The 57671-nt window shown below is 57.4% G+C and carries 44 protein-coding genes, 1 tRNA gene and 2 pseudogenes (1 of these 47 cut by a window edge); 26 read left to right on the forward strand and 21 right to left on the reverse strand.

All coding sequences use genetic code 11. The annotated features are described in order from the left end of the window. The first annotated feature begins 42 nt into the window (after positions 1 to 42). Positions 43 to 1248: a 3-(3-hydroxy-phenyl)propionate transporter MhpT gene (mhpT, locus tag J1D76_RS00965; RefSeq protein ID WP_421136581.1), complete on the forward strand. Its 1206-nt coding sequence runs from the start codon at positions 43 to 45 to the stop codon at positions 1246 to 1248. A gap of 73 nt (positions 1249 to 1321) precedes the next feature. Continuing rightward, positions 1322 to 2593 (forward strand): OprD family porin, encoded by a 1272-nt coding sequence (locus J1D76_RS00970; protein WP_421136793.1) that lies wholly within the window; start codon positions 1322 to 1324, stop codon positions 2591 to 2593. A 325-nt stretch (positions 2594 to 2918) separates the two neighbouring features. Here the strand turns inward: J1D76_RS00970 and J1D76_RS00975 are convergent, their stop codons facing one another. The 3 genes from J1D76_RS00975 to J1D76_RS00985 form a co-directional block, all read right to left on the reverse strand. Further along, on the reverse strand, positions 2919 to 4373 hold the full coding sequence (locus J1D76_RS00975; protein ID WP_421136582.1) for a coniferyl aldehyde dehydrogenase: 1455 nt from the start codon (positions 4371 to 4373) through the stop codon (positions 2919 to 2921). Then, a complete protein-coding gene (locus J1D76_RS00980) occupies positions 4370 to 5626 on the reverse strand; it encodes an NADH:flavin oxidoreductase/NADH oxidase family protein (protein WP_421136583.1) in 1257 nt (418 codons plus the stop codon). The genes J1D76_RS00975 and J1D76_RS00980 overlap by 4 nt, the downstream gene beginning before the upstream one ends. Before the next feature lie 73 nt (positions 5627 to 5699). After that, the gene (locus J1D76_RS00985; protein ID WP_421136584.1) at positions 5700 to 6779 is read right to left on the reverse strand and encodes a saccharopine dehydrogenase family protein; all 1080 of its coding nucleotides are present in this window, start codon (positions 6777 to 6779) and stop codon (positions 5700 to 5702) included. 195 nt (positions 6780 to 6974) lie between these two features. On the opposite strand from J1D76_RS00985, the gene J1D76_RS00990 reads away from it, so the two are divergent. Together J1D76_RS00990 and J1D76_RS00995 are read left to right on the forward strand one after the other, a co-directional pair. Continuing rightward, complete coding sequence (locus J1D76_RS00990; RefSeq protein WP_421136585.1) at positions 6975 to 7778, forward strand: type 1 glutamine amidotransferase domain-containing protein; 804 nt, start codon at positions 6975 to 6977, stop codon at positions 7776 to 7778. A 115-nt stretch (positions 7779 to 7893) separates the two neighbouring features. Then, a complete protein-coding gene (locus J1D76_RS00995; protein WP_421136794.1) occupies positions 7894 to 8820 on the forward strand; it encodes an acetoacetate decarboxylase (ADC) in 927 nt (308 codons plus the stop codon). 15 nt (positions 8821 to 8835) lie between these two features. On the opposite strand, the gene J1D76_RS01000 is transcribed toward J1D76_RS00995, so the two are convergent. Beyond that, positions 8836 to 9315, reverse strand: coding sequence for a MerR family transcriptional regulator (locus J1D76_RS01000; RefSeq protein ID WP_421136795.1), 480 nt, complete (start codon positions 9313 to 9315; stop codon positions 8836 to 8838). Between the two features lie 237 nt (positions 9316 to 9552). Here J1D76_RS01000 and J1D76_RS01005 point away from each other — a divergent pair, with 237 nt between their 5' ends. After that, complete coding sequence (locus J1D76_RS01005) at positions 9553 to 10383, forward strand: alpha/beta fold hydrolase (protein WP_421136586.1); 831 nt, start codon at positions 9553 to 9555, stop codon at positions 10381 to 10383. Positions 10384 to 10628: 245 nt separating this feature from the next. On the opposite strand, the pseudogene J1D76_RS01010 reads toward J1D76_RS01005, so the two are convergent. Beyond that, positions 10629 to 11541: pseudogene (locus tag J1D76_RS01010) on the reverse strand (DNA-binding protein). A 425-nt stretch (positions 11542 to 11966) separates the two neighbouring features. Here J1D76_RS01010 and J1D76_RS01015 point away from each other — a divergent pair. Continuing rightward, positions 11967 to 12461 carry a DNA-binding protein gene (locus tag J1D76_RS01015; protein ID WP_421136587.1) on the forward strand — a complete coding sequence of 165 codons (495 nt, stop codon included), beginning with the start codon at positions 11967 to 11969 and terminating at the stop codon, positions 12459 to 12461. Here J1D76_RS01015 and J1D76_RS01020 read toward each other — a convergent pair. Beyond that, positions 12438 to 13334 carry a hypothetical protein gene (locus J1D76_RS01020; protein WP_421136588.1) on the reverse strand — a complete coding sequence of 299 codons (897 nt, stop codon included), beginning with the start codon at positions 13332 to 13334 and terminating at the stop codon, positions 12438 to 12440. The two genes, J1D76_RS01015 and J1D76_RS01020, sit on opposite strands and share 24 nt — an antisense overlap. A gap of 289 nt (positions 13335 to 13623) precedes the next feature. On the opposite strand from J1D76_RS01020, the gene J1D76_RS01025 reads away from it, so the two are divergent. The 8 genes from J1D76_RS01025 (at position 13624) to J1D76_RS01060 (ending at position 24517) form a co-directional block, all read left to right on the forward strand. Further along, positions 13624 to 15471 (forward strand): Mu transposase C-terminal domain-containing protein, encoded by a 1848-nt coding sequence (locus J1D76_RS01025; protein ID WP_421136589.1) that lies wholly within the window; start codon positions 13624 to 13626, stop codon positions 15469 to 15471. 73 nt (positions 15472 to 15544) lie between these two features. After that, entirely contained in the window at positions 15545 to 16357 is an 813-nt protein-coding gene (locus J1D76_RS01030) for a TniB family NTP-binding protein (RefSeq protein WP_421136590.1), read from the forward strand. After that, positions 16358 to 17191 (forward strand): hypothetical protein, encoded by an 834-nt coding sequence (locus J1D76_RS01035; protein ID WP_421136591.1) that lies wholly within the window; start codon positions 16358 to 16360, stop codon positions 17189 to 17191. Between the two features lie 265 nt (positions 17192 to 17456). Beyond that, on the forward strand, positions 17457 to 18140 hold the full coding sequence (locus J1D76_RS01040; RefSeq protein WP_421136592.1) for a hypothetical protein: 684 nt from the start codon (positions 17457 to 17459) through the stop codon (positions 18138 to 18140). Then, a complete protein-coding gene (locus J1D76_RS01045) occupies positions 18133 to 18627 on the forward strand; it encodes a hypothetical protein (protein WP_421136593.1) in 495 nt (164 codons plus the stop codon). The genes J1D76_RS01040 and J1D76_RS01045 overlap by 8 nt, the downstream gene beginning before the upstream one ends. A gap of 346 nt (positions 18628 to 18973) precedes the next feature. Beyond that, positions 18974 to 20332, forward strand: coding sequence for a site-specific integrase (locus tag J1D76_RS01050; RefSeq protein ID WP_421136594.1), 1359 nt, complete (start codon positions 18974 to 18976; stop codon positions 20330 to 20332). Positions 20333 to 20976: 644 nt separating this feature from the next. Next, a complete protein-coding gene (locus J1D76_RS01055) occupies positions 20977 to 23412 on the forward strand; it encodes a glucose/quinate/shikimate family membrane-bound PQQ-dependent dehydrogenase (RefSeq protein WP_421136595.1) in 2436 nt (811 codons plus the stop codon). A 391-nt stretch (positions 23413 to 23803) separates the two neighbouring features. Next, positions 23804 to 24517, forward strand: a complete 714-nt coding sequence (locus J1D76_RS01060; RefSeq protein ID WP_421136596.1) for a GntR family transcriptional regulator — start codon at positions 23804 to 23806, stop codon at positions 24515 to 24517. Between the two features lie 9 nt (positions 24518 to 24526). On the opposite strand, the gene J1D76_RS01065 is transcribed toward J1D76_RS01060, so the two are convergent. After that, positions 24527 to 25477: a PDR/VanB family oxidoreductase gene (locus J1D76_RS01065; RefSeq protein WP_421136597.1), complete on the reverse strand. Its 951-nt coding sequence runs from the start codon at positions 25475 to 25477 to the stop codon at positions 24527 to 24529. A gap of 88 nt (positions 25478 to 25565) precedes the next feature. Next, a complete protein-coding gene (locus J1D76_RS01070; protein WP_421136598.1) occupies positions 25566 to 26624 on the reverse strand; it encodes a Rieske 2Fe-2S domain-containing protein in 1059 nt (352 codons plus the stop codon). A gap of 284 nt (positions 26625 to 26908) precedes the next feature. Here J1D76_RS01070 and J1D76_RS01075 point away from each other — a divergent pair, with 284 nt between their 5' ends. The 4 genes from J1D76_RS01075 to J1D76_RS01090 all read left to right on the forward strand — a co-directional run bounded on the left by J1D76_RS01075 (position 26909) and on the right by J1D76_RS01090 (position 30219). Then, a complete protein-coding gene (locus J1D76_RS01075; RefSeq protein WP_421136599.1) occupies positions 26909 to 27673 on the forward strand; it encodes a hypothetical protein in 765 nt (254 codons plus the stop codon). Between the two features lie 26 nt (positions 27674 to 27699). Next, on the forward strand, positions 27700 to 28134 hold the full coding sequence (locus J1D76_RS01080; protein WP_421136600.1) for a hypothetical protein: 435 nt from the start codon (positions 27700 to 27702) through the stop codon (positions 28132 to 28134). 85 nt (positions 28135 to 28219) lie between these two features. Continuing rightward, positions 28220 to 28885, forward strand: coding sequence for a response regulator (locus J1D76_RS01085; RefSeq protein WP_421136601.1), 666 nt, complete (start codon positions 28220 to 28222; stop codon positions 28883 to 28885). Next, positions 28861 to 30219: an ATP-binding protein gene (locus J1D76_RS01090; RefSeq protein ID WP_421136602.1), complete on the forward strand. Its 1359-nt coding sequence runs from the start codon at positions 28861 to 28863 to the stop codon at positions 30217 to 30219. The genes J1D76_RS01085 and J1D76_RS01090 overlap by 25 nt, the downstream gene beginning before the upstream one ends. Positions 30220 to 30225: 6 nt before the next feature. Here J1D76_RS01090 and betT read toward each other — a convergent pair whose 3' ends face one another. Continuing rightward, complete coding sequence (gene betT / locus J1D76_RS01095) at positions 30226 to 32199, reverse strand: choline BCCT transporter BetT (protein WP_421136603.1); 1974 nt, start codon at positions 32197 to 32199, stop codon at positions 30226 to 30228. Between the two features lie 310 nt (positions 32200 to 32509). On the opposite strand from betT, the gene J1D76_RS01100 reads away from it, so the two are divergent. The 3 genes from J1D76_RS01100 (at position 32510) to J1D76_RS01110 (ending at position 37063) form a co-directional block, all read left to right on the forward strand. Continuing rightward, positions 32510 to 33577 (forward strand): alpha/beta fold hydrolase, encoded by a 1068-nt coding sequence (locus J1D76_RS01100; RefSeq protein WP_421136604.1) that lies wholly within the window; start codon positions 32510 to 32512, stop codon positions 33575 to 33577. A 178-nt stretch (positions 33578 to 33755) separates the two neighbouring features. Continuing rightward, positions 33756 to 35246 carry a DUF1254 domain-containing protein gene (locus J1D76_RS01105; protein ID WP_421136605.1) on the forward strand — a complete coding sequence of 497 codons (1491 nt, stop codon included), beginning with the start codon at positions 33756 to 33758 and terminating at the stop codon, positions 35244 to 35246. A gap of 506 nt (positions 35247 to 35752) precedes the next feature. Further along, positions 35753 to 37063 carry an OprD family porin gene (locus tag J1D76_RS01110; RefSeq protein WP_421136606.1) on the forward strand — a complete coding sequence of 437 codons (1311 nt, stop codon included), beginning with the start codon at positions 35753 to 35755 and terminating at the stop codon, positions 37061 to 37063. An 8-nt stretch (positions 37064 to 37071) separates the two neighbouring features. Here J1D76_RS01110 and J1D76_RS01115 read toward each other — a convergent pair. From J1D76_RS01115 to fdnG, 7 genes are all read right to left on the reverse strand, one after another. Then, positions 37072 to 37167, reverse strand: a tRNA-Sec gene (locus tag J1D76_RS01115). Between the two features lie 13 nt (positions 37168 to 37180). After that, the gene (gene selB, locus J1D76_RS01120) at positions 37181 to 39088 is read right to left on the reverse strand and encodes a selenocysteine-specific translation elongation factor (protein ID WP_421136607.1); all 1908 of its coding nucleotides are present in this window, start codon (positions 39086 to 39088) and stop codon (positions 37181 to 37183) included. After that, a complete protein-coding gene (gene selA, locus J1D76_RS01125) occupies positions 39085 to 40515 on the reverse strand; it encodes an L-seryl-tRNA(Sec) selenium transferase (protein ID WP_421136608.1) in 1431 nt (476 codons plus the stop codon). The genes selB and selA overlap by 4 nt, the downstream gene beginning before the upstream one ends. Before the next feature lie 51 nt (positions 40516 to 40566). Continuing rightward, positions 40567 to 41493, reverse strand: a complete 927-nt coding sequence (fdhE, locus tag J1D76_RS01130; protein WP_421136609.1) for a formate dehydrogenase accessory protein FdhE — start codon at positions 41491 to 41493, stop codon at positions 40567 to 40569. A gap of 3 nt (positions 41494 to 41496) precedes the next feature. Continuing rightward, positions 41497 to 42150 (reverse strand): formate dehydrogenase subunit gamma, encoded by a 654-nt coding sequence (locus J1D76_RS01135; protein WP_421136610.1) that lies wholly within the window; start codon positions 42148 to 42150, stop codon positions 41497 to 41499. Further along, positions 42147 to 43082: a formate dehydrogenase subunit beta gene (fdxH, locus tag J1D76_RS01140; RefSeq protein ID WP_421136611.1), complete on the reverse strand. Its 936-nt coding sequence runs from the start codon at positions 43080 to 43082 to the stop codon at positions 42147 to 42149. The genes J1D76_RS01135 and fdxH overlap by 4 nt, the downstream gene beginning before the upstream one ends. Further along, positions 43083 to 46148, reverse strand: a complete 3066-nt coding sequence (fdnG, locus tag J1D76_RS01145; protein ID WP_421136612.1) for a formate dehydrogenase-N subunit alpha — start codon at positions 46146 to 46148, stop codon at positions 43083 to 43085. It lies immediately after the preceding gene. A gap of 298 nt (positions 46149 to 46446) precedes the next feature. On the opposite strand from fdnG, the gene J1D76_RS01150 reads away from it, so the two are divergent. The 3 genes and pseudogenes from J1D76_RS01150 to J1D76_RS01160 all read left to right on the forward strand — a co-directional run bounded on the left by J1D76_RS01150 (position 46447) and on the right by J1D76_RS01160 (position 49269). After that, positions 46447 to 47592, forward strand: coding sequence for a MalY/PatB family protein (locus J1D76_RS01150; RefSeq protein ID WP_421136613.1), 1146 nt, complete (start codon positions 46447 to 46449; stop codon positions 47590 to 47592). Between the two features lie 4 nt (positions 47593 to 47596). Next, positions 47597 to 47775: pseudogene (locus J1D76_RS01155) on the forward strand (SDR family oxidoreductase); the annotation flags it as partial. Positions 47776 to 47907: 132 nt separating this feature from the next. Then, on the forward strand, positions 47908 to 49269 hold the full coding sequence (locus J1D76_RS01160; protein ID WP_421136614.1) for a cation:proton antiporter: 1362 nt from the start codon (positions 47908 to 47910) through the stop codon (positions 49267 to 49269). Here J1D76_RS01160 and J1D76_RS01165 read toward each other — a convergent pair. The 4 genes from J1D76_RS01165 to J1D76_RS01180 form a co-directional block, all read right to left on the reverse strand. Continuing rightward, positions 49247 to 51166, reverse strand: a complete 1920-nt coding sequence (locus J1D76_RS01165) for a PAS domain S-box protein (RefSeq protein WP_421136615.1) — start codon at positions 51164 to 51166, stop codon at positions 49247 to 49249. The two genes, J1D76_RS01160 and J1D76_RS01165, sit on opposite strands and share 23 nt — an antisense overlap. A 98-nt stretch (positions 51167 to 51264) precedes the next feature. Beyond that, positions 51265 to 52173, reverse strand: a complete 909-nt coding sequence (locus J1D76_RS01170) for a zeta toxin family protein (RefSeq protein ID WP_421136616.1) — start codon at positions 52171 to 52173, stop codon at positions 51265 to 51267. A 127-nt stretch (positions 52174 to 52300) separates the two neighbouring features. Next, on the reverse strand, positions 52301 to 54580 hold the full coding sequence (locus J1D76_RS01175) for a helicase C-terminal domain-containing protein (protein WP_421136617.1): 2280 nt from the start codon (positions 54578 to 54580) through the stop codon (positions 52301 to 52303). Beyond that, positions 54577 to 56244, reverse strand: coding sequence for a VRR-NUC domain-containing protein (locus tag J1D76_RS01180; RefSeq protein ID WP_421136618.1), 1668 nt, complete (start codon positions 56242 to 56244; stop codon positions 54577 to 54579). Before J1D76_RS01180 ends, J1D76_RS01175 begins: the two co-directional genes overlap by 4 nt. Before the next feature lie 198 nt (positions 56245 to 56442). On the opposite strand from J1D76_RS01180, the gene J1D76_RS01185 reads away from it, so the two are divergent. Beyond that, positions 56443 to 56670, forward strand: a complete 228-nt coding sequence (locus J1D76_RS01185; protein WP_421136796.1) for a YgdI/YgdR family lipoprotein — start codon at positions 56443 to 56445, stop codon at positions 56668 to 56670. Positions 56671 to 56829: 159 nt separating this feature from the next. Further along, positions 56830 to 57489, forward strand: a complete 660-nt coding sequence (locus J1D76_RS01190; protein ID WP_421136619.1) for an MliC family protein — start codon at positions 56830 to 56832, stop codon at positions 57487 to 57489. 45 nt (positions 57490 to 57534) lie between these two features. On the opposite strand, the gene J1D76_RS01195 is transcribed toward J1D76_RS01190, so the two are convergent. Then, positions 57535 to 57671 carry the final stretch of a polyamine ABC transporter substrate-binding protein gene (locus J1D76_RS01195; protein ID WP_421136620.1) on the reverse strand. The gene runs 949 nt beyond the window's last position, so 137 of the gene's 1086 nt are visible here — the last part of the coding sequence; its start codon lies beyond the right edge, outside the window; it ends in the stop codon at positions 57535 to 57537.

Genomic DNA, 57671 nt, shown 5'->3' on the forward strand with positions numbered 1-57671 from the left:
CGGCCCTGCTTTGCCCACACAACAATAAAACGGGTACTACCCATGACTGCGCTAAAACCGACAACACCGTTGCACATGACGCGGACCATCGGTCTGTGTTTCCTCGTGGCCCTAATGGAGGGCCTTGACCTACAGGCCTCCGGGATCGCTGCCCAAGGCATGGCGGCCGCGTTCGAACTGGATAAATTGCACATGAGCTGGGTGTTCAGTGCCGGAATTTTCGGCCTGCTGCCCGGTGCGTTCCTGGGCGGCCTGCTAGCTGACCGCATCGGCCGCAAGCGCGTGCTGATGGCATCGGTAGCGATGTTCGGACTGTTCTCGCTAGTCACGGCCATGGCTTGGGACTTCAACAGCTTGCTGGTTGCCCGTTGCCTCACGGGCATAGGTTTGGGCGCCGCATTGCCCAACTTGATCGCGCTGACCAGTGAAGTGGCCGGTCCGCGTCTGCGCGGCACGGCCGTGAGCCTGATGTATTGCGGCGTGCCACTGGGTGCTGCGGTGGCGGCTGGCATTGGCATCGCTCAACTGGCCGGTGGCTGGCAAGTGGTGTTCTACGTCGGTGGTCTGGTACCGCTGTTGATCGTCCCTCTGCTAGGGCTTTATCTGCCGGAATCGGCGCAGTTTCGCAGCGTCCAGGACACCGCCCCCATCGGCGTGGTCCGGGGCCTGTTCCGCGAGGGCGCGGCCCTGCCGACCGCAATGATCTGGGTGAGTTATTTCTTTACGCTCATGGTCGTGTACATATTGATCAACTGGCTGCCCAGCTTGTTGGTCGGCCAGGGTTTCAGCGGCCGACAGGCCAGTTGGGTGATGTTTGCTCTGCAGCTTGGTGCTGCGGTCGGTACCTTGCTGCTGGGTTGGGTAATGGACCGACTGCCAGCCTGGGTCCTGTCTGCCCTGATCTATATTGGCATTCTCGCTTCGCTGACCGCTCTGGGTATGGCCAGCCAACTGGAAAGCATGCTGGCAGCCGGTTTCATTGCGGGCTTTTTCGCCACCGGCGGGCAATGCGTGCTGTATGCCTTGGCACCGCATTTCTATAGCCCGTCTGTGCGCGCCACGGGCGTGGGCAGCGCGGTGGCCATCGGCAGACTCGGCGCAATGAGCGGCCCGCTGGTGGCCGGCAAGATGCTCGCCTTGGGCACCGGCACGACCGGAGTGATGCTGGCTTCGGCGCCGGGAATCGTCATCGCCGCAGTCGCGATGTTTTACCTGTCAGTGCGCCGCAACGGCGCTCAGCCTGACTGACAACTCCCGCGTAATACCCCGTGCCGGAAACGGTGCGGGTTCATCCCCAACAACAATAAAAGTGAACACCGGCATGCTCAAGACTACTCTTCGGGCGCTCAGCGCCTGCACCTGCGTTTTATACTTTGGCCAGGCGTGTGCCAGCGGTTTTGTCGATGACAGCCACGCCGATCTGACGATGCGAAACTTTTACTTCGATCGTAACTACGTGAACGCCACACCCCAGGCCGCCGCCCGCGAGTGGGCCCAGGGGTTCATTCTCAACGTGCGTTCAGGTTATACGGAAGGGCCAGTGGGGTTCGGCCTCGACGCCCAAGGTTTGCTGGGAGTGCGCCTGGATTCTTCACGCGCTCGCACCGGTACCGGCCTGCTGCCGTACAGCGCCACCACCCGTGAGCCGGCCGATGAATATTCGGAGCTGGGTCTGACGACCAAGGTCAGGGCATCGAAAAGCGAGTTGCAATTGGGCACCATAAGCACGTTTCTTCCGATCGCTTTCGCCAGCCCTACCCGACTGCTACCACAGACCTTTCGTGGCGCGTACCTCAAGTCCCAGGAAATCGACAACCTCACCCTGCACGTCGGCTGGCTGGACCGCATCAACCTGCGCGACTCCACCGACTATCAGAAAATGTCGGTAGGCTCACCCAATGGACGCTTCAATGGTGCCGCCGAGTCGGACCGTTTTTCCTTCCTCGGCGGCGACTATGCCTGGTCGCCGCAATTGACATTTAAGTACTACCACGCAGAGCTCGCTGACCTGTACCGCAAGGACTTCTACGGCTTTGTCGATAATCGCCCGATCGGCCCCGGCAGCCTGAAAAGCGACTTTCGTCTGTTCGTTACCGGTGAAGACGGTGCAGCCAGGGCCGGCCCGGTGGACAACCGCAATGCGGCACTGATGCTGACGTATGCCCTGGGTGCCCACAAATTCGGTGCCGGCTACATGCAACTGACAGGCAAGACAGCCATGCCATACCTGTTCGGCACCGAACCGTTAGTGATCACCGAAGGCACTCTGAGCTCTGAGTTCCTCAACCCTAAAGAGCGCAGTTGGCAGGTACGGTATGACTACAATTTTGCAGGCCTTGGCGTGCCGGGACTGAATGGCATGCTGCGCTATGTAAGTGGAGACAATATCGAACTAGCCAAGCTGGGAGGCTCCAACCTGACAGAGAGCGAAAAGGATTTCGAGCTGTCCTATGTGCTGCAGAGCGGCCAACTGAAAGGCTTGGCGCTGCGGTTGCGCAACGCCTGGTACCGCAACGACTTCAGCGCACAAGCCAGCCATCGAGATGACAATGAGCTGCGGGTTAACATCGATTACACGTGGAAATTATGGTGAGTTCTGGCCGGCTCCTGTGTGAGGCGCCAATACTTGCATCACGAAGATGCGAGCGCACCGTCACTGAATCAAGCCGCTTCCATTCGTCAGATTCATGGTTTTCTGGGGGCGCCAAGCGCTTGCTGCGGGTCGATTTCGGCTCTTAGTGACCGGCAGAAATCGGCCAGAAGCGGCCCTTCGTGACAGGCAAAGATCAGCCAAAAGTGTGCTTCATCTGATCACGAATGAAGCACACTGGCGTGTTGTTGCCCACGATGCTCCAGATGCCTCGTCGAGGGGTTTGTCTGCCAACGGACTGAAACAGCTTGGCGCTGCTGTACTTCCTCTACCGCTCGACTCGGAGTTTTGGCTGTGCCCGAAGCGTGATTGCTATGGCGAATTCAGCCAGTTTGCCGAAAGGTGCTCTGAGCAGGCTAGGTAGGCTCCAGCGACCTTGGACGAATATTCCCTTGGCATGGCTCATGGAGCGAAAACCCTCGATGCCGTGGTAGGCCCCCATACCGCTCGGCCCTACACCGCCGAATGGTAGATCATCCACGGCGACGTGCAGCAGAGTGTTGTTGATGCCGACATTCCCGGATGTGGTGCGCTTGAGCACAGCCTCGCTGTCGGCATCCATATTGCCGAAATAGTAAAGCGCGAGTGGGCGCGGCCTGGCGTTGATGTAGTCGATTACTTCGTCGAGAGAGCGGTAGGTACGAACCGGTAGCAGTGGGCCGAAGATTTCTTCCTGCATGACCAATGCATCGTCTTCGGCTCCCACGATCAACACCGGAGCCAATGTCCGCGGTCGCTCTGCCGCACGCTCTGGGGTCACTCCAACCTCGATCACGCCTGCTCCCTTGGCGCGTGCGTCTTTGATGAGCGTATGCAACCGCATGTAATGCCTGTCGCTGATAATCGAGGTGTAATCGGGACTGGTTGGGCCTTGCGGATAAGAACGGGCAACAGCGTCGCGGTATTGGGTGATGAACTCGCCCAGGTCGTCTTCATGAACCAGGGCGTAGTCCGGTGCAACGCAGGTCTGGCCAGCATTGGATAATTTGCCGAAGACAATGCTCTCCAATGCGCTGCGCCCTGCATGGCCTGGCGCTACGACCACGGGACTCTTGCCACCCAGTTCAAGGGTCAGCGGTACCAGATTTTCACTGGCGGCACGCATTACCATTCGACCTACCTGAGTGCTGCCGGTGAACAGCAGGTGATCGAACGGAAGGCCGCTGAAATAGGCGCCTGTCTCAGGGCCGCCGAGTACCACTGCTACCTCATCGGCAGAAAAACAGCTCGCCAGCATGCGTTGAATCAATTCACTAGTGCGTGGCGTCAGCTCGGAGGGTTTGATCATCACCCGGTTGCCAGCCGCGAGCGCAGTTGCCAATGGGATGAAGGTTAGGGAGAACGGGTAGTTCCAAGGCGCCATGACTCCGATCACACCTTTAGGCTGGTACTCCACATAGGCGCGGCCGGCGCGATGAAACGCCGCGACATGACGACGTTCGGGCTTCATGAAACGGCGCAGGTGTCGCAACAAGTAGTCAATGGACTGCACCACGCCAAGCAGTTCCATGATGTCGGTCTCATGCCTGGAGCGATTGCCGAAATCAGTACTGATCGCATCCTCTACTTCACGCCTGTGAGCGAGAACCACCGCGCGTAACTTGACCAGGTTGGCCCTGCGTCGTTTGAGGCCGGGTGGCCCGTCGTTAAGAAATGCCCTTCTTTGTTGGTCGAGCATATTGGTGGTGTCGATAACTGGGGAGTCCTCTAGAGCAACGGTCATCTTGCGTCTCCCAAGCCGTTGTAATGCGCAGACGCTTCAATCCATTTCCGATACTGGCGAGTGCGAAAGGCCATGAAGAGCTGTTGCAGGATCAGCGCGCGCAACGGTGAAACGCTCGGATCGGGCTTTTTAGCCCGGCTGAGTTTGCGCAATTGAAACTTCACTACTGCCATGTTCGCCAAGGATGCGATGGCTTTGTTTTTCCAAGTGATCGGCGGCAATTGAGGGGCATTGTCTTTGCCCTGCAACCAGTCACGAGGCAAGTGCGGATCGATGGCTAACGCCGTTCCGATGCCCACCATGTCCACACCACTCTGCACGACGCTTTCGGCCACCGGGCGGCGACGTATACCGCCGGTGACCATCACCGGCATTTGGGCAACGGTTTGGAGATCACGGGCGAACTCAAGGAAATAAGCTTCGCGAGCGAGGGTGCGACCATCGCGCGCGTCACCCTGCATGGCGGGTACTTCGTAGCTGCCTCCCGACAACTCCACCATGTCCACGCCCAGGTCGTTGAGCAACTCAACTACCTTTTTCGCGTCATCGGCGGTGAATCCTCCGCGCTGGAAATCGGCGGAGTTGAGTTTGACCGCCACTGCAAAATCCGCAGAAACCACAGCCCTGACGGCCTTGACGATTTCGAGCAACAGGCGTGCCCGGTTTTCTAGAGAGCCACCCCACTCGTCCGTCCTTTGGTTGGTCAACGGCGAAAGGAACTGGCTCAACAAATAGCCATGGGCAGCGTGGATTTCCACGCCGGTGAATCCGGCTTGTTCGCCCAGGCGTGCGGTGTTCGCAAAGCGCTGAATGACTTCTTCGATCACGCCAGGGGTCATCGCGTGAGGCGTGGCAAAACGCTTGGACATTTTGCCCAGTTCCAGCGGCACGGCTGACGGTGCCCAGGTTTTTTGCCCAAGATTGGACTGCATCTGCCGACCTGGGTGATTGATCTGCAACCAGAACTGCGCACCGCCGGATCGACCAATATGCGCCCAGCGCTTGAACTTGACCAGTTGCTGATCGTCCTGCAACACCACGCCACCCGGCCCGGTCATGGCGCGGCCGTCGACCATCACGTTGCCGGTGATAATCAGGCCTGCACCACCGTCGGCCCATGCTTGATAGAGACGCATGAGTTCTTCGGAGGGTGCCTGGTCAGCATCCGCCATGTTCTCTTCCATGGCGGCTTTGGCGATTCGGTTCTTGATGGTCGAACCGTTGGGAAGCATCAGCGTGTCGAACACATTCATCGAGCAGTCCTCAACTGGAGATGAGGCCACCTTAAGCTTGAAGTAAACTTTAAGGTCAATACCTTTTTCAAGGTCAGTCGATGTTCAACGCGCCAGACCCTGGCAAGTGCGTCACCAGATGGGCGCCCAACAACCGAGCGGGTGTGTAGGTGCCGCCAGCTGGGCGCATCTGTAGCAGGTAGTCGACCACAGCCAAGGCTGCGTCGACCGTCAGACTGTAGACGTTCGCGGTGTGCACGCGTGCGACTTTGCATTCGCCGCGAGCGTTTCTAGCCTCACCCCATACGTAGGTGCCTTGATCGGCACGCTTTTCCTGATCCGGGCCGACTACTGTCTTGCCGATGCGCGCCTTGAGCAGGCTCTGCACGAAGGACAAACCCAACAGTGGACGAATGAAATTGGCGAATCTGGCGCCGCGAATCATCCCCGCAGAGCCTGGAATAAACACTTCAATATTGGCAATACCAGTGGTATGCCAAGCTGTGGAAACGTCGCCCCAAGGAATGGTCATGGCCAATTTCTCTCCGGCGCCAAAGTCGATACGCCGTACCCGATACGCCAGCGGTACCGAGACGATTTTGCCGTCACGACGAACCTTGCCGCCCTGCGCCATGCCTTCAATCGAAGTTTTGGCAGTACCGGGTGAAAAGCTCGAACGCGAATCAAACCCCAGCGCCAGATGCGTTGCATCCGGCAGTGCGTTTTTCAATGCGGCGGCGACACAGTCAGTCGGCACCACATCAAAGCCGACGCCGGGGCAAATGACCACGCCCGCCGCACGCGCCCGTTCACTCAAGGACTGGGCGTGCTCGAATACGGCAATTTCGCCGGTGATGTCCAGGTAGTGCGCATTGGCGCGCAAGCAGGCTTCCATCATAGGGGTGGCGGTCGCTGAAAACGGCCCTGCGCAATGCAGAACCAAGCCATGGCCTTTGATCTGAGCAAGCAACCGCACCTCATCCTCCAGTCCGAACACTCGGGTTTCAAGGCCCAGCTCCCGACCGAGGGCTTCGACCTTGTCACGGTTGCGTCCCGCCAGCACAGGTTTAAGTCCACGCTTTACAGCATCACGAGCGATCAACTCGCCGGTGTAGCCATTGGCGCCATAGATCATCCATTTGAACTGCATATCCAGGTTGTCTTGCTGACTCATGCATTGCTCCTGACGGTATTGATGACGTGCGTTATTGCCTTGCCCTATCAGTGTCAGACGCTAGCGTTAAAGTCAGGTTGAGGGTCAAGCGGAAGTGAGCAACTTCCGGCGGAAATTATTTGCAGCAGTGGGGATTGACCTTAAAGCGAGGTTTAAGGTGAGCATGCACTGGCCTGCTTAATTGATGGAACCCGGATGATGCTCAAGACCTTTGTTTCTTATGCGTTGGTATTGATAGGAAGCGCTTTCATGACATTTGCAAATGCTGACACCGCCCCTTCCACAATGACTGCCAAGAATCGCCAAATTCTGGTGATTCTGACCAATCACGCCAGCTATCCCTCACGAACCGATACCACGGGGTTGTGGCTGACTGAGCTGACGCATTTCACCGATGTAGTGGAGGCGGCTGGCTACAGCACAGTTTTTGCCAGTCCCAAAGGCGGTGCGGTGCCACTGGACGAGCGCAGCCTCGGTTGGCTGTACATGGACAAGGCCGCCCGTGAGCATTTGCAGTCCCCGGCCTTTCGCGCTCGCCTGCAAAGCACGCTGCCGATAGCCGATATCGATCCGTCCCAGTTCAGCGTCATCTACTTCACCGGGGGACATGGGGTGATGTGGGATTTCCCCAATAATCCCGACCTGCGGCGTGTCGCCGAAACCATCTACAACCAGGGTGGCATCGTCTCGGCCGTCTGCCATGGCGTAGTGGGTCTGTTGGATCTGAAGGATGAACAAGGCCAGTTGATCATCAAGGGCAAGAACATCACCGGCTTCTCTGATCGCGAAGAACTGTTCTCCGGCATGAAAAGCCAGGTGCCCTTCTTCCTTGAGGACAAGTTGGTGAGCCAGGGTGCACGGTACCGCAAGGGCTGGCTGCCATTCACGTCGTTTGCCATCACGGATGGAAGGCTTGTCACTGGCCAAAACCCTCAATCGCCCAAAGCCGTAGCTGAAGCCGTGATGGCAGTGCTCTCTGGCGACAACGTAGCTCGCTGAACCCTCAAGTAGTTCCCACCACCCGGAGAAAGACCGATTGAAACTCGCAAGCGCCGTATTAACAGGATTGCTGTTCAGCTCAATTGCCAACCATGCGTTGGCGGGGACGCCTGAAATGCTCAGCCCGACTGAAACCAACACAATCGATATCGCAGGCCACACAGTGCCGGTCGTCAAGGGCGGCCTGTACGACCGTTATCGCTCGAACCCGCCCTTGTCGGTGATTGCAGCAGAACTGCCGGGTGTTGATTTGAGTTGGTTCAAAGGACTGGAAAAGCACAAGGTCGACATTGGCTTCGAGTCATACTCCCCGAACTTTTACTACCAGAACAGTCGGGTAACTGCTGTCTACACGGCCGACTTGGACGCACTTCGGGCATTGATGCCACCGGAAGTATTGGCAACCGTACACCCCCTGCAAGTCTGGCCCGGACGCGGCTTGATTGCGTTTACTGCGTACACCTATGAGCATTGTGATAACGACGCCTATAACGAAGTGGCCGTGTCGATCATTACCAACAAGCCAGGCAAAGCCAATCTGGGTCCGTTCACACTGATTGGACAGTCGACGTCTGGTGACTTCTGGGGCTATGTGCTCAAGCTGCCGGTCAATACCGAGCTTGCACGGGTGCGCGGTGTCGTCGGTTACAACCTGCCTAAATGGCTGACCGGTATTGACCGCAAAGAAGATGCCCAGTCTGTGGTCTATGACATCACCGACAGCCAGACCGGAAAAGTCGACGTGTCCTTCAAAGCGAAGAAACTCGACAACCTCTCTCGTGATGTCGATATCGTCACCAGCAGCTTCACCAACCTCGATCATCAGGGCCAGTTGGCATACGGTTATGCGGTTTCCCGCCAACTCAGTCACGGCTCCAGCCGCGACGCTGATTCGGCCACCCTCACGCTAGGCGATGGCAGTCTGTCGAATTACCTGCGCGCCCTGAAGCTGGGGAAAATGATGAAGTACGAATACGTGCCAGAGTTCCAGAGTGCGCTCTATGCGCCCAAACCACTCGCCAGCCTGATTGGCGAGCGCTGAAACCTTTTACGCCTGTCAGGCCCCGGATGCCTGGCGGGCGTTTTTTCTCTTGGAAGATGCTGTCGCACGCTTGCCTGGAGCTTGGCCAACCCCATCTTCACGCAGACGATTTATCAGCATTTGCGCATTGTCCGCACACGCCATACCTTCGGGCTTACCCTCGATGCCCTTGATGACGAGCAGAAGTTGCGCTTTGTTCTGGGCTAGCCGTTCCTGTAGAACACCGATTTCCTCAACCTTTTGCTTGAGTCCACTGAGCAATTCATCGTGCTGCCAGCCGCTGGCATTCATCGGCATCAATTGCCGGATTTCTTCCAACGAAAAACCCGCCGCCTGTGCTCCGGTGATGATCTCCAGGACCCACTCGGTATCAGGCGCGTAGTCCCTGTAGCCATTTGCTTTGCGTTCGACGGATCTGATCAGGCCGCTTGCCTCATAGAACCGGATGCGTGACGGCGCCAATCCGCTGATTTTCGCCAGTTCGCCTATTCTCATAACCCACCCTGAAAAATCTATTGACCTTAAAGTTGACTTTAAACCTAAAGTCATCGGGCGGCCAAGCAGCACAAGTGCAACGTGTTGCTCAGCAGTTATGGAAGTCATGGGGCAGGCGCAACTTTCCACAAACGCGCCCTCTGAACCGCCTATCGGATGGGCTGCACTTTGTTCATTCAAGGCCATGTTCCGAACGCGATTCGGTATAGGCCTTCACTTCATTCTGGAGATACGAACATGGGGTATGTCACTACGCGAGACGGTGTTGAAATTTTTTACAAAGACTGGGGGCCACGCGATGCCCAGGTAGTCTTTTTCCACCACGGATGGCCGCTTAGCGCGGACGATTGGGACGCGCAAATGCTCTTTTTCCTGGCCAACGGTTTCCGGGTTGTAGCACACGACCGACGTGGTCACGGACGATCCAGTCAAGTCTGGGATGGGCATGACATGGATCACTACGCCGACGACGTCGCGGCCGTGGTTGATCACCTAGGCGTGCAAGGCGCCGTCCATGTCGGGCACTCCACCGGCGGTGGCGAAGTCGTTCACTATATCGCTCGTCATGGCGAAGACCGAGTGTCAAAGGCAGCCATCATCAGCGCCGTGCCACCGCTAATGGTCCAGACCCCGAGCAATCCTGGCGGTCTGCCGAAGTCAGTGTTCGACGACTTGCAAGCACAACTGAAGGCCAACCGCGCTCAGTTCTACCACGACGTTCCAGCAGGACCTTTTTACGGCTATAACCGCCTGGGTTCAAAACCGTCCGAGGGCATCATCTGGAACTGGTGGCGACAAGGCATGATGGGCTGTGCAAAGGCACACTATGACGGGATCGTGGCGTTTTCTCAGACCGACTTCACCGAAGATTTGAAGAGCATCAAGATCCCCGTGCTGGTGATGCATGGTGATGATGACCAGATTGTCCCTTATGAGAATGCCGGGGTTTTGTCAGCCAAACTTCTGCAAAACAGTACGCTGAAAATCTACCCCGGCTTCCCGCACGGAATGCCTACAACCAACGCCGATACGATTAACGCTGATCTGCTCGCATTCGTAAGGAGCTAATCAATTATAGGGCGGTGGGTAACCCCGCCCTATATTTTTCAAAGCCACCAAATCGACGCGTTTAAATTCAGCGAAATGCCGTCAAAACTGTGCCATTTGGATAACTGCTTTTTAGCCCAAAGCGGTGGTTGGCGAGCGTCTCCTTTGGGTCGTTCTCTGCCGGTTGTGTCCACGAATCATGCCGGTCAAATCCGATGCAAATGACTGGTCAGGTCGAATGCAAATGGGTGGGCAAGTCCGTGCAATTACCCAATTTTGTGAGCGGGAGTGTTTTCAGGTTTTAGCGTTCGTTGACGCCGTTTTTTTTTTCGGGTCCCAGGCTTGCGTTTCGTCTCGGACAACTGACGCAACTGAATCAACTGCTGCCCCAAAGTTTCAGCCCGGGCCAACTGTGCTACTGCACGTTGCTGCGTTTCACTGAGGTCGCTCTGTGCCGACTCCAGTTTTCGTTGCAGCTCATCGCTTCTTCGACTGGCCACTTTTAACTGGCTTGCTACGGCTTTGCCCTCCTCCCGGGCTCGATCAACCTCACGGTGAGCCCGATCCTCAACACCGCGCACATAGGCCTCTTGCGCTACACGCTCCTGCTCGGCTTTGAGGCGCAACGCCTGCGGTTCCTGCTGCAATTCCTGGTTTCGCAGAAGGGTCTCGCGGCGCTCGTGCGCCACGCTCTCCCGTTGCTGTTGCAAATCTTCGACCTGCGTCTGGCGCTGGGTCAGCAATAGCTCCAGATCCGCCAGGCGCAACTCGACTGCCTGGCGCCCCGATACTGCGTCCGTCGCCTGTTGCCGAAACTGTGCCGCGTCCTGACGCGCCTGATCCTCGACAGCGACAACTCGCTCGCGCTCGGCAGCTAAGACCTGACGTTGCTCAGCCAAGGCCTGCTCGGCCACGCCTTGGGCCAGATAAATGGCCTGCTGCCACACCGCGATAAAAGCCTGCGACACCTCGGCCGGCAACGCTGGTAGGCGGGCTTCACCGGTCAGGCGCGCGGCTAAGCGCTCCCACCATTGATCCAGCAATCCGCCGACCCGCGCCGGGCTGCCGCGGCCCAGCTCCAGGCGCACGCGTTCCACCGTTGGCCGTTCGCCGTTCGCCGCGGGCCAATACCGCATCCGCGGCGGCAAACACCTCGTTTTCCGGCACCCCTACTGCCATGGTTTACCTCCGGTTATATTAGGTCTGATAATAGAATGTTATCCGACAGTAATTTTTGGGCAGTTAAATTAAAATACGTCGCACGTGATAGATCTTACAGATCAGATGCGACTGGTTACCAATTTTAAAAAATATCCACCAGGTTGATATCAAGTGAGTCGGCCAGCCATCGTACAAGACCGACAAAATAACGAACAGTTTACATTAAAGTACAAAATAGTGAGCCAGAGCATACTGACAGTACACTAAAGCGTACGATGGTAGTTTGGGCGACCACTGATTTTTATCTATTGGGAATTGCAGTGAACGACGTTAAACTGTGTACTGTAATAGGTTGACGCTAATGTGGTATGAGGCCTAATTTTTACGATGTAACTCCCCCCAAATAGCATCAACCCTACATAGAGCCGCTGTTGCTCACATCCATGAGCACTTATGGTAAGATATTCCTTGGACTGGCGGTGGATGAAGTCATGCGACCCATTATTAGTGAAAAGATGGTTGAACAAGCCTTATTCAGACTAGAACAGAATGGCGCCAAGCCAACTTTGGATGCTATCCGTGCGGAGCTGGGTAATCATGGATCAAAAACAACTATAGTAAAACATTTGCGAGCCTTGAAAGATAAAAAAACAGACAGTATTTTAGAACAATCGCGTATGACCTCTAAGCTCAATACTTCTGAGGTTCATTTCAACACTGCCCCGGACTCGTCCGGTCGGAGCAATGACTTCGTTCGCCTGCTAGAGACCATTAACAAGCTGGGCGCTGTTACTTCGAACCCTCAGGTGATAGATGAAATTACCAGGATATTTGTCGAGCTAAAGGAAGAGAACATGAAGTATCAAAACCTTTTAAGTACATTGCAATTTTTTCAGCAGCAGATTACTGAACTGCTAAATAAATCTGCCAAGACTTAACTGCGCACCCAGCGAAAAAATTGAGAACTTGCGTGCTTTACGACTAAGTTTATATCGACGATCCCTCACTTTCCTATAGGTCGTTATTCGCTCAATCCTTTTCTCTTCGGGGTCGCAAGTCGTAGAGCCACCTATATAATCTAAATATATTTTCCTCTCTAGCCAATCCAAACGAGATACCGAACTGCACCATAGCGCCCATACTCCGGCTCCGTCGCCCCGCTGATTGTTTCTGTAATCATCAAAAATAGCGTTCCAAAATTCATTGTTTGATTCATTGTTGGATGCCCTGAACTCAGCAGAAGAAAACCAAGGAATGCTTTCAAACCTTAACAACATTAAGTTTGATAATGCACTGCTCAAATAAACCCATTCGGTCTCAAGTCTAAGTTGACCATAGCTGTCGGCCAACCAATTAGTCACCGTAGAGACAACGTATTGATGATCAGCGGCGGACAGGATCATTAGTATGAATAACGCAATACGATCCAGCGCCGGCATCTTGCCAAGATCGTCTTCGAGTGAAGATAAAAAAAATGTTTTCTTAGGATAATATTTATTTTTTAGAATAGAAAAAACATCTCCTAAATCGGTCTCATCCGCCATAATATTCCACAACGGATGATCCAATAATTCAATTAGTTCCGGCTCTAATTCTAGCAATGTAGCCAACCTGGCTTTTTTGGGCATTGAACCTCCAAGAAATCTTTCCCAAGTTCTATTCAATTCTGATTCATGGGGCAATCCCAGCGTCCTCTCATACCACCTCGCGAGTTGATACCCGTTAGGCTTCACCCCTGCAAGTACCGCAAGTAGGTGCGCTAAAGCAGATGCTTTTAGTACCTGTAGTAACGTCTTTTTTCTGCGTCCCATCGACTGGCACCATATCGAAAATCTAAAAAACATCATTCCGTACGAAATGGTACTGAATCAAGGATTTTTTTTCGTCGTCGATGCGTAAACATTTTATCGCCGCTGCAGCCAGTAATTACTGGGGTTAACGGTGAAAAAATATTTATATATTGACCCTAGACCGCCCCCAAATTCGTTCGTTAGCATTTAATGACGGCTACAGTATCAGTGGACAACCTAGTGACAACGTACCGTATGAATGTGCATCAAAACCTATTTCGCTGATATTAGTATCGTTGGGAGCATATAATTGAGGATCGCTATTAAAATAGGCCACCTAGTGGTAGCCAATGGATTACTATCAACAGTCAGGAATATAGGAAAAGAAGGGGAAGTTACAGTCAGCGGCTTTGGTTGCGGCACCATATCGGTTGTTAACGTCGCGAACATTCAACCTATCCCCCTGTCTCGCAACAGTCTCGAAAGCCATGAAGAAATAGAGGGGTTTATTACCGAGCATAACGCTTCACAAATCATATTAGCTAGCGAGCGTTCAGCAGTTATTGAGCTTCACTTAAGTGACACACTTTCCGCTAAACAAGCCGCCGATAAGCTTGGGTTAAAAAAAACTGCTTTTTACGAACTGAAGAAAAAATATAGCCCCGAACTAGGCCCTATCACACTGATAAAAAATAATCCCGGACCGCTTAAAGGGAGCATGAGAGTTACTGATCAAATTATATCCATTATCACGGATTGCTACATTAAACATTATCACGGCAGGTCAGCCTCTTATTCGTATGTGTGGAAACAAGTGCAAAGCGAGTGCTTTGCACAGGCATTGAATTCACCGAGCAGAGAAACAGTAAAAAAATTAATCAAGAGTTTTGATAAAAAAACCACCCATAGAATGAAACATGGAGTTGACTCTGCTAATCAAATTTTTCAGCCCCGGCCAGGCATTGCTCATACTGATTATCCGTTACAAGTAGCTCAAATGGATCATACGCGCGTGGACCTCATCCTCCGTGCCGAGCATGACCGCACAAAAATAATAGGAAGGCCGTGGCTGTCGGTAATAATGGATTTGCACACGCGTGTCATATTGGGTTATTACTTAACAATGTTTGCACCATCGATTATATCAGTGCAACAGACAATGGGTATGGCGATGCTACCTAAGAACACTGGTTATTTCCAACTGGCTAGCGAATCAAGCAATTATCCGTATTTTGGATTCCCCGAACGTTTATTGATGGACAACGCTGCGGAGTTTAGATCTCCTGTTGTTGAAGCAGCAATGCGCAAATATAAAATAAATCCTGAATGGCGAATAATAGGCAAAAAACACATGGGCGGCCACGTGGAGCGGCTAATAGGAACATTCATGACTACAGCTGTCCACTTTCTACCTGGCACTACATTCTCTAACACTCAACAGCGTGCAGACTACAATAGCGAAAAACAGTCATCATTAACATTCAGAGAGTTTTGCACTTGGTTTGCTGGGCAAGTCCTTATATACCACGGTACGGTCCATTCCGAGCTAGGCGTATCACCGAAAGATGCATGGGAGAAGGCGTTCGAGAAAACTGAAATTAAGTTGCCAGAAGTAGCAATAAATCCTCGAGCGCTTTATTTGGATTTTTTGCCAGAGGCGATAAAACCAGTTAGAAATAATGGCATATCGTTGAATAAAAGACGATATTACTCCAACAAGCTAAACCACATACAGGCGCGCGCTAGAGTCATTGTAAAGTTTGATCCTTTTGACATGACAATAGTATGGGTGAAGGTAAATGGAGAATACGTTCGAATTCCACAGGTTTCATCAGAGCAAAACTACATAAGCTACGAAGAGTATCGATGCGACCGCCAGCACAATAAAAAACTACCGCCTGGAACAATCACAGACGATAACGCGTTAAGACAGATGCGCACCAACAATGCATTGGTAAAAAATAGCCAGCGGAGCACTCGAAACGCCAAAATAGCGCATAAACATCCGGAAGCAATGGCTCATCACGCCGAGAAAAATAAACACGGTATACCTAAACCTATCTGGGATGCTCATACGATCCCTGTCAACGAAATCGACTTTGACGAAACCGAAGTTAACTTTTCTTTAACTCCTAGGCTGTTTGACGAAAATGACTGACACCCCTATTGATATAAGCCATGTACGTCAGTCAAGGCAACATTTGTTGAGCCTTCCGAAAGAGGAACGACTCATGATTTGTCTGCAAGACGTGTTTATCGAGTATCCCAATTCCCATGCGATTTTAAGCGCAATGCACTACATGTTGCGCACTGAAAACAAGGTCCAGGCGCCGTGCATGCTAGTCTGGGGCAGTGGCGGTTACGGCAAAACAAGCATTATCAACAAAATCAAAGAAATCAACATAAATCAAGAACACAAACTGATTTTCATGAGCTTCAGGCAGAACCCCAATAATTATAACTTTAGAGAACTGTTGCTCGAAGCATTTGGAATGGAGGTGACCCGCAAATTCAGCGGATATAATGCTTCTAAAGAGTTTGCACGTACTGTGGAACGAAATAATATTAAAGGCATTGTCATTGACGAGATTCACGACGCCGTGACGCTGTCCACAATGCAACAAAAAATCAACCTTTCTTTGCTGAAAAATTTATCCGGTGACCAATATAATCTTAGCGTTTTCGCCTTTGGTGTAGATCAGGCAAGCGAAGCTCTTCGCCTGGACCCACAACTTGAACGTCGATATTTGCAGTGGCCTTTAGAAAAGTGGAAATTGTCTGAAGACTTTAGGGGATTTATTGCAGCCTATGAGCGAACACTTCCCTTAAAAAAACCCTCCAATTTGCACGGTAAGGAGTTAGCTACGGGAATACTTAAGCAGGCAGACGGTGTGATGGATAACGTGGTGAAAATTATTCAAGCATGTGCGGCGGAAGCAGTTTTTTCTGGCGTAGAACACATCACGCTGGAAATGGTAAGTGCTTCACCGTTCTTGGCTGCAAAATACGGAATTTCTTTGATGCGGCCTAAAACGGAAACGTAGATGACAACACAGAATCTATCTGGGAAAGTCAGACAAATCAATAATAAATTTAACTTACTCACCCCTCAAGTGGAAAACATTGCCAATACTATTGTATCGACACTATCGTGCAAAATTGAAACCGGCTCACTTCACATTATTTTAGGCAATGTCGGCTCCGGATGCTCGTCGGCAATTGAAATATGCCGCAAGCGGTTGCGACATAAATTCAAGAACATATTAACGTTGCAACCCCCAATTCTGAGCGAAGGATTCAATCCCTGGAGCCTCATACTAGAATATTATGGTTTTTACTACAGTACGCTCGCTCTAAAAGTAAAAATGGGTTCAATTCCTCGCCCAGTTATGACTTTAATCGAACACGCAGAAATCGACTGCATTATTGTTGAAGATTTCTTGGATGGCCTTGATCGTCCGAAAGAAAAGCAACAAGCAGTTGATGCTTGGCTGAGCTTGGCCCGTCATCCCACGCGTTTAACCGTCATACTCACAACGAACAATCATGCATACTGCAAAAATTTGGAGGATAACAATTTGGTTACAATCCATCGCCTACAAGAATGGGACGATGATGAAAAATTCTCCTTATTCATTGACAAGCTTCAAGAGTTGCTGCGTCGAGACTTCTACATCCGGTTGAATTTAGAACAAAAAAAACTAATTTATAAACTATGCAACGGAAATACAGGGGATCTTATTCGATTGATTCGGGAGTACGCAGTGGCGATGCTGCTCGATGCCAAATATCAAAAATGCCGCACGACTGAATATTTACCGTTAGTGAGTGCCATTAAACAAAATGCCATTTTATTCGTTGCTCAATCCAGTCAATGATGAAACTTTTACATCTTGGATCACGAGGTGCGAGCTAAGGCTTTCACCGCGCCGTTTTTCGTCCAAAAAAATACAGGCTAGTTATAGCGAAAATTTACATCGCGCCCCTACTCTGGACCCGGACTTCTCAATAGAAATATTAGCGTCAACTACAATTGGCGACACCATTTTAGTTAATCCGCAGATAGTGTTAAGTATTTTTCTACCTCGATCAACGTGGACATTACCTTACGCTTATTCGAACAGCGTATGCATAGATTGCTTAATGGAATCATTAAAAAAACATCGATGTTTTGTATTTTTAAAAAGCTGGCGATATGTTGCACATCCTATTTGCCCTTTTCATCGATGCCTCTTAAGCGACATTCCATATATGCAAGGCAAAGGTTTACGAACGCTTCCAGACAAGCTTGATTCGACTAATAAATGCAATGTCGATCGCCAGCAGATGAAAAGGCTTGTTTTGCTCGCTCTGAAAATACAGCGACATATGTGTCGACTGGAGGATAATCCGACAAATGACGAAATAAAAATTAAGGGCGCATTCCGCTTTTTAATGGAGCTATTTATGGCGGATGGCGAATGCAGAGGGCTCGCCTGCTTTTTATTTTCAAAACCCACTCCAGAACGCGGCGCGTTAAAACATTCCGGGGCCAGAGTTTTGATGTTATTAGGTGCGTTCAATAGTTCCTCATTTGAACGTATGTGTTCATTGATTTTAACAGGATATGTCATAGGTTTTTTATCGGAACGAGAATGCCATATCTTTGAAGATATCTTGAAAGAACGAAGCTTGCTTCACCAGTGCAGTACGTTTGAAATCGGCCAACGCAGCAACGTTTTTTTCGAAAAAGAATTTCCTCCTATTAAACGCCGACTTGAAGCGCTGCGATCTGTATTTACCTGCCAGAGATTTATCGAGTTTGTAAAGGGGTTTGAAAGTGCCTGATTTATACTGCAAAATTAATTTTCTTTATCACAAAACTGGATTAATCGTCACTGACAGTTATGGCATTGCTTACGCGGAGCTATACATAATTTACGCAACGGCAAATAACCGAATAATTGGCTATCACCTGCTGAACAGAAAGCCTTTATATTTGTCGCTAAATCTTCTGAAGTTCCAGATCGTTGAAAATATAAAGAATATTGCAAAATGGCTCGATAATCCAATTAGTCACAACCCATTCTTCAAAACGTCTCCATTTTTTCTTTGCTTGCCAAATTCATACATTCGAGATGCAAAGCAGCATAACAGATTAGAAAAAAACTTAACGGAGGGTACAGATATTTTCCTGGACATCCTCCTCGATATTCCATCCGAATACATCAGCTCAATGGCAGCGCGCTGGGTACTTACGCCAAGCCAAGCGCTGTTATTAATCCGTGATCAAATAAAACGCAACCGATGTTTTATACAATCGAGAGGTTTATAAGTGAGCGAGATACAGTTGGATATATTTTCACGCGTAGCGCTGTGAACATGGTCATCTGTCCGGTTTTGCTTTACCAACACTCTACCTACACATCCGTTATAGGTTCATGGGTTACTGACATACCAGCTTGCGCGACAAAAAGTTAATACAGTACTAAATAATGACTAGCAAATATCTGTTGGTTTTAGAGAACGGCCTTAACTACAATCAGCCAGAAAATTTTTAAAACAATCTCTATTGTTCTCCAGTTCATTACCGAAATCAAACGGAAAAGCTCATTACCAATAGGTAGGCTGCTTCCAGTTAATAAACGATGTTGTCAAAAAAACACAAATATGGAAATCTCATGGCCGCGAAGCTGATCCCTTTATTTGAATCACATGACCGATTTCTTGAGCTGAATCACAATGCACTAACTCAAGAACAACCTGTAGTCGTCAGCTATCTTGAATCATTCCCGGATCACCTATGCGCCATTGATGGGTATAGAGCCGTCCGGAGCTTCCTTCACTCTTACGAAGGTAACGCCTCGACTTACAATTCCTATCGCACCCATGTCGAGCGCTTGCTGCTTTGGACGCTGCTGGTGTGCAAGAAGCCGCTATTGGAAATGACACGCCAGGACGGCGAACTCTTCATGGAATTTTGCTTGAAACCGCATCCAGACTGGATCGGGCAGGTAGTCAAGGCGCGCTATCAGCGAGTCGGCGGTCGTACCGCCAAATCCACTGATACTTACTCGGTCAATCCACTATGGCGGCCATTTTTCCTCACTGTTAAAAAAGCCAATCTCAAGCTTGCCCTAGAACAAAACAAAGAGCCTGAGGTGAAAAGCTACACGATCAAACAGGACTCCTTTGCACAGATTTTTGCTGTATGCGGCCGCTTCTTCCAATGGGCTGCCGAGGAAGGCTCGTCAAACAACATAAATCCTATCCGAGCGATCAAGCAAAGATCTAAATATAAACAGAGATTTGTTGCCGACGAAAAGGCCAAAGCCCTGACCACACTTCAATGGAATTTCGTTCTTAAGACAGCCAAATTAATGGCTGATCAAGTAACAGACGAAACAAACGACGAATTAGGCGCGGGGACTCAAAAAGTTATAAAAACAAAAAACAATTTTTACGAGCGTACCCTTTTCATTATCGCCACGATTCACTCAATGTATCTCAGGGTTTCCGATATTGTTGGCCGGGATACCTGGGAACCCATGATGAGTGACTTTCATAAGGATGATCACGGCAATTGGTGGTTCCACGTCATCGGCAAGAACAGCAAAGCAGCGAAAATCAGCGTCAAGGATGAGTACATGAACGTTTGGATGGCCCGCTACAGGCGATCCCTTGAGTTGACGCCGACGCCCTCCCCTGATGATTCAGCGCCGCTCCTACAATCTCTCAAAGGTCGACCAGGTTTATCAGAGGGCCATATCAGGAGCCTCGTACAGGAAGTCTTCGACTTCGCTCAGGAGCGCATGCGTAAGGAAGGCTTCTCAGAAGGCGAAATCAATAACCTTCGATCAGCTTCGGTCCACTGGCTTCGACACACATCAGCAACGGCCGACGCCAAAGTGCGAAATAACAAGGATCTGCAGGCCGATCTTCGGCACCAGAGCTTGGCCACCACTGTTGATACGTACTACAAAAGTAGTGACGAAGAACGTCATCGATCAAACAAAAATCTTAGAATTGAGGATCATTGATTGGTGCTGACCGGCCAACGAATCCTTGGTGTAGGCACCACCTACACCTCTTCGTACAGCCTCACCCCCATGCGCCTATCTGATAGTTTTGGAGGAAGGTTCACTAGCGGTAATTAACCGGAAAATTTGCGAAATAATCGTTATTTTTTCCGGTTAATAGCCGAAATTAAACGGAAACACTTGATTATCAATAGGTTGGCTCGTTCCGGTTAATTAACGATGCTGACAACGCTTCCTGTAACGGATGGCTAGAGCCACGTCTCGACATCTTGATGGGCCGTGCAGCGCGTTGCGTGGATTGATCTCAGTCTACAGCCCCCCGGCAGCAAGGCCGCTCAAGTTCCTGAAGCTACGCCAGTGTTGGTCGCCGCCGCTCGGAATGGCAAGGCGAGTAGTAAAAACCGTTGCGCTTGCAGTCAGTCGTCGGTAATTCGGGGCTGAGTTCGTTTTATTCCTAATACTTCGCTGCGATGTATACCTGTCAAAAATCTGCTCCCGCCTGACAAAAAAGAGCCTTTTGTCAACGTTTGAACGATACCTGCAAATTCCGGACGCGCGCCTTGCTTCGATCAAGCGCGTCATGCGTAGCGAATTACGCTCCATTCTGAATTTATTATTTAACTAGATAGTTAACCATCTATATAATGCAGGCATCATTTCAACGGACATTTAATGTGAAGCAGAGTCAGCGCCTCTCGGGCATATCAAAATTCATTCTGGTCGGGCTGGGCGTGATCATCGCCCTCCTCGGCTTGGCACTTGCTGCTGGTGGCATGAAATTGGTCAGTCTGGGAGGGTCCTCGTACTTCCTGGTGGGCGGGCTGGTGATGGCTGTTTCCGGTTTGCTGATCGCTCGCTTCAAAACGGCCGGTGCCTGGCTGTTCGCTGCGTTCCTGGTGGGCACGGCGATCTGGGCTGTGAGTGATGCCGGGCTGGTTTTCTGGCCGGTATTCTCGCGCCTGTTCATGTTCACCGCCGTTGGCCTGGCGGTGACGCTGGTCTACCCGCTACTCAAGCGTGCCAATGGTCACGTCCCAGGTCGCGGAGCCTATGGCATCGCTGCTGTGTTGGCGATTGCGCTGGCGGTGGCCGCTGGCAACATGTTCGTTGCGCACCCGACTGTCGCCGCCACGGGCACTGGCCCCGGCCTGACGCCCGTCGAGCCAGCAAACGCGCAAAAGGACTGGGCTCACTACGGTAATACCGAGGGCGGTAGCCGCTTCGCTGCGCTGGATCAGATCAACCGCAGCAACGTCGACAAGTTGCAGGTAGCGTGGACGTACCACACCGGTGACGTCGCCGAGAGCGATGGCAATGGCGCCGAAGACCAGCTCACCCCGCTGCAAATCGGCAACAAGGTGTTCATCTGTACCCCGCACAACAATCTGATCGCGCTGGATGCCGACACCGGCAAGGAGCTCTGGAAAAACGCGATCAACGCGAAGTCGAAAGTCTGGCAGCGTTGCCGTGGCATGGCTTATTTCGATGCCACAAAGGCCATGGCTCAGCCCAGTCACTCGACCATCATTGAAGCCAAACCGGCTCCGGCAGCCAATTGCCAGCGCCGCTTGCTGACCAATACCATTGATGCCCGCCTGATCGCGGTCGATGCCGACACCGGCGAGTTTTGCCAGGGGTTCGGCAACAACGGCCAGGTTGATCTGAAGACAGGCCTGGGTGATGTCCCGGACAGCTATTATCAGTTGTCTTCCGCACCGCTGATGGCGGGCACCACCGTGGTGGTGGGCGGTCGCGTGGCCGACAACGTGCAAACCGACATGCCGGGCGGCGTGATCCGAGGGTTCGACGTGATCACCGGCGCGATGCGCTGGGCATTCGACCCGGGCAACCCGCAGGATCGCAAAGCGCCAGCCGACGGCAGTACGTATGCGCGCAGCACGCCGAACAGCTGGGCGCCGATGTCCTACGACCCGGCGACCAACACGGTGTTCCTGCCGATGGGCAGTTCTTCCACCGACATCTATGGTGTCGAACGCAGCAAACTCGATCACACCTATGGCGCCTCGATCCTCGCGCTGGACGCGACCAGTGGTGAAGAACGCTGGGTCTTCCAGACCGTTCACAACGACCTGTGGGACTTCGACCTGCCGATGCAGCCAAGCCTGACCGACTTCACCAAGGACGGCAAAACCGTACCGGCACTGGTCATCGGCACCAAGGCTGGGCAGATCTACGTCCTCGATCGTACCACCGGCAAGCCGCTGACCAAGGTTGAGGAAGTACCGGTCAAAGCCGCAAACATCCCCAACGAACCGTACTCGCCAACCCAGCCAAAATCGGTGGGCATGCCGCAGATCGGTGCGCAGCACCTGACCGAATCCGACATGTGGGGCGCAACGCCGTACGACCAGCTGTTGTGCCGTATCGATTTCAAATCAATGCGTTATGACGGGCTGTACACCGCGCCGGGTACCGATAAATCGCTGAGTTTCCCAGGTTCGCTGGGAGGCATGAACTGGGGCAGCATCTCCACCGATCCGGTACACGGTTTCATCTTCGTCAACGACATGCGCCTGGGCCTGTGGATTCAGATGATCCCGTCGCAAAACAAAGCTCAAGCCGCTTCCGGTGGCGAAGCGCTGAACACTGGCATGGGTGCCGTGCCGCTCAAGGGCACGCCGTATGCAGTGAACAAAAACCGCTTCCTGTCGGTCGCCGGCATTCCTTGTCAGGCGCCGCCGTTCGGCACGCTGACCGCCATCGACATGAAGACCCAGAAAGTCGCCTGGCAAGTTCCGGTCGGCACCGTTGAGGATACCGGTCCACTGGGTATCCGCATGCACCTGCCGATCAAGATCGGTCTGCCGACCCTCGGCGGCACCCTGTCGACTCAAGGTGGCTTGATCTTCATGGCCGGGACTCAGGACTTCTACCTGCGCGCCTTCAACAGCGGAAACGGTGAAGAGATGTGGAAAGCTCGCCTGCCAGTCGGCAGCCAAGGCGGCCCGATGACCTACGTCTCACCGAAGACCGGCAAGCAGTACATCGTCATCACCGCCGGTGGTGCGCGCCAGTCGACCGATCGCGGCGACTACGTCATGACTTACGCCCTGCCATAAGCCACTATGCGCGCCTCACTGGCGGCCAATCTCTCTGAGCTCGGCACCTGCGGGTGCCGCGCCGCTTTGCGAAATCATTCAAGTTTCCACCAGGAAGATTCACATATTTTTGGCTGTTCCTTTTCTTGTACAGGCTGGGGCTTGCTGTTGGGCCTGACCTGCAGCGCCACCCTTCCCGCTTTCGCCGATACCGATTCAAACGTGTTGACCCGTAATACCCTGACGGTCTCAGCGTGCGAGTCAATAACGCCACCAACCGACGCAGTTTCAACGTGACTTCGATCAGACCCGCGTAATCGTCAGCTACCCACTGTCATTCTAGGCCTTGCCGCCCCGGCATCTCCCCTTTCCTTGCGGTACTATGGCGCCCTCCCCTCTGGAAGTCGCCTGCATGAGCAAACCGGGTCAAATGGTGCTAGTGGCACTGCGCAAAATGATCGCCTCGGGCGAGTTGGCGGCCGGCGAACGGCTGATGGAGATCCCGACGGCGGAGCGATTCGGCGTCTCGCGAATGCCGGTGCGCATGGCCTTTGTGACCCTGGAGCAAGAAGGATTGCTGGTGCGCCATGGCGGACGTGGCTATCAGGTGCGCTCGGTGAGTGCCGACGATATCGCCGGCGCCGTGGAGGTGCGCGGAGTGCTGGAGGGGCTGGCGGCACGGCAGAGCGCTGAACGTGGCTTGAGTGAGCAGGCGCAGGCGGCGTTGCGTGAATGCCTGGTGCAAGGCGATGCACTGTTCGACAAAGGTTACGTGACAGAAGAAGACATCGAGGTGTTCCATGATCTCAACATGCGCTTCCACCAGGTAATCGTCGAAAGCAGCGCCAACCCGGCGATTGCCGAAGCCCTGGCGCGCAACGACCATCGCCCTTTCGCTTCAGTGTCGGCGCTGGCGATCGATCGCCAGGACATGGTGCGCGAATACCGGCGCTTCAACTTCGCACACATGCAACACCACTCGGTGTTCGACGCGCTGGTCAGCCGCCAGGGCGCACGCGCTGAAGCCATCATGCGTGAGCACGCCAATGCGACACTGCGCTACGCCGAGGTATTCGGTGCGATCAGCAACGGCGACCGGATGAAAGTGATCGCCCGCGGCGAGTGATCGACGGGTTTAGAGGTCCAGCACCAACAGCTTCGACTTGGCCCTCGAACAACAAGGCGTGAACTGATCATTGGCCGCTTGTTCTTCTTCGGTGAGGAACAGGTCACGGTGCTCAGGCACCCCTTCCAGCACACGGGTCAGGCAGGTACCGCAGATGCCCTGCTCACAAGAAAGCGCAATCTCGACGCCGTGACTTTCCAGCACCTGAACCACCGTCCTGTCGGCCGGAATGTCGAACACCTGCCCGCTGTTGGCCAGCTTGACCTGGAACGATCCATCGGCACTGGTATCCACCGGCGCCGCGGCGAAGTATTCACGGTGCAAGTGCTCGTCGCTCCAGCCCTGGGTCTTGGCGCTGTCGAGCACATGCTGCATGAATCCTGAAGGGCCGCAGACATAAAGGTGCACGTCAGGCTGCGGATTGGCCAGGACCTTGGCGGCATCCAGGCGCGAATCGACCTCTTCGTCGAAATGCAGGTGTACGCGATCGGCAAAGGACGCCCCCTTGAGTCGCTCGACAAATGCCGCACGCTCACTGGAGCGCGCACAATAATGCAGCTCGAAATCGGCACCACCATCGGCCAGTTGCTCGGCCATGCACAGAATCGGGGTGATACCGATGCCTCCGGCGAACAACAGGCTGCGCCGTCCCTCGGCGACCAGGGGGAAAAGGTTGCGTGGCTCACTGATCAGCAGCCGATCTCCGCTGTTGATCTGCTCATGCAGGCTTTGCGAGCCACCGCGTGAGGCAGCGTCCTTGAGCACGCCGATCAGGTAGCGATGGCGTTCTTGCGGGTGGTTGCACAGCGAGTATTGACGGATCAGTCCGCCGGGTAAGTGCACGTCGATATGGGATCCAGCACTGAAGGCGGGCAATTGCCCGCCTTGCGCACAGGCCAATTCGTAGCTGCAAATATCCAGCGCTTCGTTGTTGCGGGATGTCACGACGACTTCAATCATGGCGCACCTTCAAGACCGGCCACCGCAGTGGCTGTGAGCAAGATCAATAGGAGTGGACTGGCATAGCGCTCAGGGGCGCTGCCTTTGGCTATTGGGCTATGGCAATCAGCTCGACTGTCGGTGCTCGCTCAAGGGCGATGATTCGCTCCAGCACGCGTCGGGACTGCACGCCACCGGCATCGATATTGAGCTTGAGCAAGTTGCGCTCGGGATTGGCCAGCAGGTTCCTTTGCTGCTGTTCGAGCATGTCGAGGTCTTCGCTGAAAATTTTGCCCTGGCCCTCGCGAATGGTGGCGGTCAGGGTTTCGTCGTGGGGATTGAAATTGCGAGCCATGCCCCAGAAGTACCAGATCGACGTCTCGGTTTCCGGGGTAATGAAGTCGACCACAATGCTCGAGGCCTTGTGTTGCGGCTCGGCGTTGTAACCACCCTTGCCGGCATGGGCTACGCCCACCTCGATCAAAACGTGACTGGGTGGGCTGAAGCGGCAGATTTGCCACCGATCTACTGGCACGTCGTCGGCCAGGTTGTTGCCACGCAGGGCCATGCGCCAGAACGGTGGCGCCATGATGTTTTCCATGTGCCGCGCGGTGACCACCTCGTCACCCTGTACGGTGGTGATCGGCGCCGCTTCATCGATCTCTTTCTGTCCGATGCTCGAGGCGTGCACGTAGGTTTCGTGGGTGAGATCCATCAGGTTATCGATCATCAGTCGATAGTCGCAATTGATGTGGAACAGCCCACCGCCGTAGGCCCATTCATCGCTGACAGCCCATTCCAGATGATGGATCAGTGCGGGGTCGGCTTTGTCCTGCTCCCCCGGCCAGACCCAGATGAAACCGTAACGCTCTTCAACCGCGTAGGTCTTGTTGCACGGAAAACCCCGTACGCGTTGCCCCGGCATTTCGACAGTCTTGCCGTCACAGCCCATGACCAGGCCGTGGTAGCCACAGACCAGATTGCCGTTTTCCACATAACCCAGCGAAAGAGGGGCACCGCGGTGTGGGCAAAAATCCTCGACGGCAGCAACGCGCCCCTCCTGCCCTTTATAGAAAACGATTCTCTCACCGCATATCTGCCGCCCAAGGGGCTTGGAAGCGATCTCGTCAAGGGTGCAGGCGACATACCAGGTGTTTTTCGGATACATAGGATTCTCCGGAACAGGTTTGTTTTTATGGATCCATTAAATCGGATCAATGTGATTACAGTCAAGATACCTGCAAAATCATTGATGGCAATGGATCCACAAAGGCAAAAGCAGTGACCTCCAGGCTTCATTGGCCCGGGGTGAGCGTTCGAGAAATTCCAGGGGAAACTAATGCCGTCGAACTGAAAACCAGACGGCTTCCCTGCCCTCAGTCTCAGCTAAGTTTCGCTGCGTATCGTCTCCCTTGCGCCATTTCGGCGCGGCACAGGAGAGGCAACCCGCCCATGAACCCCACGACAGCCCGATGGCTCAACAAAGTACCCGAGGTGACGCTGTCATTCTGGGTGATCAAGATCTTGTCCACGACCGTGGGTGAAACCGGAGCGGACTTTCTCGCGGTCGATGCCGGCCTCGGCCTTGGCTGGACCAGCGTCGGCATGGCGGCATTGCTGGGCATCGCGCTGTTTATCCAGATGCGCAAGACCGCCTATTCGCCCTGGATCTACTGGTTGACCGTGGTGCTGGTGAGCATCGTCGGGACCCAGCTCACCGACATCCTGACCGACGTGCTCGATGTCAGCCTGTACACCAGCACGGCGGTGTTTTCTGTGCTGTTGGCACTCAACTTTCTGGTCTGGTTCCAGATGGAACGCAACCTGTCGATTCGGGAGATCGTCACGCCGCGCCGGGAATGGTTCTACTGGACGACCGTGCTCTGCACTTTTGCCCTGGGCACTGCGGCTGGCGACCTGGCCACCGAAGCTCTCGGCCTGGGCTTCACCCTCGGTGCCGTGATTTTCGCTGCGCTGATTGCTGCGACCCTGATTGCCTGGCGCCTGGGGGCCAGCGTGGTGCTGACCTTCTGGATCGCCTACATCCTGACCCGTCCGTTCGGTGCCTCGCTCGGCGACTTGCTGACCCAATCCAAGACCTACGGTGGGCTCGGCATGGGCGCGACCTGGACCAGCGCGATCTTCCTCTGCGTCATCGTCCTGTTGGTAGGCGCCGCACAGATCAGCGTCGGCAACCGCAAATCCGTCACTCAATAATCTTTCAAACACCCTAAGGAATCGTCATGCGCCCTTTTCAAAACATCATTCGCCACGTCGCCATCGTCTCCTCGATCTTCTTGCTCAGCATCGCTGCCGGTTGCTCCAAACCTGCCGACAAGCCTGCCGCCGGTGCGCCTTCGGGCGCGATGAGTGCACAAACCCAGTCCGGTTCCAAACTGGGTGATCTATCGGAGTTCCGTACCATCGCCGCTGACGTCACCGCGCTCGTCGACAAGAACGACCTGCCGGGCGCCAAGGCGCGGATCAAGGACCTGGAAAGCGCCTGGGACAATGCCGAAGCCGGTATCAAGCCGCGTGCCGCCAGCGACTGGCATGTCCTGGACAAGGCCATCGACCGCGCACTCGACGCCTTGCGCGCCAGCAATCCTCAACAAACCGAGTGCAAGGCGCGCATGGACGAGTTGATGAAGGCCTTCGATTCGATGAAAGGCCAGTAATCGTCGGGCGGACAAACGCCGGTACAGGTGCTTCAATACAGGCGCGACGGTCATGACCGTCGCGCCTTTTTTTTCGGAGTGGGACATGCGCATATTGCTGGTCGAAGACGACCCGATGATTGGAGACGCGATCCAGGGCGCACTGATGGACGCGAGTTACGCCACCGACTGGGTGAAAAACGGCCTGACCGCACTCTCGGCACTGCAGACCCAACCCTACGACCTGGTGCTGCTGGACCTCGGTCTGCCAGGCAAGGACGGGCTCGATGTGCTCGACAGCATCCGCGCCAGCCACAACCCAGTGCCGTTGCTGATTATCACTGCACGGGACAGTCTCGACGATCGCCTGCGCGGGCTCGACGGCGGCGCAGACGACTACGTGCTCAAACCCTTTGACATGGCAGAACTGCTGGCCCGCATGCGCGCCGTGCTGCGCCGCAAAGGCGGCAGCGCCCAGTCCTTGCTGGACAACGGCGTGGTGACACTGGACCTGGTGTCGAAACAGGCGAGCACGGCGGACAACCCCGATGTGCAATTGTCCAGTCGCGAATTTGCCCTGTTGCAGGCACTGTTGATTCGCCCGGGTGCGATCCTCTCGCGCAGCGAACTTGAAGATCGCCTCTACGGCTGGGGCAATGAAGTGGAAAGCAATGCCGTGGAATTTCTGATTCATTCGCTGCGACGCAAGTTGGGCAACCACGTCATCAAGAACGTCAGGGGTATGGGATGGATGGTTTCAAAAAGCGCTTGAGTGACTCAGTCCAGGTCCGGCTATCGGTTGCACTGGCGCTGGCTATTCTGCTCGTGGCCGCGCTGGCCGGGATGTTTGCGTTCGTCTCGGCACTGGGCGAGGCCCACGAAATGCAGGACGACACCTTGCGCCAGGTCGCCGTGCTGTTCGACCGACAGCAGATGACCCTGAACTACCCCGCCGCGGACAAAATCGCCGGCGACGACGAAGAATCCAGGGTCATCGTGCAATACCTGTCCGACAGCAGCCGCGCCATCGGCGCCAACGACGACAACCTCCTGCCACTGCCCTTTCCCACCACCCTGCCTGACGGCTTGTCGACCTTGAACATCGCTGGCGAAGAATTTCGCGCATTGGTGCGTACCATCGCCCGCGGTGAGCGCATCGTCGTCGCCCAGGAAACCGGCGTGCGCGACAAGGAAGCACGCGAGAGTGCCCTGCGCAGTCTGTTGCCGTTTCTGATTCTGTTTCCGGTGCTGTTGCTGGTGGTCGGCGATCTGGTGCGCAAGCTGTTCCGACCGATTGCGACGCTCTCCGACGAAATAGATCGTCGGGACCAACAGGCGCTGCACCCGATCAACGAACACCGCCTGCCGACCGAGATCCGCCCGTTCGTGGTGGCCATCAATCGCTTGCTGGCGCGGGTGGCGCAAGCGATGGAAACCCAGCGCCGCTTCATCGCCGACGCCGCCCACGAACTGCGTTCGCCCATGACCGCCCTGTCGCTGCAAGCCGAACGACTGAAGGCCACGCCGATGCCGGAGCAAGCCGTCGAACGCCTGCTGCCGTTGTCCCAAGGCATCGAGCGCAGCCGCAAGCTGATCGATCAATTACTGGCTCTGGCCGCCGCGCAATCGAACAGCGAGCGCCCGCAAACCAAAGTGTCGGTGCACGCGATCTATCGGCGGGTCCTGGAAGACCTGTTACCGCTGGCGGAATGCAAGGACATCGACATCGGTGTTGAAAGTACCGAAGACGTGCACGTCGTTATCAACGAAATGGACCTGCTGATCCTGGTGAGGAACCTGGCGGACAACGCCATCCGCTACACTCCCGGTGGCGGTCGCGTCGACCTGTCAGTGGAACGGGTGCAAGACAGCGTGATCCTTCAAGTCAGGGATTCCGGCCCCGGCATCACCAACGATGAACAAGGCCGTGTGTTCGACCCGTTCTATCGCAGCGTGGGCACCGAGCAAGCCGGCTCAGGGCTGGGCCTTTCGATTGTCCGGGCGATTGCCGAGCGCACCGGTGCCCGCGTAAGCCTGGGCTTCACGGACGAAGTGACCCGGCGCGGGTTATGCGTGTCGATCGAACTGAAAAAAGGCTTGTGTTAAACCCATTCAGCGCACCACATGCAAGTAATGCAAATGACGCTCGTACTGGTCGAGGATGTCACCGATGACATCCTCGCGGCTCCAGCCCATGAGGTCATAGTCCTGGCCGCCTTCGCGCAGGTGCACCTCGGCGCGGAAATATTTGCGGGCATCGGAGCCGTCATCGGATTCCTGGACGACAAAACTCGGCGTGGTGAACGCGCGTGGCCGCACCTCATAGAGGAAGCGACCTTCGCCAGAGTGAATCACCTCCAGCGCTACCCAGCCATCGGCATCCTCATTGATCGTGACCTCGTAGCCTTGCTTGCGCAATTCGACGGCCACTTCCTCACACGCAGGCTTGACCACTTCTTCGATGAAACGCCTTACATGCGCGCGCCGGGGCAGCAAGGCGATATTGCGCAGGCGCCGTTGCCAGCCGCCCTGGGGCTGGCGCGCATGATGCTGGCCCGGCATCGCCTGGGTACGCAATCCACGTCGCGTGGCGTCCAGGCTCAATGCCTTGAACAGGCCCCAGATCGACGCCAGCAGAATGATCGAGAATGGCAACGCACTGGCAATGGTCGCGGTCTGGAGTGCTTTCAGTCCATTGGCTAATAGCAGGGCAATCGCCACTACACCGATGGTCACTGACCAGAAGATTCGCTGCCACAGCGGCGAATGGTCATGCCCGGACGACGCCAGCATGTCCACCACCAGTGCGCCGGAATCTGCCGAGGTGACGAAGAACACTACCACCATCAACACGGCGACCATCGACACCACGCTGGAAAACGGAAAGTGCTCGAGAAACGCAAATAACGCCAGTGAACTGTCCTGATCGATGATCGTGGCCAGGTCCTTGACCCCCTCGTTGAGCACCATGTGAATCGCCGAGTCGCCGAATATCGTCATCCACAACAACGTGAAGCCGGCTGGCACGAACAGCACGCCGCAAACGAACTCGCGAATGGTCCGGCCGCGGGAAATGCGCGCAATGAACAGCCCGACAAAGGGTGACCAGGACAGCCACCAGCCCCAGTACAGCAAGGTCCAGCCGCCGATCCAGTCGGTGGGCTCATAAGCGTAGAGGTTGAATGTCTTGTTGACGATATCCGACAGGTAGGCGCCGGTGTTCTGCACGTAAGCCTGTAGCAGGAAGACCGTTGGCCCCAGCAGCAACACAAATACCATCAGCACCACGGCCAGGCCGAGGTTGATTTCCGACAGGATGCGAATGCCCTTGTCCAGGCCGCTGGCCACCGACAGGGTCGCCAGTGCGCAGGTCGCCGTGATCAGGATCACCTGCACCGTGGTGTTCACCGGCAGGCCGAAAAGATGATGAAAGCCGCTGTTGATCTGCAACACACCATAACCCAGCGACGTGGCGACCCCGAACACCGTGCCGAGGATGGCAAACACGTCCACCGCGTGGCCAATGGGGCCATAGATACGCTCTCCGATCAGCGGGTACAACGCCGAGCGCAAGGTCAGCGGCAGGCCGTTGCGGAAACTGAAATACGCCAGGATCAGCGCCACCATGGCGTAGATCGCCCACGCGTGCAGGCCCCAATGGAAGAAGGTGATTTTCATCGCTTCGCGGGCGGCGGCCACCGTACCGCCCTCACCCACGGGCGGCGAGGTGAAATGCATGACCGGTTCCGCCACCCCGAAGAACATCAGGCCGATGCCCATCCCGGCAGAAAACAGCATGGCGAACCAACTGCTGTTGCGGTATTCCGGCTCGCTGTGGTCCGGCCCAAGCTTGATATCGCCGTAGCGACTCACCGCCAGAAACACCACGCTGATCAGGATCAGCGCGACGGACAAAATGTAGAACCAGCTGGCGTTAGTGTTGATCCAGCGCTGGATACTGTCGAATTGCGACTGGGCCTGGGCTTGAAACACGACCGCGTAAAGCACCAGCAGCGCGATGAGTATGGCGCTGGTGTAGAAAACCGGCGGATTGAGCGTGCTCTTCGGTTTGGTCGGAATGTCCATGACAGTGTCGTCTCCTCTGCAGCAAGGCGTTCGTATGTTCAGCCCACAGGCGCGGGCCACACCGGCCCATCGAGTGTAGTTGCTTCTTCGCAGCAGGTAGCGCAAGCCTTTGCGCTCATCCATTGCTCAGTCCCCGTCTATGCTCGAACCGCTGTGTATCACAGTGTGTCGACATGACCATTCGATACACAGACTTTCACCTGGCCTGGGAACAGACACAGGCCGGATACGTTGGCGCGTTTCAATGCAAGCAAGGTTTGAAGGGGCTCAGCCAGAACTCCTGACCCATGGCTAGTAATGGAGACATCCCATGAAGATGGCACTGCGCAACCGCAACAACAGCACCACTGGCCGCCAGCTGGTTGGCCCTTCGCTCCTCGCATTCTTGCTACTCGGCGGATTTGGCGCCGCCCAAGCGCAAACGACGACCACCGTTCAACCAGCGTCTGCCTCTGCCACGACCACTTATGCAGCGCCCTCGCCCTTCGGCCCACTCAAGCACATCAACGCCGGGTTGCTGGACGTGGCCTACGCCGAAACCGGCCCGGCCAATGGGCCGGTGGTGATCCTGCTGCACGGCTGGCCCTACGACATTCACAGCTATGACGAAGTCGCGCCGTTGCTGGCGGCCAAGGGCTATCGGGTGCTGATGCCGTATGCTCGCGGTTATGGCGACACGCATTTTCTCTCTGGCAAAACCGTGCGTAACGGCCAGCCGGCGGCACTGGCCAGTGATGTCATCGACTTCATGGATGCCTTGAAGATCAAACAGGCGGTACTCGGTGGCTATGACTGGGGCGCGCGTTCGGCGGACATCGTCTCGGCCTTGTGGCCAGAGCGGGTCAAGGCGCTGGTGTCGGTCAGCGGTTACCTGATCGGCAATCAGGCCGCCGGCAAGAACCCGCTGCCACCCAAGGCGGAATTGCAGTGGTGGTATCAGTTCTACTTCGCCACGGATCGCGGTCGTGCCGGCTACGAGAAAAACACCCATGACTTCGCCAAGTTGATCTGGCAAACGGCGTCGCCGAAATGGGCCTTCGATGACGTGACCTACGACCGCAGTGCCAAAGCCCTGGACAACCCGGATCACGTTGACATCACCGTGTTCAACTACCGCTGGCGCCTGGGTCTGGTCCAGGGCGAGAGCCAATACGAGGCGCTGGAGCAGAAACTCGCCACCGCGCCATCGATCAGCGTGCCGACCATCACTCTGGAAGGCGACGCTAACGGCGCACCGCACCCGGCGCCCGAGGACTACGCCAAGCGCTTCACCGGCAAATACGAGTTCCGCCAGATCAACGGCGGCATCGGTCACAACCTGCCGCAGGAAGCACCGCAAGCGTTCGCCAACGCGGTGATCGATGCCGATCATCTTTGAGAGGACAGGCGTGCCCTGACCGTTTACTCCACCTCAACGGCTTGTTTTGGCTAACAAGCCGTTTTTTTGCGTGAAAGGCAAAGGGTTGGCGCCCCCGACAATCATCGCGGCGGCAAAGATGAGCTATCTTTCAGCGAAACACCTGCATTGGGTGACTGCCATCAAGTAAGGACGCTTTATGATTCGTTTGCCAAGGCGTTATGCCCTCCCTGCCCTGACCCTGCTCAGCCTGTTCACCGCCACAAGCGCACTGGGCGCAAAGAGCCATCCGCCCGTCACCACCGTCGCCCCCCTCGTTGCAAGCCCCGTTACCGGCCCCGTCGCAGGTACCAAAGTGACGGAGCCCTACGTGCGCATGATGGCGCGCGAAGCCTACTTCTGGGGTTGGCCGATGGCCAATATCTTCAACCGTCGCCAAGCGTTCAAGGATCTGCCAGAACCTGGCTTGATGGGCGGCATCGTGCCGGTGGCGCCCATCAACCGGTTGTCGATGCTCAGCGATTACATCGACCCGGCCGAGCGGTTGGTGGCCTGTCCGAACCAGGACGTGGTGTACGGCGCCGGCAGCATCGCCCTGGACATTGAGCCAGTGGTGCTGCAAGTGCCGGATTTCGACGGGCGTTTTTGGGTGTATCAAGTGGTGGACCTGCGATCCGATAGCTTTGCCGAGCTGGGCAAGATGTATAACACCCAACCGGGGTTCTACCTGCTGGTCGGCCCGGACTGGAACGGCAAAGTGCCTGCTGGCATCACCAAAGTGTATCGGGCGCGGACCAACACCGGGTTCGTCATCCCCCGCGTCTTCCAGGACGACACCGCCGCCGACCGACTGGCGATCCAACCGACCCTCGCCGGAATCGACATGTACCCGCTGTCCCAGTACGACGGCACGGTCAAGAAGCGCAACTGGGCCAAACTGCCGAAATTCCCGGCCCAGGCGTCGGACGGCAAGGCCGAAACCAAGTGGGTGGTCCCCGAGAAGTTCTTCGACGAACTCCCGGCCCTGCTCAAGGACGCCAAGCCATTGCCGGGCGAAGAAGCCCGCTACTCACAAATGAATGCCCTCGCGGCCATCGCCCAGGCCAACCCGCAACTGCGCGCCGCGATGATCGATGAAGCGAAAAAGGCCGACAGCGAAGTGATCGACCCGCTGTTGCAATTTCGCAACTACGGTCTGCAATTGCCCAATAACTGGAGCACCGTGAGCAATGGCGCCGCGTTCGGCACCGACTACTTCACCCGTACCGCCGTGGCACGCTCGAACATTTTCGTGAACCAGCAAAAAGAGACCAAATACTTCTACCAGGACCTGGACGAAAACGGTGTGCGCCTCAACGGCCAGTACAACTACAGCGTGACGTTCGCCAAGGGCAAGCTGCCGCCGGTCAAGGGTTTCTGGTCGTTGACGCTGTACAACGAACAACACTTCTTCGCCCCCAATGACCTGAAGCGCTATTCCATCGGCACCAAGAACAAGTCCCTGCAAACCAACCCCGATGGCTCGCTGACCCTTTACGTGCAAAGCGAATCCCCTGGCAAGGACAAGGAAAGCAACTGGCTGCCCTCGCCACAAGGGGCGGAATTCTCGCTGTACATCCGCGCCTATTGGCCGCAGGCCGATGCCCTGGACGGCGACTGGATACCGCCGGCCGTGGTGAAAGCCCATTGAAGAAAGAACTGCTGTTCCAGCGCTTGCCGGCGAAGACGGTCTTGGACATTGCGTCAATCTTGCGCACGCCTTCGCTGGCAAGCCAGCGCCTTCAAGGGGGCCATCGGCACCTTCAACATTGGATGGTATGGCGCGATCTGGCCGTTGACCCGCAACTGGTCTTCAGATCGACGCAATCCTTCCTCGAGGGTGCGCTTGGGACTCTGTGAACGGCGGGGCACGACCGATTGCATGCAGGCCACCGAATAACCGCTGCCGCAAAGACAGCACACCGCTTCAATATTCCCCAACCGAACTACGTAACCATGGCGTCCTCATCCACCCGGTAAGGGACAGCGCCATGGCAACCGGCTGCGAACGCACACCCGTAGGAGCGAGCCTGCTCGCGAAGGTCGTTAACGAGAACGCGTGCTCACAGGCTGAACGCAGCACTTTCGAGGCCTTCGTGAGTAAGTTCGCTCCTACAGGGAACCGCTTTCCCCTGTGCCGGTGGTGAGCGAATGATGATGAGTGATTCACTCCGGGCCTGTTTGTCGCTGCTGCTCGCCAGCACGGCCGCCAACGCGTTGGCCGATGAAGCGGCACAAGGTTTTTTCGACGGCGCGTCCCTTGGCGTGCTCAACCGAAACTTCTATTTGAACAGCGACTATCGATCCCCCTCGCCAACCGGCAAGAGTTACAAAGCCGAATGGGCTCAAGGGTTTATTGGCTCTTTTGAATCCGGTTTCACGCCCGGCACGGTTGGCTTTGGCCTCGACGCCCATGCCTTTCTAGGGTTGAAACTCGATGGCGGCCAGGGTCATTCTGGCACCGGTCTATTGCCGGTAGGCAGCGATGGCCGCAGCGAACGCGATTACTCCAGCGGTGGCGGCGCGATCAAGCTCAAGGCATCGAAAACCACCCTGGCGTTTGGTGAAATGATGGTTGAAACCCCGGTGTTCGACACCGCGGACAAACGCCTGCAACCGGAGTACGCCACCGGGTTCCTGCTCAACAGCCGCGAATTCGACGGCATGAACCTGCAAGCCGGGCACTTCACCGCGTTCAAGAATCAGGACAGTGCCTCCGGCAAGGGTGACTTTTTCGGCTACGGCGCCAACACCGAGGCTGGCGGCATTTCGTTTGTCGGCGCCGACCTGTTTACCCAAAGTCCGGTCGGCGGCGCCCTGTACGCCTCGGAGCTGACCGATACCTGGCACCAGTACTACGGCAACCTGCACTTCAAGCAGGACGCGGTCTTTCTCGACGCCAACCTCTATCACACAAACGACACGGGCCAGGCGTTGGCCGGCGCCATCGACAACACGGCGTATAGCCTGTCGGGCAAGTACACATTGGGGGCTCACGGATTCACCCTGGCGTACCAAAAAGTCGACGGCGACACGCCTTTCGATTTTGTCGGTGGCGACTCAATCTACCTGGCCAACTCGATCAAATACGCCGACTTCAACGGCGCCCACGAACGCTCTTGGCAAGTTCGCTATGACCTCGACCTCGCGGCCTTCGGCATACCCGGCCTGAAGTTCATGACCCGCTACGTCACCGGCGACCAGATCGACGGCACCCATGCGCCACAAGGCGGGGCCTACAACCCGTTCGACCCGGCAACCGGCACCTACGTGCCGCAACAAGGGGATGGCGGCAAGCACTGGGAACGCGACATTGATTTGCACTACGTCGTGCAATCCGGGGCGGCCAAGGGCCTGTCGATGCAACTGTCCCACGTGTCGCACCGGGCCAACGCCGCGCAGGCCGGTGATGACATTGACCGGGTGTACGTGGTTATCCAGTACCCGTTGGACTACGGGCCGTTCTGAACGGAAAGTGGCGGAAGGCAGCCGGAGTCGAACCTGCCCGGGAACGGGTGCCGTCCCCAACCGGGTTTGAAGCCCGGCCGCGCCACCGGGCGCGATTGCCTTCCTTGAAAGGGTTGATCAGGGGTTGCTGCGCTGGGCCAGCGCGTTGTCCGCGCGAATCTGCCGACGGTCACCCAAGCGTCGTGTCAGGCCGATGCGGTCGAAATACTCCAGGATCTGAATGCTGCGCTTGCGCCCCAACCCCACTGCATCGCGAAACGCCGCCACCTGAATCACCGGGTCGGTGTCCGCCATGTGCACAAGCATAGCCGCCAATCGCTCAATCGTGCTGTCGGTGTAAAACAGGTCGCGCACCACCTGATGCATCAAGCCCAGGCGCGCCATTTTGCGCAGCAGGGATCGAACGCTGGCTTCATCATGCCCGAGGTTGCGCACCCACGGCGGGTCGAATCCGGCCTGCTCGTACAACGGATGCAATCGTCGCCACAGGATTTGTTCTTCATCGCTCAAGCGCACCTCATGCCCGGGCAGATGCAGCCATGGGCCGTTGCTGGCCATGTCACCATCGGCTAGCAACTCATCGATCACACGGATAAACGTCGAGCGCTCCAGCGCACTGCCACTGAATCGGCGCAGGCGGTCGCGGTCCGGTCCCATCTGGTCCGGTTCGAGTTGATGAAAGCGTGCCAGGTGATCCAGCACTGAGGCCTTGAGCGCGTTCCATCGGCTGGCACTGAACAGCAACGCGCCCTGGCGGGTGTCGATCAGGCGCACACCGTCGGGTAACACCCAATGGCTGCGCGGTCGGTTGAACTGCCGCTCCAGTCGCTGCGGATCAACGCCACTGTCGCTCTGGGCCAACAGCACCGGCAAGACATCTTCCAGTGTCGCGCTATTGGCCAGCGCGGCCAGTTGCGCCAACCGCTCCGGGCTGCGGCGCTGGCGTGTCGGCGCAAACGGGTCGAGCACTCGGCCGCCGCCAAGGGTGCGTTGGGCGCTCTGGTCACGCAGGATCAGCGGATCGCCGTTCACCGCCTGCACCGGCGTGTTGAGCAGCAGTTGCGCGAACATTCGACCACCTGGCGCCAGGCTGGCACCTTCGAGCAACGCGACGCGGCCGATGACGTCCTGGGTGCCGAGGTGCACATGCACCGGTTGAAAGTGCTCGAAGGCCCGGGTTTCGCTCGCCAGCAACTGCAGGTCGATGTCCAGGCGATGGGTGGGCGCGTACAAACCTTCGGCCAGCAACCAGTGGCCGCGATGAATGTGTTCCAGCGCGAGCCGTTCGGCACTCAGGTTCAACGCCACGCGCTGGCCCGCGATGGCGTGCTCGGCTGCCTGGTTTTGTGCGTGCAGGCCACGGATGCGAACCGGCTTGCCTTGCGGCCCCAGCCACAAGGTATCGCCTGCCCCGACCCGGCCAGACAGCGCGGTACCGGTCACCACGATTCCCGCCCCGGCGACGCTGAACGCCCGATCGATCGCCAGGCGAAAGCCCCCTTCTGTGCTGCGTTGCTGCACTTCACGCTGGGCTAGCAGCAGGTGCTGGCGCAGGGTATCGATGCCCTCGCCGGTCACGCTCGACAAGGCAATCAGCGGAGCCTCGGCATAAGGCCCGGGTGCCAACAAGGCACGGACCTGATCGCGGACCTCCTGGAGCCGTGTGCTGTCTACGCGGTCGCATTTGCTGATCGCCACCAACGCCCGCGGGATACCGAGCAACTCGACAATCGCCAGGTGCTCGCGGGTCTGCGGCATCACCCCGTCATCGGCGGCCACCACCAGCAATACCAGATCGATGCCCTGCGCCCCGGCGAGCATGTTGTGGGTGAAGCGTTCATGGCCGGGCACGTCAATGAAACCGGTCAGTTCTGCGCCCGGCTCCAGCGCTGCGTAGAGGTAGCCGAGGTCTATGGTCATGCCGCGCTCGCGCTCTTCGCGGCGACGGTCGCCAGCCTGACCGGTCAACGCCTGCAGCAGCGCTGTCTTGCCATGGTCGATATGCCCTGCCGTGCCAACAATCACCCTGCCCGGTCCTCCACGTGTAATTGATCGAGTTGCGTCAGCCAGGCCGGCTCGTCGTCCAGTTGCCGCAGGTCCAGCCACAAGGCGTCATCGTCGATGCGCCCGAGCACGGCAATCGGCAAGGCGCGAAAGGCTTCTTCCAGATTCAACAGCGAGCGCCCGCGCAAACGCTTGGACGTCAGCGGCCGCAGGCACAGCGCGGCGCTGGCCAGCCGCGCCACCGGTTGGCTACCGCTGCCAATCATGCCCAGCGCCGGCAGGGCACTGACACTCCAGCCGTCACCCAATACCTCCGCCAATATCGGTCGCAAACGCTCGGCCTGGGCGAGAATCTCGGCTTGTGGCCGGGACAGCAGGCGCAGGCTCGGCAAGCGCTCGGCGAGGCGATCCGGATTGCGGTACAAACCCAGTACCGCTTCGAGGGCGGCCAGGGTCATTTTGTCGACCCGCAGCGCACGCTTGAGCGGGTTCTTCTTGATCCTGGCGATCAGATCCTTGCGCCCGACGATCAATCCGGCTTGCGGCCCGCCCAGCAGTTTGTCGCCACTGAAAGTGACGATATCAGCGCCATCGAGCAGTGCCTGGCGCACCGTCGGTTCGGCGGGCAAACCCCAGCGGGTCAAGTCCAGCAGGCTGCCGCTGCCGAGGTCTTCGAGCAACGGCAAAGCGTGCCGATGAGCCAACTCTGCCAACTCAGCCGTCGGCACGCGGGTGGTGAAACCCTGAATGCTGTAGTTGCTCGCATGCACCCGCATGATCAAGCCACTGCGCGGGCCAATGGCGGCCTCGTAGTCGCGGGCGTGGGTGCGGTTGGTGGTGCCGACTTCATGCAGCTTCACCCCGGCGCGGGCCATGATGTCGGGAATGCGAAAAGCGCCGCCGATTTCAATCAGTTCACCACGGGAAATAATCCCTTCCTTGCGTGCCCCAAGGCTGTTGAGACACAGCAATACCGCGGCGGCATTGTTGTTGACCACGGTCACCGCTTCAGCGCCGGTCAGTTCGCGGATCAAACCTTCGATCAAATCGTCACGGTCACCGCGCTTGCCGCTGCGCAGGTCGAATTCGAGGTTGAGCGGATAGCGCGCGGCCATTTGCACCGCTTCAATCGCTTCTTCAGGCAACAGCGCCCGCCCAAGGTTGGTGTGCAGCACCGTACCGGTGAGGTTGAACACCCGGCGCACATGGCTGCGATGCGCGGTGAACAAACGCTCGCCCACCCGGCCCGCCAGCACGTCGGCACTGACTTCCACCGGTTCAAGTGCGCCCTGTTGCACCCCGTCGCGTAGCTCATCGAGCAAACGTCGCAAGGCCGCCAGCAAGGCGTCGCGCCCGTAGCGTTCGGCCAATGGCCGACACGCCGGGTGGCGCAACAAGCTGTCGATGGAAGGTAGACGCAGGGGCTGGTTGGCACTGCGGGCAGGCATCTGGCGCTCCTGAAAACGAATGACCGTCGCGCCAGAGTGTAGACGCTATGGTCATTCGTCTCCGGGGGCCAGTAATAGATTCGGTGCCAGGCGCTGATAACCGTCCTGGGCCAGGCGCATGTCGAGCAGCAGGCTGCCGAGGTCCGCTGACAGCGCTTCGGCGTGCGCATCGTTCTCCAGGTAGAGCAATTTCAGGTAGCTGTTGCAGCTTGGGCACACTTCGGCCCGCAGTGGCGCCTGATTCGCGGCGTGGCGATCATCCTCGAGGCTGACGTAATCCAGGCCCTTGCTTTGCTCGCAATACACACACTTGACCCGCACCACGTGCCATTCGCAGGCACACAAGGAGCAGACCAGATAACGCAAGCCGTTGTGTTTGCCGCGGTTGCGGATTACCCCGGCCATCGCCGGCGAACCGCAGGCCGGGCACTGGCTCAGGCTGTCGCCAGGCGTCAGTGCCAGGTTGGGCGTATTGAGCAACCAGCGGCTCCAGGCGGTTTGCAGCGCCGCGCCGAGGAACGGCACCAGTGCCGCCGGCACCCGCGAGTATTGACCGCTGACCAGCGCCACCGCCCAGCTTCGGCGTTGCCCCGCACCGGCCAGGCGCAAGGTTGCCACGGCGTCGGCCACGGCGGCTTGGATCGGTGCGCCATAGCGCTGTAACAAGAGGTCGAGGTAAAGCTGCCAATCGTCCTCACGTGCCAGGCTGTCGGCCGCGAACGGCGGCAAGCCGTGTTGCAGGCACAGTTCGATGCGTTGACGGTCGAGCGGTTCACTCAGCGGCGGATCGTCCATGACCTGTTGTTGCACCCGACACAGCCCGGCAATCAAGTTCAGGTAGTTGGCCAGTGGGTGCCCATCGGCCAGCGCATCCAGGCGCTGGGCGCGCAGGCTGAACAGATTGTGCGGTGGCAGGTGCAGAAACGGCGGCGAACTGGCCGCCGCTTCGATTTCTCCGGGTTCAAGGATGGTTGGCAACGGTCAGCCCTTTTTGGTGATCGGTGGTTGCGGCGCTTCTTCGCGGGTGACTTCGCGGTACCACAGCTCGTGGTGTTTTTTGGCCCAGGCGCGGCTGACCCAGCCATGCATCATGGCGCTGATGGAACCCTTGATCCAGATGCCCGCGTAGATGTGGATGATGATGCTCAGGATCAGCACAAACCCGGCCAGGGCATGCAACAGCATCGCCCAGCGGATCATGGTGATGCCGAAATACGCGCTGAAATACGCACGCCAGATCACCAGGCCAGTGAACAACAGCCCAAGCATGCACAGCAGTAAAGTCCAGAACAGCAGCTTCTGCCCGGCGTTGTACTTGCCGACCGGGGGCACCTCCTCTTCATCATTGACCAGCACCCGGTCGATGCGCCTGAGCCACACGCGGTCGTTGGCGATGAAAAAATTGGCGCGCCAGAAGCGAAACACCAGGCCGAGGAACAACAGGAACATCACCACGCCCATGAACGGGTGCAGGATGCGCGTCCACGGACCGCCGCCAAACAGGTTGCTGAGCCAGAACAGCGCCGGGTGGAACAACGCCAGGCCGGACAACCCGGCCATGAAAAACAGAATCGCCACCAGCCAGTGATTGGTGCGCTGGTTGCTGGTGTAGCGCAGGATCGTCTTGTTGCTCATGGCCTGCCCTCCCCGCGTGGATCGAAGGTGTGCACCGCCGGATCGACCTGATGCACCGACGTATCCGGCGGGCTCGGGTGTTCATCTTCCTCGACCCGGTTCGGACCAATGCGCACAGAGTGGAAGAACCCGGCCAGCACCGCGGCGCCCATGGCCAGCAGCGCCAGCGGTTTGCTCACGCCCTTCCACAGCCCCACCAGCGGACTGATCACTGGGTCGACGGGCAAACCGGCGTATAGCTTGGGTGTGTCGGCGTGGTGTAAGACGTACATGACGTGGGTACCGCCGACGCCCTCGGGGTCGTACAGCCCGGCGTTATCAAAGCCGCGGCTCTTGAGGTCGACGATGCGCTCGGCGGCGTGCTCCTTCATGTCCTGCTTGGAGCCAAACACAATGGCCCCGGTCGGGCAGGTTTTCACGCAGGCCGGTTCCAGCCCGACCGCCACCCGGTCCGAACACAAGGTACATTTGTAGGCCTTGTGGTCCTTCTGCGAGATGCGCGGAATGTTGAACGGGCAACCGGTGATGCAATAGCCGCAACCGATGCAGTGGTCCTGATCAAAATCGACGATGCCGTTGGCATGCTTGATGATCGCCCCAGGGCTGGGACACGCCGCCAGGCAACCTGGCTCGGCGCAGTGCATACAGCCGTCCTTGCGGATCAGCCATTCGAGGTTGCCGGCGTCGGTCTCGTGCTCAGTGAAGCGCATCAGCGTCCAGGTGTCGGCGGTGAGGTCCTGGGGGTTGTCGTAGGTGCCGTGGTTGTGGCCGACCTCGTCACGCAGTTCGTTCCATTCCGAACACGCCACCTGGCACGCCTTGCAGCCAATGCATTTGGTGGTGTCGATCAGCTTGGCGACTTCCTCCACGCCACGCACCGAAGGCGCGGGTGTGGTGGTGGCCGAGCGGGCAATGATGTCTTGGCTGGCCATTTAGACTTTCTCCACGTTAACCAGGAATGACTTGGATTCCGGGGTCTGGGTGTTGCCATCGCCGAGGAACGGCACCAGGGTGTTGGTCAGGTATCCGTGCCGCGTGAGGCCGGTAAAGCCCCAGTGCAACGGAATGCCGATCTGGTGCACCACCTGGTTGTTGACCTGCAACGGACGTATCCGCTTGGTCACTACCGCCACCGCTTCAATGAAGCCGCGCTTGCTGCTGACCCGCACCCGGTCGCCAGCGACGATGCCTTTTTCCTTGGCCAGCACTTCGCCGATTTCGACGAACTGCTCCGGTTGGGCAATCGCGTTGAGCTTGCAGTGCTTGCTCCAGAAGTGGAAATGCTCGGTCAGCCGGTAGCTCGTCGCGGCGTACGGATAATCCTTGGCCACGCCGAGGGATTCCCACACCGAATCGAAGATCCGCGCCGCCGGGTTGCTGGTGGCTTGTTTGTTCTGCGGGTGCAGCGGGTTGATGCCGATCGGCGTCTCGAACGGCTCGTAGTGCTCGGGGAACGGGCCTTCGTTCATCTTGTCGACGGCGAAGAAACGCGCCACACCCTCAGGGTTCATGATGAACGGGTTCATCCCCGCTTCCGGCGGCACATCGGCCTTGTAGTCCGGCACATCGGTGCCGGCCCAGGCTTTGCCGTTCCACCACACCAGGCGTTTTTTCGGGTCCCACGGCTTGCCTTGCAGGTCAGCCGAAGCGCGGTTGTAGAGAATCCGCCGGTTGGCCGGCCAGGCCCACGCCCATCCTTGGGTCTGGTGCATGCCGTATGGGTCGCTGTTGTCGCGACGCGCCATCTGGTTGCCCAGTTCGGTCCAGCTGCCACAAAAAATCCAGCAACCCGACGCGGTGCTGCCGTCGTCCTTGAGTTGGGCGAACCCGGCCAGTTGTGAGTTGCCCTTGATCGCCGCGCCAGTGGCGTCAGTGAAATCAGTGGTGGCGTAGCCGTTAATTTCCTTGGCCAGTTCCTCTGGTGAAGGTTCATCGGGGATCTTGTAGGCCCAGGATAATTTGAGCAGCGGCTCGGGGTACTTGCCGCCCTCGGTCTGATAACGCTGGCGCAGGCGAAGGAACAACTCGCTCATGATCCGGATGTCGGTCTGCGCTTCGCCCGGTCCGTCGGCGCCTTTCCAGTGCCATTGCAGCCAGCGGCTGCTGTTGACCAGCGAGCCATCCTCCTCGGCAAAGCAGGTGGTGGGCAGGCGAATCACTTCAGTCTGGATGTCGGCACTCTTCACATCGTTGTACGGCCCGACGTTGCGCCAGAACTCCGAGGTCTCGGTAGCCAGCGGGTCCATCACCACCAGCCATTTCAGTTTGGCCAGCGCCGCCATCACCCGGTTTTTGTCCGGCAGCGCGGCAATCGGGTTGAAGCCCTGGCACACGTAGCCGTTGACCTTGCCTTGGCCCATCAGGTCGAACACCTTGAGGATGTCGTAGTTGGGGATGTCGAGTTTCGGCAGGTAGTCGTAGGCCCAGTTGTTTTCGGCCGTGGCGTTGGCGCCGTACCAGGCTTTCATCAGGCTGACGTGGAACTTGCCGTAGTTCTGCCAGTAGGACAGTTGCCCTGGCCGCAGCGGTTTTTGCGTGCGCTTGACGATGTAGGTGTTGTAGTCCTGCTCGCCGTCCGATGGCAGCGTGAGGTAGCCCGGCAGCGAGTTGGACAATAGCCCGAGGTCGGTCAGGCCCTGGATGTTGGAGTGCCCGCGCAAGGCGTTCACACCACCGCCCGGCATGCCGACATTGCCCAGCAGCAGTTGCACCATCGCCGCGCTGCGAATGATCTGCGCGCCAATCGAGTGTTGGGTCCAGCCCAACGCATAGAGGATGGTCATGGTCTTGCCCGGTGCCGAGCAAGAGGCGATTTCGTCCCAGATTTTCTGCATCGCATCGACCGGCATGCCACAGATCTGGCTCGCCAGTTCCTTGGTGTAGCGGCTGTAGTGCTGCTTCATCAACTGATAGACGCAGTGCGGGTCTTGCAGGGTCGGGTCGACCTTGGCGAAGCCGTCATCACCCAGCTCATAGCCCCAGCCGGACTTGTCGGTGTAGCTGCGCTTGGCTGCGTCGTAGCCACTGAATATCCCGTCCTCGAAGCCATAGCCGGCTTTGACGATGAACGACACGTCGGTGTAATTACGCACGTACTCGTGCTGAATCTTGTCCTCGGTCAGCAGGAAATTGATCAGCCCGCCCATGAAGGCAATGTCGGTACCGGTGCGGATCGGCGCGTAATAGTCGGCCACCGAGGCGGTCCGGGTAAAACGCGGGTCGACCACGATCAACCGCGCCTTGTTGTGCGCCTTGGCTTCGGTTACCCATTTGAAACCGCAGGGGTGCGCTTCTGCTGCGTTGCCGCCCATCACCAGGACCAGGTTCGCGTTAGCGATATCGGTCCAGTGGTTGGTCATGGCACCACGGCCGTACGTCGGGGCAAGACTTGCCACCGTCGGGCCGTGTCAGACACGTGCCTGGTTATCAAACCCCAATATGCCGAGACTGCGAATGACCTTGTGGGTGATGTAGCCCGCTTCGTTGGACGCCGCCGAGGCCGCGAGAAAACCGGTGGTCAGCCAGCGGTTCACCGTTTGGCCTTGGGCGTTCTTCTCGATGAAGTTGGCGTCGCGGTCGGTCTTCATCAGGTCGACGACGCGGTCCAGCGCTTCATCCCAGGAGATACGCGTCCATTCAGTGCTGCCGGCCTTGCGCACCTGCGGGTATTGCAAGCGGTCGGGGCTGTGAATGAAGTCCAGCAGGCCCGCGCCCTTGGGGCATAGGGTGCCGCGGTTGACCGGGTGGTCGGCGTCACCTTCGATATGGATGATGTTTTGCGCGACATTCTTCGCCGTATCGCCCTGGCTGTACATGATCACGCCGCATCCGACCGAGCAATACGGGCAGGTGTTGCGGGTTTCATGGGTATGGGCGAGCTTGAAATGACGCACCTGTTCGGCAAAGGCAAGCGTCGGGGCCATGCCCAACGCGCCAAGGCTAGAGCCTGCAAGGCCGATACCGGCGACCTTGAAGAACTGACGACGGCTGAGATCCATCGTGCACTCCTGATCAGGTGGAACCCGGTACATGGCCGGGCCTTTTTGAACAACCACGGTCGCGGCAATCTGGCTGCCGACACTTGAAACTGTAGCCAACGGCTTGGCGCTCTGTGTGAAAACCGACCGTCGGCGGAATCCTGCTTGCCGCGAAGAGCCTTATGGGAGCGAGCCTGCTCGCGAAGGTGTGTCAGTTGACATCACCGTATCTGACACACCATCGCGAGCAGGCTCGCTCCTACAGTGGATTGGCGATTATCATGGTCTGCATTCCAACCCCGCTTTCATGAGACTGCGCATGACTTTCGATTTTGATCAGGTGTTCGACCGCCACCACACCGGCAGTACCAAGTGGAGCCGCTACCCGGCCGACGTGTTGCCGATGTGGGTCGCCGACATGGATTTCGCCGCGCCGCCGATGATCATCCAGGCCTTGCAACAACGACTGGAACACCCGATGGTCGGCTACAGCGTGGCCCAGGACGATCTGCGCGAGGCCATCGTCACCGACCTCTGGAGTAAATACGCCTGGCGTGTCGAGCCACAGGAGCTGATCTTTCTTCCGGGTGTCGAATCGGGTTTCAACATGGCCTTGAAGGCGCTGGTGCACGCGCCGCAGAACGTCGTGGTGCAGGTGCCGAACTACCCGCCGCTGCGCCATGCGCCGGGGCATTGGGGCTTGAGCAAGGTCGAGCTGAGCTTCGATGCGCAGGCCGACGGCACCTACAGCACGCCGCTCGATACCTTGAGCCAGTCATTGCGAGGCGGCGGCGCCCTGCTGCTGAGCAACCCGCACAACCCGTTAGGCAAGGCCTTTCCTCGTGCCGAACTGCAAGCGATTGCCGACATTTGCCTTGAGCACGATGCCTGGATCATCTCCGATGAGATCCATGCCGAGTTGTGTTTCGACGGCCGTACGCATATTCCAATGGCAACCCTGAGCCCGCAAGTCGCCCAGCGCACCATCACCTTGATGTCGGCGAGCAAGGCGTACAACATCGCCGGCCTCAAGACCTCGTTCATGATCATCCAGGACCGCGCCCTGCGCGAGAAGGTCAACCACGCTCGCTGCGGAATGGTCGACAGCGTCAACCCGCTGGGCATGGAAGCCACCCGCGTCGCCTACAGCGAAGCCGCCCCGTGGCTGGCCGAGTTGAAGGTGTACCTGCAAGGCAACCGCGATTTCCTCGCCGATGCAGTGCGCACACGCCTGCCGGGCATCACCATGAACCTGCCGCAGAGCACGTACCTGGCGTGGCTCGACTGCTCGGCGCTGGGCCTGGACGACCCGCAACAGTTCTTCCTGGAGCAAGCCAAGGTCGGTTTGAGCGCTGGCTTGGACTTCGGCGACGACTGCAAGCAGTTCGTACGCCTGAACTTCGGCTGCCCGCGGGCGCTGCTGGAAGAAGGCATTGCGCGGATGGAACGCAGCCTCAAGGCCTGACAAACCGCTGTTCGTCTCGACGATGACCGATGAAACCATCAAGAACTTCGGGGCCAACACCTCGCTCGGTCGCCCCGGTCAACCGGTGGAAGTCGCGCCGATCTACGTACTGCTGGCCTCGGATGAAGCCAGCTATATCACCTGCCAGCGCTACGGTGTCACCGGGGTAAACCGATCCTTTGACCGGTTGGAAAAATTGAACCCGTGGCCCCTCCAGGGCTCCACACCCTATAGTTGCGGATACCTGGAGGTCGTCATGTCTGCCCCCACTACTCAATTTTGGTTCAACTTCCTCCCCCCAGAAATGCTCGGTTGATGAGCTTCACAGTCTGGGTGGCGGTGCTGGGGGCCGTGCTGTTGACCCTGGCGCTCACATCGTCCTATCTGCGCTGGTTGCCCGTGACCACCTCGGCGGTGTGTCTGGTGCTAGGCGTGATCATCGGCCCGGCAGGCCTGGGTTTGCTCAGGCTGGATATCAAGGAATCGGCGTTCTGGATCGAGCACCTGACGGAAGTCGCGGTGCTTTTTTCGTTGTTCGTCTGCGGGCTCAAATTGCGACCGCCCTTGCGTGATCGCCAGTGGCGTGTGGCGTTTTCCCTCGCGGGACCGGTGATGGTGCTGACCATTGTCGGCGTCTGCCTGTTCCTGCATTTCGGGTTTGGACTGGCCTGGGGGCCGTCGCTATTGATCGGGGCGATACTGGCGCCGACCGATCCGGTGCTGGCCTCGCTGGTGCAGGTCAACGACGCCAGGGACGATGATCCGGTGCGATTTGGGCTTTCAGGTGAAGCGGGATTGAACGATGGCATCGCCTTCCCGTTTGTGCTCCTGGGCCTGTTGTTTCTGCAGCAAAACGGCCATTTCGCCAGCGCCCTCGATGATTGGGCCGTCAAACGCCTGTTGTGGGCTGTACCCGCCGGCTTGCTGACCGGTTACTGGATGGGACGCGGCCTCGGTCGCCTGACGCTGATACTGCGCACCCGTCATGCCGACAGCACCGCTTCCCCCAACGATTACCTGACCCTGGCCTTGATCGCCCTGGCTTACGTGGTGGCCGAAACCATTCAAGGCTATGGTTTTCTCTCAGTGTTTGCTGCCGGCCTTGGCTTGCGTCAGGCCGAGGTCAAGACCAGCGGCGACACGCATCCCCCCGCCGAACATCTGGTGCAAGCGGTGGTTGGCCACCAGAACGTCGAACCCGAAGCTGCCGTGCGCGGCAATGTCGACCACCTGGAAGACACCCAAGTCGCCGCCGGTATCATGATGGGCGACATGCTGTCGTTCGGCAGCCTGGTGGAACGGGCCATGGAAGTGTTCCTGGTCACCTTGCTCGGCGTGGTACTGGTGGCCCATTGGGACTGGCGCGCTTTGGTCATCGCACTGGTACTGTTCGGGGTCATTCGCCCGCTGACCGTTTGGCTGATGCCTTGGGGTACCTTGCTCAACACCCCGCAACGCTGGTTGATCGGCTGGTTCGGCATTCGCGGCATCGGCAGCTTCTACTACCTGTTCTACGCCTTAAACCACGACCTTTCGCCCTCAGTGGCAACGCTGTGTGCCGACCTGACGCTGTCGGTGGTCGCCCTGAGCATCCTGGTCCACGGCATCAGCACCCAGCCGATGCTGGCCCGGTACGAGCAGCGCACCCGCCGCGTCATTTCATCGCCAGGGCAATGATTTCCACCAGGTTGAGTTGGGTAAAGGGTTTCGACAGGCGTGGCAGGTGAGCGGCAAACCCTTCCAGGCGTTCGGCGTAGCCGGTGGCGAGGATGATCGGCAATTGCGGCGCAATGATACGGATAGCATGGGCCAACTGCGCGCCGCTCATTTGCGGCATCGCCATGTCGGTGATAACCAGGTCGATATCCGGGTTGTGTTCAAACAACTCCAGAGCCCGGGAACCCGATGCCGCGCTCAAGACCCGGTGCCCAAGGTCCTCCAGCAGCAGGCTGGTGCTGGTCAACACCAGGCTGTCGTCGTCCACCACCAGTACGCACAGGCGCGGCACGGTCACGGGCTGGGTTTTGACGACTGGCTGGAGGACTGCGCCACGGGTGGCGACCGGCAACCACAATTGCGCCGTCGTGCCATGGTCCTTGCGGCTCTTGAGGATAAAACGTCCGCCCAGTTGCTCGATAAAACCGTGGACCATCGACAACCCCAGCCCTGTGCCCTTGCCCACACCCTTAGTGGTAAAGAAGGGGTCCATCGCCGAGGCCAGCGTGGTTTCATCCATGCCTTCGCCACTATCGCTCACGCTCAGACAGACGTACCTCCCTGTTGCCAGGGCGGTATCGCTGCTTTCGGTCACGTCATGGGGTCGGGCACTGAAGGTGATCGTCCCGCCATTGGGCATGGCATCCCTGGCATTGGTGGCCAGGTTCAACACCGCCAGCTCCAATTGATTGAGGTCGGCCATCACCGGCTCAAGACCCTGGGGAAAACGCGTTTCGATTTTCACCGAAGGCCCCAGGGAGCTGCGCAACAGCCCGGAGATACCGTCCACCAAGGCGGGTATCTGCACCGGTTCCGACTTGAGTTCCTGGCGTCGGGCAAAGGCCAGCATGCGCTGGGTCAGGGACACTCCGCGCAAGGCGCCCTGGGTGGCGTTGTCGATCAAACGGGTGATTTTCGCATCGTCCGTCACCCGCTTGCGGACGATTTCCAGGTTCCCGAGGATCACCGTCAGCAGGTTGTTGAAGTCATGGGCAATCCCGCCACTGAGCTGGCCGATGGCCTGCATCTTCTGCGCCTGGAACAGTGCTTCCCGGGTTTGCTCCAGCGCCTGCTGGGCCTGGGTGACTTCGGTGATATCGCGGGTGATCTTGGCAAAACCGAGCAAGGTGCCGGTGTCGCCCCAGATCGGGTCGACAATGACGTGGGCAAGGAACCGCGTGCCATCCTTGCGCAGTCGCCAGCCCTTGTTTTCAAATCGTCCCTCACGAACGGCAACGTCAAGCGTGCGTTGAGGCTCTCGGGCGTCACGGTCCTCCGGGGTGTAGAACATCGAAAAATGCTGGCCGATGACTTCTTCCGGCAGGTAGCCCTTGATGCGCTGGGCCCCCGGGTTCCAGTTACTGACCCGCCCGTCCGGGGCGAGCATGTAGATCGCATAGTCCGTGACGCTCTGCACCAGTAGGCGGAACTGCTGTTCGCTTTGCTTGAGGGTTTCCTCGGCCATTTTGCGATCGGTCAGGTCACGGGTGATCTTGGCGAATCCCAACAACGTACCCGACGCGTCGCGAATCGGATCGATCACCACGTGGGACCAGAAATGCGTGCCGTCCTTGCGCACCCGCCAGCCTTCCCCTTCGAAACGCCCCTCGTGGATCGCCGTGTCCAGCGCCCGTTGCGGCAGCCCGGCCAGGCGATCGTCTTCGGTATAGAAACGCGAGAAATGCTGGCCGAGGATCTCGGCTTCCTCATAACCCTTGAAACGCCGGGCCCCGGCGTTCCAGCTGGTGATGATGCCGTCGGGGTCAATCATGTAGATCGCGTAGTCGATCACCGCATCGATCAGCAGTCGAAAACGGCTGTCATCGATCGCGCTAGACTTGATTCGATCTTCACTCATTGATTACGCCACCTGATTGTTTCAGTGAAGTATGCGACAAACAGGAAATTTGGAAAGCCGCAAAAGCTGCGTGTTGCAGTTGTGCTTGCCCTCGGCCGCTATCGGTTCACGTATTTGATGACGTGGCCGTACAGCTCGTGATAGACAAAATCGGGCACCTGGTCAGCATGCGCGGTGGTTTTCGCCAGCAACCGATGACACTCCTTGATTATCTCGTCGCGCTCCGCGAGAGAGTAGACAAGCCGGTTGACGATGGCACTGTAGGCACTGAACGAATACGCGGTCGCCGAGCTGCTGACCACCATCGAGCCATCGTAGGCCTGACTGAAGGTGCTTTGGGCGCGCAAGGTACGTTCTTTGAGATAACCGAAACCGCGTTCGTACAAGCTGATTTGCGAGCCGGCAACGGTTTTTGCTGCCGATTCGAATGCCAGGAGAATCGCCTGCGCATTGCCAAGGCTGAAATGCAGCGTGTCGAGGCTGACAAAGCGTTCCAGTTCGCGATTTTCCAAGCTCTTTAACGCTCTCTTGATGCTGGAGACATGGGCAAACTCACGATTGCAGCCAACCACGTGAATGTCGAATTGATAGCCGGCGGCTTTTGCTGACGTGGGCACGTGCACGAAATCGATGGCGTCGAAAGCGCACTCCATGATGATGTTCAGTTTGCGCTTGAAGGCCTCGCCAAAGATTCTCTCGCCCAGTTCCCGTACAAAGGCTTCAGTGTGTTGATAAACGTGCAGCACGCCCACCTTGGACATTTCGGTGTAATGCGGGTGTTGGGTGCGGTATTCGGGCAGATACAACCGAACGAAGTTCTCGTAACGCCCGGAGGGCAGTAGGCTCTTTTCCAGCAGATAGGTTTTGCCGGAACTCTCCACCCCGGCGGTGACCAGCATCTTGGGCAGGGTGTCGGCCGTTTTACCGGCAAACAGCGTAGCCACGATTTCATTCAGCGCGTTGTTCAACTCGGTCGAGGTGTAAGGGTATAGCGGTGCATCTGACATATCTTGATTTCCTTATCAAAGAGGGTTTGAAGTTTTGCCCTTCCCCTTTGAATAAAGGATGCAAACGCCGATTGTTCAAATTCACGATTGAATCAACATATGTCTTTATTTTTTAAGGTAAAAATTCCTACTCGCAAGAAAGAAAATTCGATGGCGCAATGGCCCACCAGCGCGGCAGTAACTGCTTGACCTTGCTCTCGCCAAAACGGTCGTCGATCAACATCACCACGCCTTGATCCTGTTGCGTGCGAATGACCCGGCCAGCTGCCTGCACCACTTTCTGTACGCCGGGAAACAGGTAGGTGTAGTCATAACCGGCGCCAAAAATGGCAGCCATGCGCCGCTTCAATTGCTCGTTCACCGGGTTGAGCTGTGCCAGCCCAAGGGTGGCGATAAACGCGCCGATCAAGCGGGCGCCCGGCAAATCGATGCCTTCACCAAAGGCCCCGCCCAGCACCGCGAAGCCGACGCCCTGGCCATCCGCATGAAACTGATCGAGAAACGCTTGGCGTTGCGCCTCGCCCATGCCTCGGGACTGCGACCACAGAGGGATGTGCGGATGCTTCTCGGCGAGTAACTGCGCCACCTGTTGCAAGTAATCGAAGCTGCTGAAAAACGCCAGGTAGTTGCCGGGGCGCTCGCAGAACTGCCGGGCGATCAATTCCACGATCGGTTCCAGCGAGGCCTGGCGATGCACGAACCGGGTGGAGATGCGGTTGACGATGTGCACTTGCAATTGATCGGCGTGGAACGGCGACTCAACGTCGATGCACACCGTGTCCGCCGGGGTTCCCAGCAAATCGGCGTAATAGAGCCGGGGGCTGAGGGTCGCGGAAAACAGTACCGTGCTGCGTGCCGCGGTCAGGCGCGGGCGGATGAACCCTGCCGGCACCACATTGCGCAGGCACAACTGCGAGAGTGGGCGCTTGCGGTCGAGGTCGCGCTTGCTGATGTCGAACAGGAACTGCTCGTCGAACAGTTCGGCGACCCGGCAAAAGTGCAACATGTCGAAGTAAAAACTCTGCAGCGCGCTGTCCACCCCTTGAGGGTGATCGTTGAGGTAGTCACCGATGCTGGCGTTGCACGATGACAAGGCTTGAAGCAGTTTTTCCGGTGCCTTGTCATAGGCCTGATATGCGCCCAATTGCGTGTCGTGCAGGGCGTTCCATTCGCGACTGACCCGCTGCATCGGCTTCTTGAGCGCATCGGGCGCGGTTTTGCGCACGCCGTTGAAGGTCGCCTGATCGAGGATGGCGCTGTACATCTGCCGGCCGCGCTCCACCAGGTTGTGGGCTTCGTCGACCAGCACCGCAACGTTCCAGTGGCTGGCCTGGGCCAGGCCGAACAGCAAGGCGCTGAAGTCGAAGTAATAGTTGTAGTCGGCCACCACCACATCGGCCCAGCGTGCCATTTCCTGGCTCAGGTAGTACGGACACACTTCGTGTGCCAGGGCCACCTCGCGCAAGGCGTTCTGGTTCAACAAGCTCAATTGGCTGGCGGCCTGCCGTGCGGCGGGCAATCGATCATAGAAACCCCGGGCCAGCGGACAAGACTCGCCGTGGCAGGCTTTGTCCGGGTGTTCGCAGGCCTTGTCCCGGGCAATCATTTCCAGCACCCGCAATGGCGGTGCATCGGCGCCGTTGAGCACTACTTGGGCGGCGTCGAGCGCGAGTTTTCGACCCGGGGTTTTCGCCGTGAGGAAGAACACCTTGTCCAGCTGTTGTGGCGCCAGTGCCTTGAGCATGGGGAACAAGGTGCCCAGGGTTTTACCGATGCCGGTGGGGGCCTGGGCCATCAGGCAGCGCCCAGTGCTGACAGCCTTGAACACCGACTCCGCCAAATGACGCTGCCCCGGTCGAAAGTCGGCGTGGGGGAAAGACAGGTGCTGCGCCGCAAGGTTGCGTGCGGCACGGTGGGTGACTTCCTGCTCGGCCCATTGCAGGAACCGCGTGCAATGCTGCTCGAAAAACTGTTGCAGCTGCACGGCCTCGAAAGACTCGACCAGGCAGGCCTCCTTTTCGCTGACGATGTCGAAATACACCAGCGCCAGATTGATCTGCGGCAGATCCAGTTTGCGGCACATCAGCCAGCCGTAGATTTTTGCCTGGGCCCAGTGCAGTTGTCGGTGATTGGCCGGTTGCTTGCTCAAGTCGCCGCGGTAGGTCTTGACCTCTTCCAGGCAGTTTTGCCCGGGGTCATAGCCGTCCGCCCTGCCCTTGACCGTCAAGGTCTGATACTGGCCTTCAAGGGCCACTTCACTCTGATAGCCCTCGCTGCGCCGCGATGCCACCGTCCGGTGCCCGACGATGCCCTCCAGCGCGGACGGCGACGGCGTGAAGCGCAGATCGAGGTCGCCGACCTTGGCGGTGAACTCACACAGCGCCCGTACCGCAATGCTGTAGCTCAAGCGCCATGCTCCGCCCATTGCACATAACACACGGCAATTGGCATCTGATGTTCATGGCAGAACTCGAGCCAGCGCAACTGGTTATCTTGCAGGCGATCACCCGGGCCTTTGACTTCGATCATGCGGTAGGTCTTTTGCTGCGGCCAGAACTGGATCAGGTCCGGCATGCCGGCGCGATTGGCCTTGATATCGAGCAGAAGACGATTGAACCAGTGCTTGAGGTGCTCGGCCGGGAGGCAATCCAGGGCCTGTTCGAGCAACTCATCGCTGAGCACACTCCAGAAAACGAACGGCGATTGTATGCCCCACTTGGCGGCATACCGTTCACGGAGGGTCTGCCGGTAGCGCCCGTCGTCGAGTTCGGCCAGGCAGGCCTGAAACAGCTCTGCCCGGCGGCCATGGAAGTCTTCGTTGAGCAAATCCACCGGCCCGCGCTGGAACGGGTGGAAAAACGCCCCCGGCAGCGGTGCAAAAATCGCCGGCCAGCAGAGCAAGCCAAACAGTGAATTGATCAGGCTGTTTTCGACGTAGTGCACCGGTGCGGATTCTTCGGCCAGGTGCGCCTGCACGTAACACTCCACGGATAGTTCCAGCTCCGTCCTGGGCAGGTGCAGGTCAAGGCGCTGCATGGGCCGAGGCGCCGCACGCTTGATCGGTGGCCCGCCGAGCTTGCGCCGCAGGCGTGGCAGTATGCGCAGCAGATGCTGTTGTTCGGCGGCGCTTTCCGGCGCCTGTTCGGCCTGTTCGGCCAGCTCCAGCGCCAATTCGAACTCACCGCAGCGTTCCAGCACGCGAATCAGCCGCGAACGCGCCCCCGGGTAGGCGCATTCGCGGTAGAGGTTCAGGGCCATGGAAAAGTCGGCGATGCGTTCGCAATACTGGCCCATCTGGAACAGCAACTTGTCACGCCGCCGTTGCAACCACGGGTTATCCAGTGCCAGCCCCTTGATTTGCTCGACTACGTCTTCCAACGCGTCACCGGCCTCGAATTGTTGCTGGTACAGGTGCAGCAGCAGGCAGGCATCCACGTCTTCACGGCTGCGAAGGCCTCGGGACTCGACACAGAATTCGACTTTTTCGTAGGTGTAGATGCCGAGATCGGCCAGCACAAACTCCGACCAATCCTGATACAGGTTGCCAAAGAACATCAGCCGCAAACGGTCGCACAACGCCGTGATGGTCAGGCTGAACAGGCGTTCGTCGAGGTCCGGGCACCAGTCGCTGAAACTTTGCACCTGGGGCAACCGCTCGCACAGCGTCGGCAGCCAGTCGGCTTTTTTGCCTTTGGGTTGGTCGATGTCGGTGGCAAAGGCCTGGAGAATTTCGGCCTTGAGCAACACCTCGAACACCGTTTCGATCGAGATCGGCAGGTGCTCATCGATCCAGCCCAGTTCCAGCAACGGGCCGGCCGCTTGGCCGATATCGCCGATTTCCTCGTAATGCAGCTTGCCCGCCCGGAAATGATCCCCCTTGCGCATGACCATCCTGACCAGCAACGCCCTCGACTCGCGGGGCAACGCCCTGAAGGCCTGGATGAACCGTTGCTCTTCGACGCTCAATACATCGGCATAGCGTTGCTCAAGCCAATCAAGCACTTGCATGAAGTTATTGAGGTAATAGAACGGATTGTCGAGGGGGTTTGCGGTCACAGGAAAATAAGCCATGGCGAGCGGATACTGGTTATGCGTACAGATACCAGTTCCACAACACCGGGTGCAATCGGAAAAGGATAAATGGCGGCGCTGTGTGGTTTTTTGCTCAGGCCGTCGAACTTTCCGCGCCCAGACGGCACCAACCGCCATAGAGGTGCAGCAAGCATCACCGACCCGATGGCGCTGCTGCAAAACAAACGGGAGACGATAATGGACATCAAGACACTGGGCTTGCCCCTGGCTGTAGCCGCCCTGCTGACACTGGCCGGCTGCTCGACGCCAACGGTCGTAACGCTGCAGAACGGCACGCAATACCTGACCAAGGACATGCCGAAAACCAAAACCAAGGACGGTTTCTTTGAATTTGAGGACATTTCAGGGGCGAAAGTAAAGGTTCGCGCCGACGAAGTAGCGACCGTTCGCCAGGAAGACGACTGAGTCCCAAAGGATGCCACTGGCCCCTTCACCTTCCCCCTCGGTGGCAGGTTTCCAGCACTGCCTTACACTGCGTAGACCCAGGGCAACGAATGACTGTGCAGCGGTATGATGGAGTCCGCTGCAACACGGGCATCACGTCATGATTCAGGTGAAGCCGAAATGAAGATGGCCACGCCACTTTTGGTCTCGATCCTTGCTGCCAGCGCGTGCCTGACAGCCAATGTATGTGTGGCTGCCAAGAAGCCCGTGCCCACCTACAAAACCACCTTTGACTGCACCGGCAATTCAATCGCCGTCGAAAAGCTCATCTGTCACGACCCCCAGTTGGCGCAGATGGACCTTGAACTCAATCGCCTTTATCTCCTGGCACTCACGGATGAAAAATCCGTGCCGCGCCCGGACAAGGTCGAGGTCGATCAACGCTTCTGGATCGAGGCTCGCAACCAGTGCGGCAGCGGCCCCCAAGCCAAGGCCTGTGTTGTTCGCAGTTATGCCGAACGCGCGCATCGATTGCGCCAAGGCTCGGCCATTGCGCGAACCAAGGATCCCAGCCGACGCACCGAAGGCCCCGTTGCCTACCATTGCGCAGGTTTTAGCCCGCTGGTTGCCGCGACGTTCTTCACGGTCGAACCGGGCGTGGTGTTTTTGCAATGGGCGAGCACCTCTGTCGCCCTGACCCAGGTGCCGAACAGTTCGGGCACCCAGTACACCGGCAAGGATTTCAAAGGTAATTACAGCTTCTGGCAGATTGGCAATGACGTGTTCTTGCAAATACCCGGCTCAGGCCAGATGAGTTGCGCAGCCGAACCGGTCGGCTGAAGAAGGTGGCATCGGGACGTCCTGTCCCGATGAACACTCAACGCACTAGCTACCCGTGCGAATCTTGTTCCACACGCGCGTACGAATGCGGTCGATATTCAGCGGCATGGCTTCGAGGGCAAACAGCTTGCCCATCATTTCCGGGCTCGGGTAGACCTTGGTGTCGTTCTTGATGGCCGGGT

It is taken from the genome of Pseudomonas sp. NFX15 (assembly GCF_049132105.1).
GTDB lineage: Bacteria > Pseudomonadota > Gammaproteobacteria > Pseudomonadales > Pseudomonadaceae > Aquipseudomonas.

What these genes read in the sequence shown, in the direction of transcription:
- mhpT (WP_421136581.1), top strand. Translation starts at nt 43, where the DNA reads ATGACTGCGCTAAAACCGACAACACCGTTGCACATGACGCGGACCATC.
- J1D76_RS00970 (WP_421136793.1), top strand. Translation starts at nt 1,322, where the DNA reads ATGCTCAAGACTACTCTTCGGGCGCTCAGCGCCTGCACCTGCGTTTTA.
- J1D76_RS00975 (WP_421136582.1), bottom strand. Translation starts at nt 4,373, where the DNA reads ATGACCGTTGCTCTAGAGGACTCCCCAGTTATCGACACCACCAATATG.
- J1D76_RS00980 (WP_421136583.1), bottom strand. Translation starts at nt 5,626, where the DNA reads ATGAATGTGTTCGACACGCTGATGCTTCCCAACGGTTCGACCATCAAG.
- J1D76_RS00985 (WP_421136584.1), bottom strand. Translation starts at nt 6,779, where the DNA reads ATGAGTCAGCAAGACAACCTGGATATGCAGTTCAAATGGATGATCTAT.
- J1D76_RS00990 (WP_421136585.1), top strand. Translation starts at nt 6,975, where the DNA reads ATGATGCTCAAGACCTTTGTTTCTTATGCGTTGGTATTGATAGGAAGC.
- J1D76_RS00995 (WP_421136794.1), top strand. Translation starts at nt 7,894, where the DNA reads ATGCTCAGCCCGACTGAAACCAACACAATCGATATCGCAGGCCACACA.
- J1D76_RS01000 (WP_421136795.1), bottom strand. Translation starts at nt 9,315, where the DNA reads ATGAGAATAGGCGAACTGGCGAAAATCAGCGGATTGGCGCCGTCACGC.
- J1D76_RS01005 (WP_421136586.1), top strand. Translation starts at nt 9,553, where the DNA reads ATGGGGTATGTCACTACGCGAGACGGTGTTGAAATTTTTTACAAAGAC.
- J1D76_RS01015 (WP_421136587.1), top strand. Translation starts at nt 11,967, where the DNA reads ATGAGCACTTATGGTAAGATATTCCTTGGACTGGCGGTGGATGAAGTC.
- J1D76_RS01020 (WP_421136588.1), bottom strand. Translation starts at nt 13,334, where the DNA reads ATGGGACGCAGAAAAAAGACGTTACTACAGGTACTAAAAGCATCTGCT.
- J1D76_RS01030 (WP_421136590.1), top strand. Translation starts at nt 15,545, where the DNA reads ATGATTTGTCTGCAAGACGTGTTTATCGAGTATCCCAATTCCCATGCG.
- J1D76_RS01035 (WP_421136591.1), top strand. Translation starts at nt 16,358, where the DNA reads ATGACAACACAGAATCTATCTGGGAAAGTCAGACAAATCAATAATAAA.
- J1D76_RS01040 (WP_421136592.1), top strand. Translation starts at nt 17,457, where the DNA reads ATGGAATCATTAAAAAAACATCGATGTTTTGTATTTTTAAAAAGCTGG.
- J1D76_RS01050 (WP_421136594.1), top strand. Translation starts at nt 18,974, where the DNA reads ATGGCCGCGAAGCTGATCCCTTTATTTGAATCACATGACCGATTTCTT.
- J1D76_RS01055 (WP_421136595.1), top strand. Translation starts at nt 20,977, where the DNA reads ATGCAGGCATCATTTCAACGGACATTTAATGTGAAGCAGAGTCAGCGC.
- J1D76_RS01060 (WP_421136596.1), top strand. Translation starts at nt 23,804, where the DNA reads ATGAGCAAACCGGGTCAAATGGTGCTAGTGGCACTGCGCAAAATGATC.
- J1D76_RS01065 (WP_421136597.1), bottom strand. Translation starts at nt 25,477, where the DNA reads ATGATTGAAGTCGTCGTGACATCCCGCAACAACGAAGCGCTGGATATT.
- J1D76_RS01070 (WP_421136598.1), bottom strand. Translation starts at nt 26,624, where the DNA reads ATGTATCCGAAAAACACCTGGTATGTCGCCTGCACCCTTGACGAGATC.
- J1D76_RS01075 (WP_421136599.1), top strand. Translation starts at nt 26,909, where the DNA reads ATGAACCCCACGACAGCCCGATGGCTCAACAAAGTACCCGAGGTGACG.
- J1D76_RS01080 (WP_421136600.1), top strand. Translation starts at nt 27,700, where the DNA reads ATGCGCCCTTTTCAAAACATCATTCGCCACGTCGCCATCGTCTCCTCG.
- J1D76_RS01085 (WP_421136601.1), top strand. Translation starts at nt 28,220, where the DNA reads ATGCGCATATTGCTGGTCGAAGACGACCCGATGATTGGAGACGCGATC.
- J1D76_RS01090 (WP_421136602.1), top strand. Translation starts at nt 28,861, where the DNA reads ATGGATGGTTTCAAAAAGCGCTTGAGTGACTCAGTCCAGGTCCGGCTA.
- betT (WP_421136603.1), bottom strand. Translation starts at nt 32,199, where the DNA reads ATGGACATTCCGACCAAACCGAAGAGCACGCTCAATCCGCCGGTTTTC.
- J1D76_RS01100 (WP_421136604.1), top strand. Translation starts at nt 32,510, where the DNA reads ATGAAGATGGCACTGCGCAACCGCAACAACAGCACCACTGGCCGCCAG.
- J1D76_RS01105 (WP_421136605.1), top strand. Translation starts at nt 33,756, where the DNA reads ATGATTCGTTTGCCAAGGCGTTATGCCCTCCCTGCCCTGACCCTGCTC.
- J1D76_RS01110 (WP_421136606.1), top strand. Translation starts at nt 35,753, where the DNA reads ATGAGTGATTCACTCCGGGCCTGTTTGTCGCTGCTGCTCGCCAGCACG.
- selA (WP_421136608.1), bottom strand. Translation starts at nt 40,515, where the DNA reads ATGCCTGCCCGCAGTGCCAACCAGCCCCTGCGTCTACCTTCCATCGAC.
- J1D76_RS01135 (WP_421136610.1), bottom strand. Translation starts at nt 42,150, where the DNA reads ATGAGCAACAAGACGATCCTGCGCTACACCAGCAACCAGCGCACCAAT.
- fdxH (WP_421136611.1), bottom strand. Translation starts at nt 43,082, where the DNA reads ATGGCCAGCCAAGACATCATTGCCCGCTCGGCCACCACCACACCCGCG.
- J1D76_RS01150 (WP_421136613.1), top strand. Translation starts at nt 46,447, where the DNA reads ATGACTTTCGATTTTGATCAGGTGTTCGACCGCCACCACACCGGCAGT.
- J1D76_RS01160 (WP_421136614.1), top strand. Translation starts at nt 47,908, where the DNA reads ATGAGCTTCACAGTCTGGGTGGCGGTGCTGGGGGCCGTGCTGTTGACC.
- J1D76_RS01165 (WP_421136615.1), bottom strand. Translation starts at nt 51,166, where the DNA reads ATGAGTGAAGATCGAATCAAGTCTAGCGCGATCGATGACAGCCGTTTT.
- J1D76_RS01170 (WP_421136616.1), bottom strand. Translation starts at nt 52,173, where the DNA reads ATGTCAGATGCACCGCTATACCCTTACACCTCGACCGAGTTGAACAAC.
- J1D76_RS01180 (WP_421136618.1), bottom strand. Translation starts at nt 56,244, where the DNA reads ATGGCTTATTTTCCTGTGACCGCAAACCCCCTCGACAATCCGTTCTAT.
- J1D76_RS01185 (WP_421136796.1), top strand. Translation starts at nt 56,443, where the DNA reads ATGGACATCAAGACACTGGGCTTGCCCCTGGCTGTAGCCGCCCTGCTG.
- J1D76_RS01190 (WP_421136619.1), top strand. Translation starts at nt 56,830, where the DNA reads ATGAAGATGGCCACGCCACTTTTGGTCTCGATCCTTGCTGCCAGCGCG.